We start from the raw sequence: 49306 nt of genomic DNA, 5'->3' as shown, positions 1-49306 counted from the left end.
ATGCGCGCGGGCGATCGTGGAGTCCACCGACAGCGACCACTCCACCAGCCCCGCCTCGTCCGCGGCGGCGGTGAGTGTGGCGAGCACCTTGTCCCGGGTGCCTTCCGTGGCCATGCGGTGATGCCAGGTCCATACCGTCTGCCACGGCCCGAACACCTCCGGCAGATCCCGCCACGCGATCCCGCACCGATACCGGTAGACGATGCCCTCGACCATCAACCGCGCGTCCGCGAAGGGCCGTCCCCTGCGCCCGGTCGGGCGCGGCAGCATCTCCTCGAGCAACGACCACTGAGCATCCGAGAGCACCTGAAACCGCGTCACGACCTCAGACTCTCAGCGCGCCGCCGAACTATTTGTCAGACACGCCCTAGGTCGCGACGGCGGCACGACATGGGAGCCGGTGGCCTTCACGGGCGAGAATGACTTCCACGTTCTCACCGCCGCACCGGACGCATCATCGCCACGACGCCCGACGGGCCTCAGGTCAGTACCGACCAAGGGCGACGTTCGGACCGCTGCCAGACAGCCCGATCATGTCCCTCATCGCTGTGTCCCCGGACGGCCAGCAACTGATCGGCGTGGGAAGCAAAGGCAGCTCGGAGAGGAGCACGACCCGCGATCTATCGTGGCGAAACATCGGCACGGCGCACGGCTCCGCGCAGGCATTCGCCATTACCGACGCTGGCGACATTCTCATCGTCGATGACAGCGGACCCAGCCAGCTGCCCTCCACCTATCGAAAAATTACAAGCCCCTCCGTCCATCCTCGACCTCGCTTTAGCGTGACCGCATTGGGGGAAGTGCCCCCGAAGAAGGAAGAGCCGCCATGACTGTTGCAGATCAGATGCTCGCCACCCACCCGAAAGTCGGTTTCGCCGCAGCACAGGACGCCCTTCTGCGCTGTATCGAGGCGTGCGCCGAATGCGCCCAGGCATGTACCGCCTGCGCGGACGCATGCCTCGGAGAAGACATGGTCGCGGAGCTCGTTACATGTATCCGGAAGAACTCGGACTGCGCAGACATCTGCGCCGCCACAGGTGCAGTGCTCTCCCGCCAAACCGCACCGGATGTTGCAACGGTTCGCGCCCTGCTCGAAGCCTGCCGCACCGCCTGCGCGTCCTGTGCCGCCGAGTGTGAACAGCACGCAGACATGCATGAGCACTGCCGCGTGTGCGCCGAATCCTGCCGCCGCTGCGAGGAGGCATGCACCGACCTTCTCGCCGCTCTCTAAAGCGGCCCAGGTTCGCAGTCCTCCTGCGAGCACTACCCGCCATTGGCGGTCGCTGACGGGACGGTCGATGCCGCAATCGCCCGCCCCGTCACCGTCGCCGCACCCCCTCCCATCCGAACAGGAGACGTCATGACCGCGAACGACCACCACGACCCCCAGCAGAACGACCGAAGCGCAGCGACCGGCGATCACAGCCAACAAGGTCACTCCACGCCCTGGAAGATGTATCTGCGATTCGGGGCGATGATCCTCACCGGAATGGTTGTCATGTACTGGGTGATGTTCGTCGGCTCGTGGGAGTGGAGCCACGTCCGCTTCAGCGAAAGCCGCGTCTTCATGGCCCTGACCATGGGCGGTGCGATGGGGTTGGTCATGCTGGCGTGGATGCTCAACATGTACAAGAGCGTCAAAGCGAACATCGCCGTCGCCACAGTTAGCGTCCTGCTGCTCGCCGGCGGAGTCGCGCTTGACCGCAGTCAGATCACCGTGGACGACACCGCCTGGATGAACGCGATGATCCCCCACCACTCCCTCGCCATCACCCGCTCCGAACGTGCACAGATCCAGGACGTTCGCGTCTGCGAACTCGCCGCCGAAATCAGCGCGGCGCAGCGCAACGAAATCCTCGAGATGAACTGGCTCATCGACGACATTGCGAGCAACGGCATCGCTGGAACCCCCGAAGAGGCGCAGGCACGTCCCGCCCCAACATTCGATGAGACAGCTCTGCGAGAGTGCCCCAAGGAGTAGCTCGTCCAGATCTGCATGACCCGAGTGCGGTCATGACCTAGGAGCGAGCGTCATCACGTTGGCTGCGCCGAAAACGATCGTTTGTGGCATGCGCCGCGGCGATCGCGAAGTGAGCCCCCGAAACCCCGCACCGTTTCAGAACCTCGTTTCGGGACAGATGGAGTCGGTGCGGGGTTTCGGCACGGCGGGTCGGTGTGGGGAGTCGATCAGTTCCACGCCGAGCGACGGAGTAGCCGGAGTCCGTTGAGGGCGACGATGACGGTCGATCCCTCGTGGCCGGCAACGGCGAGAGGAAGCGGCAGCGTTCCGATCAAGTCCCACAGGACGAGTGTGGCGATGAATGTCCCGGCGATGATCAGGTTAGCGATGACGAACCGGCGCGCCCGCCGGGAGAGGGTGATGACGTTGGGAATCGCGCTGAGGTCGTCGCGGATGATGATCGCGTCGGCGGTGTCGAGCGCGAGGTCCGATCCATGGCGTCCCATAGCGACACCGACGCTTGCGGTTGCCAGCGCGGGTGCGTCGTTCACCCCGTCGCCTACGACCATGACGGCCGTCCCTGATGCTTGCAACCCGCGCACGACGTCAGCCTTGTCCTGCGGGAGCAGCCGGGCGTGCACCTGGGCGATGCCGGTCTGCGTGGCGACCTCACGAGCGGTCGCGTCGTTGTCACCCGTGAGAAGGTGGACGCGGCCGGTTGTGACGGCTGAGAGTCGTTCGACGACGGCGGCTGCGTTCGAACGGAGGGCGTCGTCGAGGACGATTGTTCCGATGGGTTCGCCGTCGACGGTAACGGTGACGACGGTTCCGATCCGGTCGGTGTGCTCACTTGCGTCCTGCGCGACGCGCACAAGCCGACCGTCGACGGTGCCCTCGACACCCACGCCGGGGATCGCCCGGAAGTTGGTCGCGGCCGGTATGTCGAGGTGCACGGCCGCGCGAACGATCGCGTAACCCAGCGGGTGCTCGCTCTGCTGCTCAACGGCTGCCGCAAGCTGCAAAATCGTGTCCGCATCGTGTGTGCCGAGGGGGTCCACGGTGCGAACGATGGGCGCACCTTGGGTCAGAGTGCCGGTCTTGTCGAACGCAGGTCGACCAGGCGGCAATGACGGCGAATCGGTACCCATTCGCAGGGGCCCCGGCGACCCGGTGCTCTCAGGGACGGTCAACGGCACCGGAGCGCGCCGGGTGCGCGTGGGACGTCCAGCCTCGGAGTCGGTCATCGCCCGTGTCGTGGCGCTGGTTGAGACGGCATCTGCCACCAAGGCAAAAACTCAGCTGTTCATCGAAAAGGTCGAACAGCGTTACTCGGTGGGCGTCGTTGTCGCCACGCTTGTGGTGTTCTTCCTCCCTCTTGCGCTGGGTGAGGACTTCCAAGCGCGCAACCGCGCCAGACAGGTGCGCGTCGCGGCCGGCGTCATCGGGGAACACGTCGAAGATCCCGAAGGAGGACGGGCCGAGACGGATCGCGAACCACCCGATGGTGGCCGGCTCCTCCTCGACGAGTCCTCGCCCGATGCCGAGGAATTCCTGGACCTCGTCTTCCTTGCCGGGCAGGGCCTCCAGCCTGACAACGAGACGTAGTTGCCGAGTCCCGACTGTGAGGTGCCACCGCTGTCCATACAGCGAAAGTGCGCGGGGATTGCCGCGTACCTTGCAGATAGCTCTAGGAGCTCGAAAGCGCCCTGCGGCTACTCGGCGAAGTGACCAGTACTCGACTACCAAACATTCAAACCCCTCGATCGGGGAGTGAAGTTTCGGTGCTTTACCGGGAGTTTTGGTGGACCTGAGGGGACTCGAACCCCTGACCCCCTGCATGCCATGCAGGTGCGCTACCAGCTGCGCCACAGGCCCTTGGTCGCCGCTCGCGGCAACTCATTCAGCTTACTACACGCCGAGGAGTGCTCTGAACACGAGGCGACATCGTCACTCGCTCGGAGTGGGCTCCGCGATCGTCACAGGGATGACCGGGCAGTCCTTCCACAGGCGCTCGAGCCCGTAGAAGACTCGCTCCTCCTCGTGGAAGACGTGCACGACGACGTCGCCGAAGTCCAGCAGCACCCAACGCGACTCGTCGCGGCCTTCGCGGCGCAGACGCTTCTGCCCGGCCTCGAGCATCTTGTCCTCGACCTCGTCGGCGATGGCGGCAACATTGCGCTCGCTGTTTCCCGTCACGAGGAGGAACGCGTCGATGAGCGGGAGCGGACCGGAGACGTCGAAGGCGACGAGATCCGTGCCGCCCTTGCTGTCGGCGGCGGCGGCGGCCACCTGGACGAGTTCGTGCGTGTGCTCTGCAGCGACCATCAGAAACTTCCGTTCACAAGGATGAGGACGAGCACTGTCGCGATGGCGAGCCCGAGGGCTCCGGCGCAGATCGCGAGTGTCATCATGAGGCGGCTGCCCTTTTCGGGCGCCGGGGGGCGGATGATGTCATCCGCACTCTTGATCGTACTGATCGCGGCCGACGCGGCGATCGGGGTGGGCGACGACGCCGGCGGGAGTTCCCCGTCCATGAGGGCGGCGTCGGCATCCTTCCCGTCGGAGACCCCGGGGGCTCCACCGGTCGAGCCGAACGTGTCGGGCAGCTGGTAGCTGCCCGTGATGATCAACTCACCGGTACCGAGGATCGGGACCGACAGCGAGCCGGTGTCGGGCGTCTGCGACAGGATGAGGGCGTTCGGCGCGGAGGCGGACCCGCTCCCTCCCCGGGTCAGCAGGTGGTCGAACGACGGCGGCAGTTCGACGTGCGCCGCCCCGTCCTCGAGCAGCTGCGCGCCGAGATCGGGCGCGACGACGCGCGCCGGCTCCTGCTCCTCGTCGTGCGCCTCCGTCTCCTTGCGCTCCGCGGGTTCGGCGGCGGCGGCGTCGGCCGGTTCGTCGGCTCCCGCCTCTGCGGGCGCGTCGTCCTGTGCGCGCTCCTCCTCGGCGAGGTTCTCGTGCTCCGCGGACTCGTCGCCGTGGGCCGCGGGCTCCTCGTCGTCGACATCGTGCGCGTCCTCGTCGACATCGTGCGCGACCTCGTCGACGGCTCCGTGCGCGTCCTCGTCGACGGCTCCGTGCAGCGGCTCGGCCTCGATCTCGTCCGCGGGCTCATCGACAGCAGGCTCGTCCGCCGCTGCAGGCTCCTCGAGGTGTTCGATGTCCTCGGCGTCGACGACGTCGGAAGCACCCTCAGGCGCCTCATCTCCGGCGTCGGCCTCGGTCTCCGAGGTGGGGACGTCGCCGGTGTCGGTCGGGATCACCTCGACGGTGCCGGTGCGCAGCTTCTCCAGCAGACGCGCCTGTCGCCGCGTGACGGGACGCGCGTCCGGGTCGAGGTCGGAGAGATCGTCGAGCGCGATCGGCGTCCGCTCGGGCGCGACCTCGGCTTCGTGGGCGGCGGCCGCCTCGGCCGCTTCCTCCGCGGCGGCATCCGACATCTCGGCATCCGCCTGCGCCTGCTCGGGCGTGATGATGGGCGTGGATGCCGTGTTGCGCAGCTCGCGCAGTTGGCGCCGGGTGAGCGGCGGAGTGCTCGGCTGGTCAGGTGTGCTCATGCCTTGCTCCGATACAGGTGATGCTTCGCGATGTATTGGACGACGCCATCCGGGACGAGGTACCAGACGGGGTGTCCACGGCTCACGCGAGCGCGGCAGTCGGTGGAGGAGATCGACAGGGCGGGGATCTCGAGCTTGCTGACGTCCTCAGCCGGCAGCCCGTCGACGCTGAGCGTGTGCCCCGGACGCGACACCGCCACGAAGTGCGCGAGCTCCCACAGCTCGGCGACGTCGCGCCATCCGAGGATCTGCGCGATGGCGTCGGCCCCGGTGATGAAGAAGAGGTCGGCGTCGGGCCGCTGCGCCTTGAGGTCCCGCAGGGTGTCGATCGTGTAGGTCGCCCCGGTCCGGTCGACGTCGACGCGGCTCACGGTGAACATCGGGTTGGATGCCGTCGCGATGACGGTCATCAGATACCGGTGCTCCGCCGAGGAGACGCCCGACTTCTGCCATGGCTGACCGGTCGGGACGAAGATGACCTCGTCGAGATCGAACGACTGAGCGACCTCGCTCGCCGCCACGAGGTGGCCGTGATGGATCGGGTCGAACGTGCCGCCCATCACACCGATACGCGGTGCGCGCGTGGTTGCCATGGACACGGCCTCAGTGGTGGCCGTGGCCCGCCTGCTGCACGGGGTTCTTCGCGGCGTACGCCTCGGCCTTGTGCGCGTGGCGGTTCGCCACGTTGCGGTACGACACCGACACGAGCGCGAGCAGCAGGAAGAGCACGAAGGCCACCACACCGTAGACGAAGGTCGTGGCCATGACGTTGCCGCCCTGGTGCTCGGCCTCCGCCGCAGCGGAAACGATGGTCGTCGCGAGATTCATTCGGGCTCCGTTCGAGGGGTCGGGTGCAGGAACAGTTTAGGTGGTCAGGAGCGGATCTGCCCGGCGCCCCGCGCCAGCCACTTGGTGGTCGTCAGCTCCGGGAGGCCCATGGGGCCCCGCGCGTGGAGCTTCTGCGTCGAGATGCCCACCTCAGCGCCGAAGCCGAACTCGCCGCCGTCGGTGAAACGGGTCGACGCGTTGACCATGACGACCGCGGCATCCACCTCGGCGAGGAACCGCTCCGCGGCCGCGTCGTCGGCCGTGATGATCGACTCGGTGTGCTGTGTCGAGTAGCGCCGGATGTGCGCGAGGGCCTCGTCGAGGTCGTCGACGACACGCACCGAGATGTCGAGGCTCATGTGCTCAGTCGCCCAGTCGGCCTCCGTCGCGGGGACCACATCGGCCGCCAGTGCCGCGGTGGCGTCGTCGCCGTGGACGGTGACCCCCTGGGCCTGCAGAGCGGCCACCACGGGCGGCACGAGGCGCTCGGCGGCGCCCCGATGCACCAGCAGAGTCTCGACGGCGTTGCATACGCTGGGGCGCTGCACCTTCGCGTTGACGGCGATGTCGGTCGCCCACTCGAGCGGAGCCGATTCGTCGAGGACGATGTGCACGACGCCCGCACCGGTCTCGATGACCGGCACCGACGACTCCGTGACGACCGTCTCGATCAGCTGCGCGCTGCCGCGCGGGACGAGGACGTCGACGAGTCCGCGGGCGCGCATGAGCGCCCGCGCGCCGTCCCGACCGAAGTCGTCGACGGTCTGGATGGCCTCGGGGTCGACGCCGGCCTCGGCGAGGGCGCCGCGCATGACGGCGATGAGGGCCGCGTTCGAGGACTGCGCAGCGCTCCCGCCGCGAAGGACCACGGCGTTGCCCGACCGCAGCGCGAGGGCGGCGATGTCGACGGTCACGTTGGGGCGGGCCTCGTAGATCGAGCCGATCACCCCGAACGGGACGGACACCTTCTGCAGGTGCAATCCGTTGGGCAGGACGCGCTCATCGAGCACGCGACCCACGGGGTCAGGGAGCTCGGCGACGTCGCGCACGGCGGCAGCGAGGGCGCGCACCCGCTGATCGTCGAGCGTCAACCGATCGAGCAGGCCGGTCGAGAGGCCGTCGGCGCGGCCGCGCGCCAGGTCCTCGGCGTTGGCGGCGACGATGGGCGCGATGTTCGCCTCGATCGCGGCGGCGATCGAGCGCAGGAGGTCGGCCTTGGCGGCATCCGTCAACAGACCCAGGGACCGGGACGCGGTGCGCGCCGCGTGCATGCGCTCCTGGGGGGTGGTCGCGGTGATCGTCATCCGCCAAGTCTAGAGCGGACGGATGCCGCCGCTCCCCCCGTGTCAGGCCTCGGGAACCCGCACGGACCCGGTGATCGACGGCGCGGCCGGATGCGGGTTCGGCGCGAACCACGTGCCCACCTCGTCGCCGCGGAGCGCCGCGTGCACGAGATCGGCGCTCGTGACGAGCACCGCGATCCCCGCAGCGGACGCGAGCCGGGCCGCCGACACCTTCGTGGCCGCTCCCCCGGTGCCGACGCTGTTCACGACGACGGAGCCGAACTGGTACCCGGCGAGGTCGTCACCGAAGTCGACGCGCGTGATGGGGACGGCGCCGGGCTCGTCGGGCGGGCGGGTGTAGAGCGTCTCGATGTCGCTCAGCAGCACGAGTGCGTCGGCCCCGATCAGCTGGGCGACGAGGGCGGCGAGCCGGTCGTTGTCGCCGAAGCGGATCTCGTGGGTCGCGACGGTGTCGTTCTCGTTGACGATCGGCAGGATCCGCAGACCCAGCAACCGCTCCATCGCGCGTCGCGCGTTCGAGCGGTGCGTCGGGTTCTCGAGGTCGCCCGCCGTCAGCAGGACCTGACCCGCGACGATCTCGAACGGGCGCAGCGCCTCCTGGTAGCGGTAGATGAGGACGTTCTGCCCCACCGCGGCCGCCGCCTGCTGCGTGGCGAGGTCGCTCGGACGCGCGTCGAGGAGCAGGAACGGCATGCCTGTGGCGATGGCACCGGAGGAGACCAGCACGACCTCGGTGCCGCGCGCGTGCGCCTCGGCGAGGGCATCGACGATCGGTCCGATCTTGCCGGCGTTCTCACCGCTGATCGAGGACGACCCGACCTTCACCACGACACGGCGTGCGCCGGCGAGGCCTGCGCGGTCCTGCAGCGTCACGACGCGTCCTCGTCCTCCCCGCGGGCCGCGAGGCGCTCGGACTCGAGCTCGGCGCGGGCCTCGGCCTTCGCATCCATCCGCTCGTGATAGCGGTCACGGCGCTGGGACGTCGTCCGACGCGGGTTCAGATCGAGTCGGGGGTCGGTGCCGCGGGGTGCGGTCATGAGCTCGGCCGCGGACCCGAGGGACGGGTGCCAGTCGAACACGATGCCGTCGCCGGGGCCGATCACCACCGTCGACCCGGCCTGCGCGCCGGCCTTGAAGAGGCCGTCCTCGACGCCCAGCTTCTCGAGGCGGTCCGCCAGGAATCCGACGGCCTCCTCGTTCTGGAAGTCGGTCTGCTGCACCCAGCGCACCGGCTTGTCGCCGAGGATGCGGTAGATGTTGCCGTACGTGCCGCCCTCGACGCGGATCTCGAAGTCCTTCGTCGAGCCCTTCGGGCGGATCACGACGCGCTCCGGCGCGGGCGCGGCAGCGAGGGCCGCGCGGTGCTCCTCGACGATCTCGCCGAGCGCGAAGGTCAGCTGACGCAGACCGTCGCGGCTGACGGTCGAGATGTCGAACACGCGGAAGCCGCGCGCTTCGAGCTCGGGCCGGACGAGGTCGGCGAGGTCCTTCGCCTCGGGGACGTCGAGCTTGTTGAGTGCGACGAGCTGCGGACGCTCCAGCAGGGGCACCTGGCCCTCGGGCACGGGGTAGGCCCCGAGCTCGGCGAGGATCACGTCGAGGTCGCTGAGGGGATCGCGACCGGGCTCGAGCGTCGCGCAGTCGAGGACGTGCACGAGCGCCGTGCAGCGTTCGACGTGGCGCAGGAACTCGAGTCCGAGACCCTTGCCCTCGCTGGCACCCTCGATGAGGCCGGGCACGTCGGCGACGGTGTACCGCGCATCGCCTGCCTGGACGACTCCGAGGTTCGGGTGGAGCGTCGTGAACGGGTAGTCGGCGATCTTGGGCCGCGCGGCGGAGATCGCCGCGATCAGGCTCGACTTGCCGGCGGACGGGAAGCCCACGAGGGCGACGTCGGCGACCGTCTTCAGCTCGAGGTGGACATCCCCCTCCCAGCCGGGCGTGCCGAGCAGCGCGAAGCCGGGGGCCTTGCGCTTGGGGTTCGCGAGCGCCGCGTTGCCGAGACCGCCCTGCCCACCCGGCGCGACCACGAAGCGGATGCCGGGGGTCGCCATGTCGATGAGGGTCTCACCGCTGTCGTCTTTGACGACCGTGCCGACCGGGACGGTGAGCTCGAGGGGCTCGCCATTCGCGCCGGAGCGGTGGTCGCCCATCCCGAAACCGCCGTTGCCGGCCGAGCGGTGCGGCGAGTGGTGGTACGACAGGAGCGTCGTCACCTGCGGGTCGGAGACGAGGACGATGTCACCGCCGTGCCCACCGTTGCCGCCATCGGGGCCGGCGAGCGGCTTGAACTTCTCGCGCTTGACAGAGACGCAGCCGTTGCCGCCCTTGCCCGCGCGCAGATGCAGCGTCACGCGGTCGACGAACGTCACCATGCGATGTCTCCTATCAGGGGAAAAGACGAGGGGCGGGCCGTAGCCCGCCCCTCATGAAGGATTGCGTCCGATTACTCGGCGACCGACACGATGTTGACGACCTTGCGGCCGCCCTTCGTGCCGAACTCGACCGCGCCCGCGGCCAGCGCGAACAGCGTGTCGTCGCCACCGCGGCCGACACCGGCGCCCGGGTGGAAGTGGGTGCCGCGCTGACGGACGATGATCTCGCCGGCGAGGACCTGCTGGCCGCCGAAACGCTTCACGCCGAGGCGCTGTGCGTTGGAGTCACGACCGTTACGGGTGGAGCTCGCGCCCTTTTTGTGTGCCATCTCTCGTGTCCTCTCGGCTTCTTACTTGATGCCGGTGATCTTGACGCGCGTGAGGTCCTGGCGGTGGCCCTGGCGCTTCTTGTAGCCGGTCTTGTTCTTGAACTTCTGGATGACGATCTTCGGGCCGCGCTCCTCGCCGAGGACCTCGGCGGTGACCTTGACCTTCGCGAGCTTGTCGGCGTCGGTCGTCACGGCGTCGCCGTCGACGAACAGGACGGCGGGGAGCTCGATCTTGTCGCCGACCTTCGCCGCCTGACGGTCGAGGACGACGATGGTGCCGACCTGGACCTTCTCCTGACGGCCACCGGCGCGCACAACTGCGTAAACCACTTCACACCTTGTTTCTTCTGTGGAGCGCTCGGCTCCGATTGTCTGATGAGACTGGAAGTCGTGGTGCGGAAGCCAGGCTCTGCGTCGCAACTGCCTGCGACACGTGACGCACCAAGGAGCCAGAATACCCGATCGCCGCAGTGAGGGCAAAAGCGCGGCCCGGCGCGCCGCGGGCGGTCCCCCTCGCGCGGCGCGGTCATATGATCGGCGGATGGCCATCCTCGTCGACTCCGCGATGTGGCCGGCGCACGGCAGGCTCTGGGCCCACATGGTCTCGGACAACGACCTCGACGAGCTCCACGCCTTCGCGGCGACCCACGGCATCCCGCCCCGCGCCTTCGACCGCGACCACTACGACGTCCCCGAGGACGCGATCGATCGCCTCGTGGCGGGCGGTGCGGAGCGCGTGAGTGCGCACGACCTGGTCCGTCGGCTGATCGCCTCGGGACTGCGCGTCACCGCCCGCGAGCGCCGCGGACGGTGACGTGCGCGTTCAGTCCTCGGTCGGGGTCTGGACGGGCGTGCCGGTCAGCGCGGCGGTCGTCACGCGACGACGCGCGCGCCCCTGACCGGGCGCCTTCGGCTCGGGCAGCGCCTCGAGCACCGAGTCGAGCAGGCGGTCGGCGTCGGTCTTGGCGGGCTCCGCCTTCTTGCGGCGCGGGCGCTTGGGCCGCTCGGGACGCTCGGCGACGGGCTCCTCCGCGACGACAGCGGTGGGCTCCTCGTGCGGCTGGATGGTGGATGCCGCGATCTGCGCGAGCGCGGACTTCACACCCTCGGTGATCACGTGCGTGCCGCCGGGTGCCGGTGCGGCGGCGGCGCCGTTCTGCGCCGGCGCGGAGCCGCCGTTCTGACGCGGGCGCCGGTTGTTGCCGTTGCCCCCGCCGGACGAAGTGCGGTGCTTGACGACCGGGTCGTGGTGCACGATGACGCCGCGACCGGCGCACACCTCGCACGCCTCACTGAAGGTCTCGAGCAGCCCGAGGCCGATCTTCTTGCGGGTCATCTGCACGAGGCCGAGCGAGGTGACCTCGGCGACCTGGTGCTTCGTCCGGTCGCGGCTCAGGCACTCGACGAGGCGGCGCAGGACGAGGTCGCGGTTGGACTCGAGCACCATGTCGATGAAGTCGACGACGATGATGCCGCCGATGTCGCGCAGCCGCAGCTGGCGGACGATCTCCTCCGCGGCCTCGAGGTTGTTCTTGGTGACGGTCTCCTCGAGGTTGCCGCCCGTGCCGACGAATTTGCCGGTGTTGACGTCGACGACCGTCATGGCCTCGGTGCGGTCGATGACGAGCGATCCGCCGGAGGGCAGCCACACCTTGCGGTCGAGCGCCTTCTCGATCTGCTCCGTCACGCGGAACACGTCGAACGGGTCCTGCTTCCCCTCGTACTTCTCGATGCGCTCGAGCAGGTCGGGGGCGACGCCGGTGAGGTAGGACGTGATCGTCTGGTACGCCTCATCTCCCTGGATGAGCATCTTGCGGAAGTCCTCGTTGAAGACGTCGCGGACGATCTTGACGAGCAGGTCGGGCTCGGAGTGCAGGAGCGCGGGCGCCTGGCCCGTCTGAGCCTGCGTGCTGATGTGCTCCCACTGCGAGGTGAGGCGCTGCACGTCGCGGGTGAGCTGCTCCTCGGTGGCTCCCTCCGCCGCGGTGCGCACGATGACGCCCGAGGACTCCGGGAGGACCTCCTTGAGGATCTTCTTGAGGCGGGCGCGCTCGGTGTCGGGGAGCTTGCGCGAGATGCCGTTCATCGCGCCGCCGGGCACGTACACGAGGTAGCGGCCAGGGAGCGAGATCTGGCTGGTCAGTCGCGCACCCTTGTGGCCGACGGGGTCCTTGGTGACCTGCACGAGGACGCGGTCGCCGGACTTGAGGGCGAGTTCGATCCGGCGCGGCTGGTTGCCGGTCTCGACGGCATCCCAGTCCACCTCGCCCGAGTACAGCACGGCGTTGCGACCGCGACCGATGTCGACGAAGGCCGCCTCCATGCTGGGGAGCACGTTCTGCACGCGGCCGAGATAGACGTTGCCGATGAGGGAGGCGTCCTGGTTGCGCGCGACGTAGTGCTCGACGAGGACGTTGTCCTCGAGCACGGCGATCTGGATGCGGCCGCCGCGCGAACGAACGATCATGTCGCGGTCGACCGACTCGCGGCGCGCGAGGAACTCCGCCTCGGTGACGACGGCGCGCCGACGGCCCGCCTCGCGTCCGTCGCGGCGACGCTGCTTCTTGGCCTCGAGGCGCGTCGAGCCCTTGATGCGCTGCGGCTCGGTGATGACCTCGACGACGCGACGACGCGGCGCCGCGGGCTCGTCGTTCTGTTCGGACGTGTTGCCGCCGCCGCGCCGGCGGTTGCGGCGACGCGATCCCCCGGATGCCTCGGCTCCGGCGTCGTCGCGGTCGTCACGATCGTCGCGCGACAGGGCCGGGAGCGGGGCGACCTCGGGAGCGTAGAAGTGCAGCGCGGTCGACACCGCGGAGACGAACTGCTCCGGGAGCAGACCGAGGCTCACGGCGGTGGGGATCGCGGGGGCGGCGGGCTCTTCCGGTGCCCCCGGCGCTTCCGCCGCGGGCGTCTCGGTCACGGGCGCCTCCTCCGCGGGCGCCTCGGTCCCGTGCGCCTCTTCGGCGGGCGCCTCCGCGGCCGGAGCCACCTCGGCGGGGGCCTCGACCTCGACGGCCGCGTCCACGGGCGCGTCCTCGGTCGGCTCGGCGGGCTGCGACTCCGCCTCGACGGGCTGACCGGTCTCGGTCCCGCCGTCGGCGTCGTGAGGCGTCAGAACGCCCTCGGTCGCATCGGATGCTGTCGTGTCGTTCGTCTCATCTGCCATCTCTGGCTTACTCCCAGCCGACGGCTCCGCGTGCCGTCCGGCGAAAATCGGGCGGCTCCGCTCCGGTCTCGGAGGTGTGCCGCGAACTCATCTGGTCTGCAGCCGATCCCCGCACTCGCGGCGGGGTGATGCTGCGCGGGCGTTGCTCGCCCGAAGTCTTCTGGTGACATCCTGGCGGCGCGGCCGCGGGGACGTCGACCCCCATTATCCCACTTCCCGAGCCGGAGCCGTGACCGACGCCCTCGGATCTGCACGGCCGGCGCCTCAGGGAGCGGATCACGCGCGGTGCGATAATCGCCCGCATGCCCTCCCCGAGCCGCACCTCCCGCCCGACCGTGTTCGCCCTGTGGCTCATCTTCGCCGGCGTCGTGGGCTGGTTCGCCGCCTTCCAGCTGACCACCGAGCGCTTCCATCTCCTCGAGAATCCCGGGTCGGCGGCATCCTGCGACATCAGCCTGCTCGTCCAATGCGGCAAGAACCTCGAATCGGCGCAGGGGTCGGTGTTCGGGTTCCCGAACCCGATCCTCGGACTGACGGGCTGGGTCGCGCCGATCATCGTCGGTGCGGCGCTGCTGGCCGGCGCGCGCTTCGCGCGGTGGTTCTGGGTGCTGTTCGGGGTCGGCGTCACCGCCGCCTTCGCCTTCGTCCTCTGGCTCATCTCGCAGAGCATCTTCGTGCTCGCGACCCTCTGCCCATGGTGCATGGTCACGTGGTCGGTGACGATCCCGACGTTCTTCGCCGTCGCCGTGCATCTGGTGCGGGTCGGCGCGCTGCCGGCCTCCGCGGCCGCACGCCGTCGCGCGGACGCCCTGATGGCGTGGACGCCGCTCATGGCGATCGTCGCCTTCGCCATCATCGGGGTGATCGCGCAGGTGCAGCTGGACTGGATCTCGGAGTTCACCCGCTGACACGACGAAGCGCCCGCCCCGATGACGGGACGGGCGCTCTCATTGACCGCGGGTCAGTCGAACCAGATGGCGAGCTCGCGGTTCGCGGACTCGACGCTGTCGCTGCCGTGGACGAGGTTCTGCTGGACGGCGAGACCCCAGTCGCGGCCGAAGTCGCCGCGGATGGTGCCCGGTGCCGCCGTGGTCGGGTCGGTGGTGCCGGCCAGGGAGCGGAACCCCTCGATGACGCGGTTGCCGGCGAGGCGGATGGCGACCGAGGGCCCCGACATCATGAACTCGAGCAGCGGCTCGTAGAAGGGCTTGCCGGCGTGCTCGGCGTAGTGCTGCTCAAGACGCTCGCGGTCGGGCTCGACGAGGCGGATGTCGACGAGCGAGTACCCCTTCGCCTCGATGCGGGCGAGGATCGCGCCGGTGAGTCCGCGGGCGACCCCGTCGGGCTTCACCAGGACGAGGGTCTGTTCGGTGGCCATGTCAGTCTCCGTTCTTCTCCGCCTCGGCGGCGAGTGAGGCGTTGCGCGCATCGAGCGCGCCGCCCTTGATGGTGCCATAGACGTACAACGCGCCGAAAACGGCCGCCGCGATGAGGAGCGCGGGCACGAGGATCGCCCCGAGCGCGATGACGACCTGCAGGGCGCCGCCGGCGATGACCGCCCAGCGGTACCGGGTGACCCCTGCGAGGGCGATCATCAGGACGCCGAGGACGACACCGCCGACGATCCCCCACCACGGCTCGATGCCCTCGGGCAGCGCGCGCAGGCCGTAGACCGCGAGCCCGGCCAGGAACGCGACGATCGACTCGAACCCGAGGATGACCGAGAGGAGCGACTCCCGGGCGCCGCGCCGGCGGCGCACGCGTGGCCCGCTCACGCCTCGTACCCCGACTTCCAGTCCTCCGCCTCGGCGAGCACGACGGCTTCGCCGGCGAGCACGACGCTGCCGGCGATGACGACGGCCCGGCGGTCGGATGCCGCAGCCCACGCACGCGCGGCCTCGGCGGCATCGGCGAGGTCGCGGTGGACCGTCACGGGTGTCTCGGTCTGCTCGACGAGGTCGGCGACGGCATCCGGTTCCTCCGCCCGGTCGGACTCGGGCGCCGTGGCGAACACGTGCGCGACGGCGGGCGCGAGCGTGCCGACGATGCCGGCGACGTCCTTGTCGGCGAAGGCGCCGAGAACGAGGCCCCACTCGTCGAAGTCGAACGACTCGCCGAGCGCTGCGACGAGCGATCGCGCGCCATGCGGATTGTGGGCGCTGTCCACGAGCACGGTGGGCGCGACTCCCACGAGCTGCAGGCGCCCCGGCGAGGTGGCGGCACCGAGTCCGTCGGCCAGCACATCGGGGGCGATCGGCTGCGTGCCACCGCCGATGAGCGACTCGACCGCGGCGATCGCGAGGGCGGCGTTGCGCCCCTGGTGCGCGCCGTAGAGGGGCAGATACAGCTCCTCGTAGGTCGCGGCGAGTCCGCGGACCGTGAGCAGCTGACCGCCGACCGCGAGCTTCTGGTCGAGCAGGCCGAACTGCTCGCCCTCGACGGACAGGGACGCGCCCTGAGCCCGCGCGGCCGTCGTCAGCACGCTGAGGGCCGCGGGTTGCTGCGCCGCCGAGACGGCAGCCGCGTTCGGCTTGATGATCCCGGCCTTCACCGTCGCGATCTCGGCGATCGTGTCGCCGAGCTTGTCGGCGTGGTCGATGTCGATGGGGGCGAAGACCGCGACGTCGCCGTCGGCCGTGTTCGTCGAGTCCCACGCGCCGCCCATGCCCACCTCGATCACGGCGACGTCCACGGGGGCGTCGGCGAACGAGACGAAGGCGAGCACGGTGAGCAGCTCGAAGAAGGTGAGCGGCGGCTCGCCCTTGCCGTCGAGCTCCTCGTCCACCAGCGCGACGATCGGGGCGATCTCGTCCCACGCGTCGGCGACCGCGGCATCGGCGATCGGCTCGCCGTCGATCATGATCCGCTCCGTGAACCGCTCGAGGTGAGGGCTGGTGAACAGCCCCGTGCGCAGTCCGTGGGCGCGCACGATCGATTCCGCGATGCGGCTCGTCGACGTCTTGCCGTTCGTGCCCGTCACGTGGATGACGCGGTAGGTCCGCTGCGGATCGCCGAGGAGCTCGAGGGCGCGGCGGGTGCGCTCGACGCGGGGCTCGACCCACCGCTCGCCCTGCCGCTGCAGGAGCGCCGCGTAGACGGCATCCGCTCGGGTCCGGTCGCTCATGAGGTCGCTCCGATCCGGCGGACGCCGATGGTGAGGTCGCCGGCGTTCGCGTACGTGCCGGCGGGGACGGATGCCGTGTACTCGGGGCTCGAGCGCAGGGCCTCGCCGCGCAGCGTGTCGCCGTCGGCGGTCGCGACGAGGTCGGCGACCGACAGCGTCTCGCCCGCGACGTCGGCGACGTCGAACGCCGCGGCGACGGCTTCGGCGTCGGCACGGTCGGCGAAGGTGAGCTGCAGCGCGATGCGGTCGCTCACCTCGAATCCGGCCGCCTTGCGGGCGTCCTGCACGGCGCGGATGACGTCGCGCGCGAGGCCTTCGGCCTCGAGCTCGGGCGTCGTCGTGGTGTCGAGCAGGACGAAGCCGCCGCGCGGAAGGAGCGCGATCGCGGTGCCCTCGGCGACGCCGCCCGCCTCGAGCGTGAGGTCGTACTCCCCCGGCTCGAGCGCGATGCCGTCGACGACGACAACGCCGCCCTCCTCGCTCCACAGGCCCGCCTTGGCGCCCTTGATGACGTGCTGCACCTGCTTGCCCAGGCGCGGCCCCGCGGCGCGCGCGTTGACCGCGAGACGCTGGCTGATGCCGTACTGCTCGGCCAGGCCGTCGGTGAGCTCGACGACCTCGACCGCCTTGACGTTGAGCTCGTCGCGGACGATGTCCTCGAACTGCGCGAGTCCGTCGGCGCCCGTCACCGCGACCGTCAGCGACGCGAGGGGCAGACGCACGCGCTTGCCCTCCTTCTTGCGCAGCGCGTTGGCGACCGACGAGACCTCGCGGACGGTGTCCATGGCTTCGCGGATGTCGGATGCCGCGGCGAACCGCTCGGCGTCGGGCCAGTCCTCGAGGTGCACGCTGCGACCCCCGGTGAGTCCCTGCCAGACGCGCTCGGCGACGAGCGGGATGAGGGGCGCTGCGACGCGGGTGAGCGTCTCGAGGACCGTGTAGAGCGTGTCGAACGCCTCGGTCGTGCTCGGGTCGGCGGCATCCACCCCCACCCAGAACCGGTCGCGGGAGCGCCGGATGTACCAGTTGGTCAGCGCCTCGGCGAACTCGCGGAGCTTCGCGGCGGCCATCGTCGAGTCGAGCGCCTCGAGGTCGGCGGCGACGTCGCGGACGAGGTCGCCGGTGAGCGCCAGGATGTGACGGTCGAGGACGTTCGTGGAGTCCGTGCGCCAGACGGCCTCGTACCCCTCGCCGTCGGGTCCGCCGGCCGCGTTCGCGTACGTCGAGAAGAAGTACCAGGCGTTCCACAGCGGCAGGAGGAACTCGCGCACGCCCGAGCGGATGCCCTCCTCGGTGACGACGAGGTTGCCGCCGCGCAAGACGGACGAGCTCATCAGGAACCAGCGCATCGCGTCGGAGCCGTCGCGGTCGAAGACCTCGCTGACGTCCGGGTAATTGCGCAGGGACTTCGACATCTTCTGCCCGTCGCTGCCGAGGACGATGCCGTGGCAGGCGACGCCCGAGAACGCGGGGCGATCGAACAGCGCGCCCGACAGCACGTGCATGACGTAGAACCAGCCGCGGGTCTGCCCGATGTACTCGACGATGAAGTCGGCGGGGGCGTGCTCGTCGAACCACTCGCGGTTCTCGAACGGATAGTGCACCTGCGCGTACGGCATCGAGCCGGAGTCGAACCACACGTCGAACACGTCCTCGATGCGGCGCATCGTGGATGTCCCGGTCGGGTCGTCGGGGTTCGGCCGGGTCAGGTCGTCGATGAACGGGCGGTGGAGGTCCACCTCGCCGGCCTCGTTCACCGGCAGGCGACCGAAGTCGCGCTCGAGGTCCTCGAGCGAACCGTAGACGTCGACGCGCGGGTACTCGGGGTCGTCGCTCTTCCACACCGGGATCGGCGAGCCCCAGAACCGGTTGCGGCTGATCGACCAGTCGCGCGCGCCCTCGAGCCACTTGCCGAACTGCCCGTGCTTGACGTTCTCGGGCGCCCACGTGATCTGCTCGTTGAGTTCGACGAGGCGGTCCTTGATCGAGGTGACCCGCACGAACCAGCTCGAGACGGCCTTGTAGATGAGGGGGTTCCGGCAGCGCCAGCAGTGCGGGTACGAGTGCTCGTACGACGCCTCGCGCAAGAGGCGCCCCTCGGCCTTCAGCAGGCGGATGAGGGGACGGTTCGCGTCCATCCACAGCTCGCCGGCGACGTCGGTCACCTGCGGCAGGAAGCGTCCGCCGTCGTCGAGGCTCATGATGAGCGGGATGCCGGCGGCCCCCGTCACACGCTGGTCGTCCTCACCGTAGGCCGGGGCCTGGTGGACGATGCCGGTGCCGTCGGTCGTGGTGACGTAGTCGTCGACGAGGATGCGCCAGGCGTTCTGCGTGCCCCACGTCTCTTCGTCGGCGTAGTAGTCGAACAGGCGGTCGTACGCGACGTCGGCGAGCTCCGCTCCGCGGACCGTCTGGTCGACGGCGGCGCGCGCCTCCTGGGCGGAGGCGTATCCCAGGTCCTTCGCGTAGTTCGCGAGGAGGTCGGCGGCGAGCAGGTAGCGGTGGGACTGCCCCTCGAGGGCGTCCTCGTGAACGTCGGCGGCGCCGGCGGGACCGCCCGGCAGGACCACATACTCGATGTCGGGTCCGACGGCGAGCGCGAGGTTGGTCGGCAGGGTCCACGGCGTCGTCGTCCAGGCGAGCGCACGGACGGCGGTGAGGCCCAGGGCCTCGGCCTTCGCGCCGACGAGCGGGAAGGTCACCGTCACCGACGGGTCCTGGCGCATCTTGTAGACGTCGTCGTCCATGCGCAGCTCGTGGTTCGACAGCGGCGTCTCGTCGCGCCAGCAGTACGGCAGCACGCGGTGCCCCTCGTAGGCGAGGTTCCTGTCGTAGAGCTCCTTGAAGGCCCACAGCACCGACTCCATGTACCCGGTGTCGAGCGTCTTGTAGCCGCGCTCGAAGTCGACCCAGCGGGCCTGCCGGGTGACGTAGTTCTCCCACTCCTGCGTGTACTCGAGCACGGAGGAGCGCGCCTTCGCGTTGAAGGCGGCGATCCCCATGTCCTCGATCTCGCTCTTCTCGGTGATCCCGAGCTGCTTCATCGCCTCGAGCTCAGCGGGGAGGCCGTGCGTGTCCCACCCGAAGACCCGGTCGACCTTCTTGCCGCGCATGGTCTGGAAGCGCGGGAAGAGGTCCTTCGCGTAGCCGGTGAGGAGGTGCCCGTAGTGCGGCAGGCCGTTGGCGAACGGCGGACCGTCGTAGAACACCCACTCGTCGGCGCCGTCGCGCTGCGCGATCGAAGCGCGGAACGTGTCGTCCTGCTCCCAGAACGCGAGGACCTCGCGCTCGAGGTCGGGGAAGCGCGGGCTCGGGACGACGGCCGCGGGCGCGTCGGCGGCCGGGCCGAAGGCGGAAGGTCGGGGGTAGGTCATGTCACTCCTGCAGGTCTGCTCCTGCGAGGACGATCCGGAGACCGCGGTACCACCCCGCTTGATGCCACCCGGATCCGGGGGCACCCACTCACCTGCGGCGATGACGGGCCTGCCCCGCTCGGTTCTACTGGGCGGCGGACCGCTGTTCTTCCGAGAGCTCCCCGGTGATGGCCGGATCGGTGCTGATGTCCACAATCATACCGTCGGCATAGCCTGGCGTCATGGCCCGCCCCCGCACCCGTCCCGAGCCGCCCCGCATCCCCGATCCCGATCTGCCCCGCGCGCTCGAACCCGCGACGCTGCGCCGGTCGGGCGCGTTCTCCGAGGCGCGCATCGACCTCGACCCCGGAACGACGGATGCCGCGCACAGCCGCATCAGCGAGAGCGTCGTGGCCCCGGCATCCGTTCACTCCATCGATCTGACCGGCGCGATCCTGGCGGACGTCGTCCTCGACGCGGTGTCGACAGCCGAGCTGGTCGCCCGCGAGGGGACGTGGCGGACGGTCGTGGTGCGCGGCGGGCGGATCGGCACGCTCGACCTCTCGCGAGCGCGGTGCGACGGCCTCGTCCTCGACGGCGTCCGGGTCGACTACCTGACGGGTGGGGGCGCGACCCTGCGCGACGTCGAGGTGAGCGGATGCCGCATCGGCACCCTCGACCTGCCGGGCGCCCGCGTCGAGCGGATGCGGTTCGGGGGGACGTCGGTGGACGAGATGGACGTCAGGGAGTGGCAGGCGAGCGACGTCGACCTGCGCGGCGCCGAGGTGCTGTCGTTCACGGATGTCCGGATGCTGCGCGGCGTGACCGTGACCGCCGACCAGGCGGCCTCGCACGCACTCGCGCTCGCGGCATCCCTCGGGATCGACGTCCGGACCGGCGAATGAGGCTGCGTACTGCCCGGTTGGTTCTCCGAGACATGGGCGAAGACGATCTGCCGGCGCTCCGGACGATCCTCACCGACCCGGTTGCGATGACCGCCTACGAAGGGGCCTTCGCCGAGGCGGAGTGCCGGGCGTGGCTCGATCGCAACCTGCAACGTTACGAGGAGGACGGGTTCGGGCTCTGGGCGGTCGAGCTCGCCGCCGAGCCGGGCGGGATGATCGGCCAGTGCGGGATCACCCGCCAGCGGATCGAAGACGTCGAGGTCCTGGAAGTCGGGTACCTCTTCCAGCGGGCGCACTGGCATCGAGGATACGCGACCGAGGCCGCCGCGGCGTCACGCGACTGGGCCTTCCGCAACCTCGACGCCCCGACCGTGTGGGCAAAAGTCCGCGACACGAACATCGCGTCCATGAACGTCGCCATCCGCCTCGGGATGACGGTCCGTCGCCGCTTCGTCACCCGCTACCGAGGCGTAGACATGCCGCACCTCGGTTTCGCCGTGGACCGCTAGGAGGCCCACTCCTCCGCACGGATGCCGACGGTCGCCGCACCCTGCAGCAGGCGGGAGATCGGGCATCGATGGTGGGCGGCAGCGACGAGTTCCTCTGTCTCGGCGAGGGTGCGTCCCTCGGCGGAGACGAAAGCGGTGACGTGGAACTCGTAGCCGCCGCGCTCCGGGGAGTCGTGGAGCTCGACCTCGACGCGGACCCGAGTCCGGTGCGCGGCCTTCACGATCGCCTGCAGGGTGGCGTCGAGGCAGGTGGCCCAGGCGAGGGCGAGCAACTGCTCGGGATTGCTGCGCGACAGGTCCGCATCGGGGCTCAGCGGGTTCGAGACCGCGACCTCCAGGCCGCCGACGACCCGGCTGACACCCGTCCCGCCGTCGTCGTTGATCGCCTCGGTCCGGTACCTGGTGCTCATGGCAGAACTATAATTGGACTTCATCCAACAACGTTCTGAGGTCCGTCCGTGCTGCCTGCGCCCCCTGTCGAGCTCGCTCGCGCAGGTGTGGAGTACCCCGGAGGCGTCCGCGGTCTCGCGGACGTGGACCTGACCGTCGCGGACCGCGAGATCCTCGGCGTCATCGGCGAGAGCGGCGCCGGGAAGAGCACCCTCCTCTCGGTGCTGACGGGTGAGGTCGCCGCCACCTCCGGCACGGTCAGCGTGCTCGGCCAGGATGTCGGACGGCTCGGTCGAACGGGGCTCCGCAGCCTGCGGCGCGAGATCGGCGTCGTCTTCCAGGGCGTGCATCTCCTCGCGAATCGCACCGTGCGGCAGAACGTCGACCTCCCGCTCGCCCTCCGCCCCCGGAGCGAGCGGTCAGCCCAGGCCGTCGATGATGCGCTGCGCTTCGTCGGGCTCGACCACCGGGCCGACGCGTATCCCGCCCAGCTGAGCGGTGGTCAGCGCCAGCGCGTCGGCATCGCCCGCGCCCTCGTGACGCGCCCCCGGCTGCTGCTCTGCGACGAGCCCACGTCGGCGCTCGACGCGGCGACCGCCGGCGAGGTGCTCGATCTTCTGCGCGACGCCCGCGATCGCTTCGGGACGACCGTCGTGATCGTCACCCACGACCTCGACGTCGTCCGCTCGATCTGCGACCGCGTCGCCCTGTTCGACGACGGCCGGCTCGTCGAGATCCTCGCGGTCTCCCCGACCGCACGCGGCGAGCGCGAGACGTACCTCGATCGCGCGCGACGGGAGCTCGGCGCATGAACGACCCCGACGACGTCCTCGCCTCGCTCGGAGCGTCGCTGGCCGAGCGCGGCGACGACCTCATCGAGGCCCTGGGCGAGACCGGCTACATGCTCGGCGTCTCGCTGGCGGCCGCCGTGCTGCTCGGCCTGCCCCTCGGCGCCGCCGTCTACCTCACCCGACCCGGGGGCATCCGCTCGCAGCGGGTCGTGTGGACCGTCGCGAACGTCCTGATCAACGTCATCCGCTCGTTCCCGTTCCTGCTGCTCGTCGTGTTCCTCGTGCCGGCGACCCGGGCGATCTACGGCACCACCTTCGGCACGCCCGCTGCGACATTCTCGCTGTGCGTCGTCGCCGTCGCCGTGTACGGCCGGCTGGTCGAGCAGATCCTTCGCGAGGTGAGCCCCGGCATCCCCCGCGTCGCGCAGACCCTCGGGGCCACGGTGCCGCAGACCGTGTGGCGCTTCTTCCTGCCCGAGGCGCTGCCGGGTCTCGTGTACGCGCTGACCTCGGCGAGCATCAGCCTGCTGTCCTACTCGACCGTCCTCGGCGTGGTCGGCGGCGGCGGGATCGGAGACTTCGCGCTGCGGTACGGCTACCAGGAGTACGACGACGCGCTCATGTACTTCACGATCCTCGTCATCCTCGCCATCGTCCTCGTGATCCAAGCGGTCGGGCAGCGGATCTCGGTCCGCCTCGACCATCGCTGAGCGTCCGCCACCACCGGCATCCACCCCCATCCCACAAGGAGCACCATGTCCCCGCGCCGCCTCACCCTCGCCGCCGCCCTCACGGCCGCCGCCGTTGCCCTCCTGGCCGGCTGCGCCTCACCCGCCGCACCGGGCGGTGAGCAGGTGCAGACGCTGCGGGTCGGCGCCGTCACCTCGCCCATGACCGACGTCGTCGAGGCCGCGGCCGACCAGATCGAGGACGGCTACGCCATCGAGCTCGTCGAGGTCGCCGACTACGTCACGATCAACAAGATGCTCGCCGCCGGCGACATCGACGCGAACTTCTCGCAGCACGAGCCCTACATGCAGGAGTTCAACGCCGCGAACGACGCATCGCTGACAGCGGTCCAGCCGATCTACAACTTCACGATCGCGTTCTACTCGAAGACGATCGACGACATCGCGGACCTGCCCCAGGGGGCGACCGTCGCGATCCCGAACGACGCCTCCAACACCGGCCGCGCGCTGAAGATGCTCGCCGACGCGAAGATCGTCACCCTCGCCGAGGGCGTCGACCCGTACGAGGCGACCGTGGACGACATCGCCGAGAACCCGAAGGACCTGCAGTTCCTCGAACTCCAGATCAACCAGCTCAACACGGCGTACGACGAGGCCGACCTGGTCTTCCAGTGGCCGTCCCACATCGCCGCCCTCGGCCTCACCCCGCAGGACGACGGGCTGCTGACCGAGCTCGACGACCGCTTCGCCCTGCAGCTGGTCGTTCCCGAGGAGGACGCGGATGCCGCCTCCACCGAGGCGCTCATCGACGCGTTCACGAGCGACCCGGTGCGCGAGATCATCGACGGCAACGAGACGATCGACGCCGCGTTCTGACGCGCTGACGCCGGCCGCGGCGCGTGGGGCGTCGCTGTGCGGAGGTTCGCGAGGAGATGACGCGTCCCGAGGGGCGGATCCCGGCATCCGCTCCTCGATGACCTCCATCTCCTCGCGAAGCGTCACCGACAGCGTCACCGTCACCGCTCGGCGAGATGCAGCCCCTGCGCCACCGCGCGCGCGACGGCGTCCTGCACGACGTGCCAGCGATGCACGACCTGCGCGTACCCGACGCGGATCACGTGGTACCCGAGGAGCATCAGTTCGGCGTCGTGGGCGTTGTCCCTGTCGCGCTGCGCGCCGACGTGGGTGCCGCCGTCGATCTGCAGGACGAGGCGATCGCCCAGCAGGAAGTCCACGCGATGTCCGGCGATCCAGGCCTGCGGCACGATGGGCACCCGCAGCCACGCGAGCCGCGGCGGGATGAAGGACTCGAGGCCCGAACCGGCGAAGGGTGTCACCTGGGCCAGGACCTCGCGTGCCCGTCCGCGGAACGGCAGCCGACGGAGCGCGGGCAGCTGGACCAGTCCCCGCTCGATCGCGGACTCCCACATCGCGAGGGCCTCCTCGAACGGCAGACAGCTCGCGCTGAGCGCGAGGACGTTCTCGATCGGGTCGACGAGCGCGTCCGGTGCGCGCGGCACGATCGGCTCGGACCAGTGGACGACCGTGCCCGGGTCCTCGGTCCGGACGGATCCCGAATGAGCGGATGCCGCGACGTGCGCCCCCTCCGCGTGCAGCACCCACAGCCCCAGTCGCTGCGCCTGCGTGACGCACGAGAGGACGACCCCTGCAGCGGCCGCCGCGCGAAGCGCGGGGTCGCTCGACGGGAGGGCGACCCACCCTCGCCGCGGCCTCACGAGCTCCCCGGTGTCCACCGCCGTGCGCACCGCGCGCTCACTGAAGCCGAGTCGGCGCAACGCCGCCGATCGGACGATCCCACCGCGCTGACCCACCGCATCCGTCACCCTCATCCGCACAGCCTGCGGCCCCGACGAGGCGCGGAATCGGCACGGCCGGAACAGTGTGCACGGGAGCGGCCCGGTCCGCACCCGGGAGGAAGCGCCGGAGGTTCGCGAGGAGATGACGCGTCCCGAGGGGCGGATCCCGGCATCCGCTCCTCGATAACCTCCATCTCCTCGCGAACCGTCACCCGTCCGGCGGACGCCCCGGCGGTAGACTGGCTCGGCACCCACACTCAGGCACGCTCACACAGTGCCGCACATATCGCTCGAGGAGCCCCACCATGACGAATGCGCACATTCCCGACAAGCCCGCCCTGGAAGGCCTCGAGCAGAAGTGGGATGCCGCGTGGTCCGACGCCGGCACGTACCTGTTCGACCGCGACGCGGCCAAGGCGAAGGGACGCGCGGGAGTCTTCTCGATCGACACGCCTCCCCCGACGGCATCCGGCTCGCTCCACATCGGTCACGTGTTCAGCTACACCCACACCGACGTGAAGGTGCGCTACGAGCGCATGCGCGGCAAGACCGTGTTCTACCCGATGGGCTGGGACGACAACGGTCTGCCGACCGAGCGACGCGTGCAGAACTACTACGGCGTGCGCTGCGACACGTCGCTCCCCTACGATCCGGACTTCACGCCGCCGTTCCGCGGTGACGCGAAGAGCCTCAAGCCGGCCGATCAGGTGCCGATCAGCCGTCGCAACTTCATCGAGCTCTGCGAGGAGCTGACGATCGAGGACGAGAAGCAGTTCGAGGACCTGTTCCGCAAGCTCGGCCTGTCGGTGGACTGGACGCAGACCTACCGCACCATCTCGGACGACACGATCCGCACGAGCCAGCTCGCCTTCCTCCGCAACCTCGAGCGCGGCGAGGCCTACCAGGCGATGGCGCCCACCCTCTGGGACATCGACTTCCGCTCCGCCATCGCGCAGGCCGAGCTCGAGGATCGCGACCAGCAGGCCTCGTACCACCGCGTCGCCTTCCACAAGAGCGACGGTTCGGGCGACATCCACATCGAGACGACACGTCCCGAGCTCCTCCCCGCGTGCGTGGCACTCGTCGCGAACCCCGACGACGAGCGCTACCAGCCCTACTTCGGCTCCACCGTCCGCACCCCGCTGTTCGACGTCGAGGTCCCCGTCCTCCCCCACCCCCTCGCGGTGAAGGACAAGGGCACGGGCATCGCCATGATCTGCACGTTCGGCGACGTGACCGACATCATCTGGTGGCGCGAGCTCGACCTGCCCAACCGCACGATCCTCGGCCGCGACGGTCGCATCATCGACGAGGCCCCCGACGTGCTCGTGACGGATGCCGCGAAGGCGGCGTACGCGGAGCTCGCCGGCAAGACGGTGTTCAGCGCCAAGAAGCGCATCGTCGAGCTGCTGCAGGAGTCCGGTGAGCTGCTCGAGGTGTCGAAGCCGTTCACCCACCCGGTGAAGTTCTACGAGAAGGGCGATCGTCCCCTCGAGATCGTCTCGACGCGCCAGTGGTACCTCCGCAACGGCGCCCGCGACGCGGAACTGCGCGACAAGCTCATCGAGATGGGCCGCGGCATGGGCTGGCACCCGGACTTCATGCGTGTGCGGTACGAGAACTGGACGAACGGCCTCACCGGCGACTGGCTCGTCTCGCGGCAGCGCTTCTTCGGCGTGCCCATCCCGGTCTGGTACGGCCTCGACGAGAACGGCGAACGCGACTACGACCGCGTCCTCACCCCCGACCTCTCGCGCCTCCCGGTCGACCCCACGACGGACGTGCCCGACGGCTACACCGAGGACCAGCGCGGCGTGCCCGGCGGCTTCGACGCCGAGCGCGACATCTTCGACACCTGGGCGACGTCGTCCTTGACCCCGCAGCTCGCGGGCGGCTGGGAGCGCGACCCCGAGCTCTGGAACCTGGTCGCCCCGTTCGACGTGCGCCCGCAGGGGCAGGACATCATCCGCACGTGGCTGTTCTCGACCATGGTCCGCTCGGTGCTCGAGGACGGCCGCGCGCCGTGGACGGATGCCGCCATCTCGGGCTTCATCGTCGACCCCGACCGGAAGAAGATGTCGAAGTCCAAGGGCAACGTCGTCACGCCCGCCGACATCCTCGACGCGCACGGAACCGACGCCGTCCGCTACTGGGCGGCCTCCAGCCGTCTCGGCGCCGACGCCGCGTTCGACCCGCAGAACCCGACCCAGGTGAAGATCGGTCGCCGCCTGGCGATCAAGGTGCTGAACGCGGCGAAGTTCGTGCTCTCGTTCCCCGTCCCCGAGGACGCTCGCATCACGCACGCTCTGGACGCGTCGATGCTCGCGACCCTCGACCAGGTCGTCCGGGATGCCACGAAGGCGTTCGACGCCTTCGACCACGCCCGCGCGCTGGAAGTCACCGAGGCGTTCTTCTGGACCTTCTGCGACGACTACCTCGAGCTCGTCAAGGAGCGTGCGTACAACCAGGCCGACGCCGGTCAGGCGTCGGCAGCGCTCGCGCTCCGCATGGCCCTGTCGACGCTCCTGCGTCTGCTCGCGCCGGTGCTCTCGTTCGCCGCGGAGGAGGCCTGGTCGTGGTTCGAGGCGGGGTCGGTGCACACCGCCTCGTGGCCCGAACCGCTCGGCATCGAGGGCGACCCGGCCGTGCTGCGGACGGTGGGCGAAGCGCTCATCAGCGTGCGCCGCGCGAAGACCGAGGCGAAGGCCTCGCAGAAGACGCCGGTCGCGTCGCTGACCATCACGGGACCGGATGCCGCACTCGACGCCATCCGCTCGGCCGAGGGCGACCTGGCCGCCGTCGGACGCATCGTGCAGGTCTCGTACGCGACCGGCGACACGGTGTCGGTCGGCGACATCGTCCTCACCCCGCAGGAGGCCTGACATGCAGCTCGGAACCCGTTGGACCAGCGGCGACCAGCCGCCGTCCGCCGTGCCGGAGATCCTGCGAGAGCAGATCGCGGCCGTCGACGCCACGATCGACCAGGATCCGCTCGGCCAGCCCCGCCCACGATGGACGCTGACCTGGCTCGAGGGACGCCCGGTCGCGGAGCTCGAGACAGGGGTCGTCGTGCGTGTGGGCCGCGAGGGCGAGATCGTCGTCGGTCATCTCGACGACGACGGCATGGCCTGACGGGGGCTCAGCCGCGCGGGTGACGCGCGAGGTGCGCGGCGACGTCGGCGCGGGTGCGCTCGACGTGCTCGTCGGCGGCTGACTGCGTCAGTGCCTGCTCGGCGCGGCGCATCATCCGTGCGGCCACGGCGCGCTGCACCGAGGCCGACGCCGCGAGCAGTGCCGCCTCGAGCCGAGTCGGACGCGCGGCGACGTCCAGCACAGGAATGGTGATCGTGGTCATCGTCCGTCTCCGTCCTCGGGAAGTTGGAACACGTCCACCCGGATGGTGAACGGCAGTCGGTCGGGCTCCTCTTCGCGCCCGCGGGCACCGGCGACGGCCTCGTCAACGACGGCGGACAGACGCTCGATGAGCGCCATGGCGTCATCGCGCGTGAGGTGGATGTTCGCGGTGGAGATCATCGCGGCGTCGTCCTCCTTGTCGGGCGACGCGATGCCCTCACTGACGTGCCGCATCAACTGCTGGTGCCGGCGACCGAGGAACTCGTTCATGATGAGCTGCGTAGCCGACCGGATGGCCGGCGACGCGAGGGCCTCGGGGCTGTCGAAGGAGACGGATTTGTCCGCACGTTCCCACCACCGCTCCCGCGCCGAACCGCGGTCGGGGATCTCGCGGATGAGGTCCTGTTTGGCCAGCGCCCGCAGGTGGTAGCTCGTCGCCCCCGAGGACTCCCCCGTGCGCTCGGCGAGCGAACTCGCCGTCTGGGGGCCGTACTGCGACAGGATGTCGAAGAGCTGCACACGCAGTGGATGCGCGAGGGCACGGAGGGCCCCGGCATCCAATTTGCGGTCTTCGCGCACCTGTCGCTGTTCGGTCATGATGCAAAGATACCTTTGCATGGCTCGCTTTGCAAGGTTTTCTTTGCAACGAGCCCTTTGCACGCCGCGGCTTCCGACTGCGACGTACGCTGGGACGATGACGGATGCCGCTGCCAACCCGCTCCTCTCGCCCTCCCCTCTCCCGTTCGATCTGCCGGATTACCCCCGCATCCGCCCTGAGCACTACCTGCCCGCTTTCGAGCAGGCGTTCGCGGCTCACCGCGCGGAAATCGAGGCCATCGCCGCCTCGACGGAGGAGCCCACGTTCGAGAACACGCTCGTCGCCCTCGAGCGCTCCGGCGAGCTGCTGGGACGCGTCGCACGCACCTTCTACACCGTCAGCTCCGCCGACGCGACGGCCGAGATCCAGGAGATCGACGAGCAGCTCGCGCCGCTCATGGCCGCGCACCAGGACGCCGTCACCCTCGACGCCCGCTTGTACGCGCGGGTCGCCGCCGTCCACGCGCAGCTGGACGACCTCGGCCTCACCGGGGAGGACCGCTACCTCGTGGAGCGCACCCACCGCGAGATGACGAACGCAGGTGCCGGACTCGACGAGGCCGACAAGACCGTCCTCACGGAGCTCAACCAGCAGCTCTCCGTGCTGACGACGACTTTCGAGAAGAACCTCCTCGCCGACACCAACGAGCTCGCCGTCGTGTTCGACGACGCCGCGGAACTCGACGGCCTCACCGACGGCGAGCTGTCGGCCGCGGCACGCAACGCCGCCGATCGCGGCCTCGACGGAAAGTTCGTCGTCACGCTGACGCTGTTCACGGGGCATCCCTACCTCTCCTCGCTCACGTCCCGCGCGAGCCGCGAGAAGCTGATGACCGCCTCCCGCTCGCGAGGGCGACGCGGCAACGAGAACGACAACCGCGCGGTCCTCACCGAGATCGTCCGGCTGCGCGCCGAGCGCGCCCGGGTGCTGGGGTACGACTCGCACGCGGCGTACGTCACCGCGGACGAGACGGCCGGTTCGCCCGAGGCGGTGCACGCGCTGCTGCGCCGCCTCGCGGTGCCGGCGGCGGAGAACGCCCGGCAGGAGCAGGCGGCACTGCAGGAGATCATCGACCGCGACGGCGGTGGGTTCGACCTGGCGGCGCACGACTGGGCGTTCTACACCGAGCGGGTCCGCGCCGCACGGTACGACCTCGACCGCACCGCGCTGCGGCCCTGGTTCGAGGCCGAGCGCGTGCTCGTCGACGGCGTGTTCCGCGCGGCGACCGACCTGTACGGCATCACCTTCACCGAGCACCCCGATCTGCCCGCCTACCACCCCGAGGCGCGCGTGTTCGAGGTCCGGAACGAGGACGGCTCGCATCTCGGGCTCTACATCCTCGACCTCTACACCCGCGACTCGAAGCGCGGCGGGGCGTGGATGAATTCGATCCTGTCGCAGTCCGCGCTGCGCGGCACGGCGCCGATCGTCGTGAACAACCTCAACGTGCCGCAGCCCGCGCCCGGCAGCCCCACGCTGCTGACCCTCGACGAGGTCACGACGCTCTTCCACGAATTCGGTCACGCGCTGCACGGACTGTTCGCGACGGTGACCTACCCGCACTTCGCCGGCACGGCGGTCTTCCGCGACTTCGTGGAGTTCCCGAGCCAGGTCAACGAGATGTGGATCTTCTGGCCCGAGATCCTGGCCTCGTACGCCCGCCACATCGACACTGACGAGCCGCTCCCGGCGGAGGTCGTCGCGAAGCTGCGCGAATCGGAGGCCTTCAACCAGGGCTTCGCCACCAGCGAGTACCTGGCCGCGTCCTGGATCGATCAGGCGTGGCACAGCCTCGATGTCGAGGACACGGCATCCGAGATCGACGTCGACTCCTTCGAGGCGACAGCACTCGCCGACATCGGACTCGACAATCCCGCTGTTCCGACCCGCTACTCGTCGACCTACTTCGCCCACGTCTTCTCTGGCGGGTACAGCGCGGGCTACTACTCCTACATCTGGAGCGAGGTCCTCGACGCCGACACCGTCGAATGGTTCCGCGAGAACGGCGGCCTCACCCGTGCGAACGGCGACCGGTTCCGCGATCGCCTGCTCGGTGTGGGCGGGTCGAAGGACCCGCTCGAGGCCTACCGCGACTTCCGCGGTCGCGACGCGCGGATCGAGCCGCTGCTCGAGCGCCGCGGTCTCACGGGCTGACCGGGCTCAGTCCGCCGCCGAGCCGACGCGGTAGACGAGTCGCGCGAACTGTCCGACCGCCTCGGCCGACACGAGCCGCAGGCGGTCGGACTCGAGTCGACGCGGCAACAGCGGTGCGCCGCCGGTGAGGAAGACGGGCGCGACCGACACGGCGATCTCGTCGAGCGCGCCGACGTCGAGGAACTGACCGGCGAGGTCTCCCCCGCCGACGATCCAGACGTCGCCGTCGCCGGCGGCCTCACGGATGTCGGGAAGGACGGATGCCACCGGTCCCCGGACGAAGCGGATGTCGGCGCCCGCGGGTCTCGGCAGGTCCCGCGTCGTGAACACGAACGTCGGACGGTCGCCGTGGAACTGCGTCCACCGCTCGGGGTGGGCGAGGATGTCGGACTCCGCCAGCACCCACTCGTAGGTCGTCGATCCTTCGACGAGCACGGTCGCCCCGGACGGCAGGAGGGCGTCGTCCGGAGTGTCGCCGTCCTCGACGGCGAACAGCCAGGCGAGGGAGTTCTCCTCGTCGGCGATGAATCCGTTGGCCGTCGTGGCGGTGTCGTAGAGGATGCGTCCCATGACGGGGACGCTACCCCCGGCCTACGACATCCGCGGGCGTCAGGCGCTCTTGCGCTTCTGGCGCAGCACGAGGGTGGGGGGCGCGCCGTCCTGGACGGCGGCGCGGGTGACCACGACCTTGTCGACGTCCTCCGCGGAGGGGATCTCGAACATGATCGGACCGAGGACGTCCTCGAGGATGGCCCGGAGTCCGCGGGCGCCGGTCTTGCGGGCGACGGCGAGATCGGCGATGGCGCGGAGGGCGTCATCCTCGAACTCGAGCTCGACACCGTCCAGCTCGAACATCCGCTGGTACTGCTTGACGAACGCGTTCTTCGGACCGGTGAGGATCTCGATCAGCGCGGTCTGGTCGAGCGGCGACACCGTCGTGACGACAGGCAGACGGCCGATGAACTCGGGGATGAGACCGAACTTGTGCAGGTCCTCGGGGAGGACGTCGCGGAAGACGTCCAGCTCCTGCTCCTTATCCTGCAGCGGAGCGCCGAAGCCGACGCCGTGCTTGCCGACACGCGACGAGATGATGTCCTCGAGCCCCGCGAACGCGCCCGCCACGATGAACAGGACGTTCGTCGTGTCGATCTGGATGAACTCCTGGTGCGGGTGCTTGCGGCCGCCCTGCGGCGGCACCGAGGCGACGGTGCCCTCGAGGATCTTCAGCAGTGCCTGCTGGACACCCTCACCCGAGACGTCACGGGTGATCGACGGATTCTCGGCCTTGCGGGCGATCTTGTCGACCTCGTCGATGTAGATGATGCCCGTCTCGGCGCGCTTGACGTCGAAGTCGGCGGCCTGCAGCAGCTTGAGGAGGATGTTCTCGACGTCCTCGCCGACGTAGCCGGCCTCGGTGAGGGCCGTCGCGTCCGCCACCGCGAAGGGGACGTTCAGCCGCTTGGCGAGCGTCTGCGCGAGGTACGTCTTGCCGCATCCAGTCGGTCCCAGCAGCAGGATGTTGCTCTTGGCGATCTCGACCTCGTCGGCGCGCTGCTCGGCGGACTGGATCGTGCTGCGGGCGCGGACGCGCTTGTAGTGGTTGTAGACGGCGACGGCGAGGGCGCGCTTGGCGGAGTCCTGGCCGACGACGTACTCCTCGAGGAAGCTGAAGATCTCGCGGGGCTTGGGAAGGTCGAAGTCCTTGACCTCACCGTCGCCGGACTCGGCCATGCGCTCTTCGATGATCTCGTTGCAGAGCTCGACGCACTCGTCGCAGATGTAGACGCCGGGGCCGGCGATCAGCTGCTGGACCTGCTTCTGGCTCTTGCCGCAGAAGGAACACTTGAACAGGTCGGCGCTCTCACCGATGCGTGCCATGGTGTCCCCCTCAGGATCTCGTGCCGGTGGAGATGAGCCTAATCGCAGATCCGGGCACGCGGCGGATTGCGACGCGAGTGTGGACGACGACGCCCCGCCGACGGATCGGCGGGGCGTCGGGTGCCGGCATCACGCGGTGATGGCGGCGGGGGTGCGCTTGCGCGAGGTCAGGACCTGGTCGACGATGCCGTACTCGAGCGCCTCCTGGGCCGAGAGGATCTTGTCGCGGTCGATGTCCTTATTGACCTGCTCGACGGTGCGGTTGGTGTGACGGGCCATCGTCTCCTCGAGCCAGGTGCGCATGCGGAGGATCTCCGCCGCCTGGATCTCGATGTCCGACGCCTGCCCGTGACCGGCCTCGCCGACGGCCGGCTGGTGCATGAGGATGCGGGCGTTCGGCAACGCGAGACGCTTGCCGGTGGCACCCGCGGCCAGCAGGACGGATGCCGCCGAGGCCGCCTGTCCGAGGACGACCGTCGACACCTGGGGCGAGATGTACTGCATCGTGTCGTAGATCGCCGTCATGGCCGTGAACGAGCCACCGGGCGAGTTGATGTACATGATGATGTCGCGGTCGGGGTCCATCGACTCGAGGACCAGCAGCTGCGCCATCACGTCGTCCGCGGATGCGTCGTCGACCTGGACGCCCAGGAAGATGACGCGGTCCTCGAACAGCTTGTTGTACGGGTCCTGGCGCTTGTAACCGTACGCGGTGCGCTCTTCGAACTGCGGCAGGATGTAGCGGCTCGAGGGCATGGCGACGCCCTGCGGGCGACCGAAAGTGGGGGTGTGCATTCTCTTCATCCTCCGGGCGATCAGTTCTCGGTCCCGCCACCGCCGGCGACGTCGGCGGCGTGTTCGCGGATGTGGTCGACGAAGCCGTACTCGAGGGCTTCCTCGGCCGTGAACCAGCGGTCGCGGTCGCCGTCGGCGTTGATCTGCTCGACGGACTTGCCGGTCTGCGCGGACGTGATCTCCGCGAGACGGTTCTTCATCGAGATGATCAGCTGGGCCTGGGTCTGGATGTCGCTGGCCGTGCCACCGAAGCCACCGTGGGGCTGGTGCAGCAGCACACGGGCGTTGGGCGTGATGTAGCGCTTGCCCTTCGTGCCGCTGGTCAGCAGGAGCTGACCCATCGAGGCGGCCATGCCGATGCCGACGGTGACGATGTCGTTCGGCACGAACTGCATCGTGTCGTAGATCGCCATGCCGGCGGTGATCGAGCCACCGGGCGAGTTGATGTAGAGGTAGATGTCCTTCTCGGAATCCTCGGCCGCGAGCAGCAGGATCTTGGCGCAGATCTCGTTCGCGTTCTCGTCGCGCACCTCGGAACCGAGCCAGATGATTCGGTCCTTCAGCAGCCGGTCGAAGACACTGGTCGCCATAAGGGGTTCAGCCATGGATGCTCTCCTGGATTCGTGTTCGTGCTTCGAATCTAGTGGCGCGTCCCGAGCGCCTCGCCCGTGTTCGCCGTGGGCATACCGGGGCGGGCATCCAGCCGCGCGAGCCCCGCGGACGCGGCCCGGAGACGCCGAAGGGCGGCGGGGCCGTGAGGCACCCGCCGCCCTTCGAAACGATCACTCCGCGTCGGCGGCCTTCTTGGTGGCGCGCTTGGCGGGAGCCTTCTTGGCGGGCGCCTCGGCGGCGTCCGCGTCGGCCTTCTTGGCGGCCGGCTTGCGGGCCGGAGCCTTCTTGGCGGCCGGCTTCTCCTCGGCTGCCTCGTCGGCGGCATCCGCCTTCTCGGCGGCGGCCTTCTTGGCCGGAGCCTTCTTCGCCGGAGCCTTCTTGGCAGGCGCCTTCTCGGCGGCGGGCTTCTCGTCGGCTGCCTCGTCCGCGGCGTCCTCGTCCTCGGCGGCGAAGCCGGCCAGGTCGACCTTCTTGCCGTTGGTGTCGACGACATTCACCTTGCCGAGCGCGATCGCCAGGGCCTTGTTGCGGGCGACCTCACCGACCATGAGCGGGATCTGGTTGCCCTCCTGCAGCGCGTTGACGAAGTCCTGCGGCGACATGCCGTACTGCGCCGACGACTGGATGAGGTACTGGGTGAGCTCCTCCTGGGAGACCTGCACCTCGTGCTTCTCGGCGATCTTGTCGAGGATCATCTGCGTGCGGAACTGCTTCTCGCTCGCCTCGGTGACCTCGGCGCGGTGCACGTCGTCCTCCAGGCGGCCCTCGCCCTCGAGGTGGGCGTGGACCTCGTCCTCGACCAGCTTGGCGGGGACGGGGATGTCGGCCTTCTCGATAAGGGCCTCGACGAGCTTGTCGCGCGCGGCCGAGCCCTGCGTGAAGACGGCCTGCTCCGAGACGCGCTCGACGAGGCTCTCGCGGAGCTCGGCGATCGTGTCGAACTCGGAGGCCACCTGCGCGAAGTCGTCGTCGGCCTCGGGGAGCTCGCGCTCCTTGACGGCCTTGACCGTCACGGCGACCTCGGCCTCTTCACCAGCGTGGTCGCCGCCGACGAGCTTCGAGCGGAACGTGGTGTCCTCACCGGCGGTGAGCGACTCGACGGCCTCGTCGATGCCCTCGAGCAGCTCGCCCGAGCCGACCTCGTAGGACACGCCCTCGGCGCGGTCGATCTCGGCGCCGTCGATCGTGGCGACGAGGTCGAGCTCGACGAAGTCGCCGGCCTTGGCGGGACGGTCGACGGTCACGAGCGTGCCGAAACGGCTGCGGAGCTTGTCGAGCTCGGCGTCAACGGCGGCCTCATCGGTCTCGACGGCGTCGACCTCGATCGTGATGTCGTCGTAGGAAGGCAGCTCGAACTCGGGGCGGACGTCCACCTCGACCTCGACCTTGAGGTCGCCGGAGAAGTCCTTCGTGCTCGGCCACTCGACGATCTCGGCGGCCGGGCGGCCGACGATGCGCACCTCGTTGGCCGTGACGGCCTCGCGGTAGAACGCGTCGAGTCCCTCGCTGACGGCGTGCTCGAGGACGGCCTCGCGCCCGATGCGCTGGTCGATGATCGGCGCGGGGACCTTGCCCTTGCGGAAGCCCGGGATCTGGACGTCCTGCGCGATGTGCTCGTACGCGTGGGAGATGCTCGGCTTGAGCTCCTCCGGGGTGACCGTGATGTGGAGCTTCACCCGGGTGGGGGTGAGCTGCTCGACGGTGCTGGTGACCATGCCTGTCGTTCTCCTTGTCCGGCCGCGCACGCGCGCGTCCGTTCGGTGATCTGGGTTCGTGGGGCCGTTGGTCGGGGCGACAGGATTTGAACCTGCGGCCTCCCGCTCCCAAAGCGGGCGCTCTACCAAGCTGAGCTACGCCCCGGGCGCGCACGCTGGCGAGCGCCGAAAAACGGCCGTTGGTCAGTCTAGCCGACCGTGTCGGGTACACTCGTCGAGGCGCTCATCGCAGCGCCGACGGGGATGTAGCTCAATGGTAGAGCCTCAGTCTTCCAAACTGATTACGCGGGTTCGATTCCCGTCATCCCCTCCATCGCCCTCACGTTCGGCCGCAGGCCGTGCGGGAGGGCGATCGTGTTGTCAGCGGATCGAACCCCTGGGTGGGCCCACGCCGCCCGAGGCTCCGCGCGGCGCGTAGCGGCGCGTGGAGGAGGCGGTGGGGACGATTCCCGTCATCCCCTCCATCGCCCTCACGTTCGGCCGCAGGCCGTGCGGGAGGGCGATCGTGTTGTCAGCGGGCCGCACTCGGCCGCTGTCACACCGAGCTGTAGGCGACGATGCCCCGTCGCACGGCGTCGAGGGCCTTCCGCGCGGTCGTCGCGACATCGGCATCCGCCACGATCGACAGCTGGTCGAGCAGGTCGATCGTCTGCTTCGTCCACCGGACGAAGTCGCCGGCCGCCATGTCCGCCTCGGTGAGGACGACGTCGAGCGACGCTCCGCGTGCCCAGGAGTTCATGGCCTGCGCGAGGCCGGTCGCGATCGCCTCGGTGCCCGGTAGGTGGTGGGCCTGTTCGAGATCGTCGAGTCGGCTCCAGAGGTCCTGCGTCTTCGTGAGGGCCTCGCGGAACGGTCCGCGCGGCAGGCGGTACTCCCCCGCCTCGTCGCGGCGCGGCTCGTAGACGAGGCAGCAGGCAAGGGCGGCGAGGCCGGCGGGGTCGAGCTCGCGCCACAGCCCGCGGCGCAGGGACTCCGCGACGAGCAGATCGCGTTCGCCGTAGATGCGGCGCATCGTGCGCCCGGCGGCCGTGAGCGTGGCCGCGCCGTCGTCGTCGAAGGCGACGTAGTCCAGCTCGGCCAGCACGTCGATGATGCGGTCGAAGATCCGCGCGACCGTGCCGGTGCGGGTCTCGATGTCGCGGCGCGTGCGATCGGTGCGCCGACGCAGCTTCCAGTACCGCTCGGCCCAGCGGGCGTGGTTCTCGCGATCGGGGCAGCCGTGGCAGGGGTGCCGCTGCATCCGGCGACGCAGCGACTGGATCTCGTTCTGGCGTTGCTGACGGATGCGGGCGGGCGCCGTCCGGTCGGCGCGGTTGAGCTTCTCGGCGTCACTGAGGTCGCGCCGGATGCCGGAGTACTCGGCAAAATCGCCGCGGTCGCACGTCATCGACTTCTCGTAGCCCGCGAGGGATGCCTCGGCCTCCTTCACCTGCCGGGCGAGGCCCACGACGGCGCGGTCTACCTGGAACTGCGCGAACGAGGACTCGAGGATCTCCCTGGCGCGCGGACGGCCGAACTGGTCGATGAGGTTGACCGCCATGTTGTACGTCGGCCGGAAGCTCGAGTTGAGCGGGTACGTGCGGCGCGACGCGAGCGCCGCCACCGCCTGCGGGTCGAGCGACTCGGTCCACTGGACGACCGCATGCCCCTCGACGTCGATGCCGCGCCGGCCGGCGCGCCCGGTGAGCTGGGTGTACTCGCCCGACGTGATCGCGACCCGCGCTTCGCCGTTGAACTTCTCGAGCTTCTCGAGCACGACGGTCCGGGCGGGCATGTTGATCCCGAGCGCCAGCGTCTCGGTCGCGAAGACCACCTTCACGAGTTTGCGCTGGAACAGCTCCTCGACGACCTCCTTGAACGCGGGCAGCAGGCCAGCGTGATGCGACGCGATCCCCCGCTCGAGGTTGTCGCGCCATTCCCAGTAGCCCAGGACGCCGAGGTCCTCGTCCTGGAGCGCCCGCATCCGCTCATCGATGATCCAGCGGATCTCGTCGCGCTCCGCGGTGTCGGTCAGCCGCACACCAGCGCGCCGGACCTGCTGCACCGCGGCGTCGCATCCGACCCGACTGAAGATGAAGAAGATGGCGGGCAGCAGGTTGGAGCGACCCAGCAGCTCGACGACCTGCGGACGGTCCATCCGCTCGATCCGCATCGCCGTCGACGGTCGTACGGGACGCTTACCGCCCCGGTGCGGGCGGCGCCTCTCCTGGTCGCCGCGCGAGCGGTACTCCATGGCGCGGCGATTGTTCTCGTAAACGGCGCCCTTGGGTGAGCGGATGCGGGTGAGCTCCTGGTTCACCTGTGCGGTGGCGATGCCGGCGCGGTCGTCGAACAGCGGCAGGAGGTCGCCGCGCACGAGGACGTGCTGCTCGAGCGGAACGGGACGGGTCTCGGAGACGATCACGGCCGTGTCGCCGCGGACCGTGTCGAGCCAGTCGCCGAATTCCTCGGCGTTCGAGACCGTCGCCGACAGGGAGACGAGGCGCACAGCGGGCGGCAGATGGAGGATGACCTCCTCCCACACCGGTCCGCGGAACCGGTCGGCGAGGTAGTGCACCTCGTCCATCACGACGTAGCGGAGTCCGCGCAGGGCCGGCGAGTCGGCGTAGAGCATGTTCCGGAGCACTTCGGTGGTCATGACCACGACGCGCGCGTTCCCGTTGATGTTCGTGTCGCCGGTGAGCAAGCCGACCTCGCCCTCGCCGTAGACCTCCTGCAGCTCGCGGAACTTCTGGTTCGACAGCGCCTTCATCGGCGTCGTGTAGAAGGCCTTGTCGCCCGGTTCCCGCATCGCGAGGTGGATCGCGAACTCGCCGACGATCGTCTTGCCGGCGCCCGTCGGGGCGGCGACGAGCACGCTCCTGCCCTCTTCGAGTGCGTGACAGCCCTCGATCTGGAACGGGTCGAGGTCGAACCGCTGCAGGGACGCGAAGGAGGCGGAGATCGGATGCCGGCGCTCCGACTGCGCGCGGGCGTAGCGTGCCGAGGGGTCGGTCATGCGGCCGGACCGAGGAGCGCCTCGTCGCGCTTGCGTTTGCGGCGATCGAAGAGCATCGAGAGTCCGGCGGCGGCGAAGAAGAGCACCGTCAGGATGCCCGCGAGGATGAGCATGCTGACGACGTCGGCTGCGGGGGTGGCGGCTCCGGCGAACACCGTCGCGATGACGATCGCCACGCGCCAGCCCTTGATGATCTCGCGGCCGGTCATGACGCCGGCGAGGTTCAAGGCGACGAGGAACACCGGGGTCACGTAGGCGACGCCCACGACGAGGAGGAGTTTGAACACGAAGTCGTAGTAGTACTTCGCGTCGTAGAAGTTGGAGGCGCCGACGGGCGTGAAGCCGGCCATCAGCTCGACGAGGTGCGGAAGGATCAGCCAGCCCGTGAAGGTGCCTGCGAAGAACAGCGGCACCGCGGCAGCGACGAACCCGATCGTGTAACGGATCTCCTTCCGCGTCAGCCCGGGCATCAGGAAGGCCCAGATCTGCCACAGCCAGACAGGCGCAGAGATGAGCAGGCCGACGGCGAAGGAGATGCGGATGCGGAGGTCGAAGGCGGATGTCACCGTCGCGAACATGAGGGTGACGGCATCCTCGTCACCTCGACGCTCGGCGACGATGCGGATGGGCTCCGTCATCGCCCAGATGATGCCGTCCGTCAGGATGAAGGAGACGACCATTCCCACGACGAGCGCCGCGGCAGCGATCAGCAGCCGTTTGCGGAACTCTCGCAGATGGTCGCCGAGCGACATCCGCTTGTCCCGGTAAGGGGCGTCGTCTCGCGCGGCGTCCCGTTCGGTGGTCGTCACTGAATCAGGATGCGGGGCCCTGCGGTGGGCCCTGCGCGGGCGGCGGCGTCAGCGGGGTGACCGAGGACGGCGCCGGAGGAGCCTGGTGGTTCGGCGTCTCAGCCGGCCCGTCCTCCTCCTTCATCGCCTTCATCTCGCCCTTGAAGACACGCGCCGACTGACCGACGCTCTTCGCCAGCGCCGGCAGTTTGGCCGCACCGAACAGAAGAAGGATCACCGCCAAGACGATGAGAAGATGCCAGCCCTGCAGACCGCCCATGAAAGCTCCTCGGGGTTGAAGTCTTTCCAGTCTAACCGCCCGGGAGCGGCCGGTCCTCAGGTGTACTGCGCGAGCCCCGCCTCGGCCCACCCCCGCGCCGCTTCCCGCGCGGTGTCGGGCGAGACGACCTCGACGTCGCCCCCGAGACGAGCGGCCAGTCGCTTCAGGCTGCGCTCGTCACCGACCCGCAGACGGACCGACCGGACATCGCCCTTGCCCCGCACGACGGCGCGCGCCGCGAACTCGCCGAGCAGCGGAACGACGTCCTTGCGGCAGCGGAGCTCGACGATCACATCGGACTCGGCCGGCTCGAACAGGCCCGGCAGCGGGTCCGCGCCGTGCGTGCTCGGGATGTCGGTGAGGACGACCTCGGAGACCCGGTCGAGGTGGAACGTGCGCACAGCCTGCCGCAGGTGGCACCAGCCCTGCAGGTACCACTGGCCGTCCGCGATGTGGACCTTGACCGGGTCGACCGTGCGGGTGGTCACCGGCGCGTCCGGAGCCCGGTACTCGAACGACACGGCGACGCCTCTCTGGACGGCCGCCGCGACCGTGGTGCGGACGTCGTCGACGACGGGGGTGGCGACGATCACCTCCGCCGGAGCACTCGACGCGCCGGCGGCGAGCTTGGCGAGGAGCCCCTGGACGACGCCGCTGTCCCCCACCCCCGGAAGGCTCGCCGCGAGCTGCAGGCCCGCCAGCAGGGCGGCCGCCTCGCGGGCGGTCAGCCGCGGCGTGCGCTCGAGCGCGACGGCGTTCGTGATCGAGATGGTGTCCTGCTCGTCGAGCAGATCCCAGTCGATGTCGAAGAGGTCGTTCGCCATCTGCCAGAAGCCGCCGTCGCCAGGCAGGCCGATGACGGTCAGCTTCTCGACCATCGAGCGCATCTCGTCGGGCGCGACATCGAAGTCCCGTGCGGCGTCCTCGACGGTGACCTCGCCCTTCGAGATCAGGTACGGCACAAGCTGGAGGATCAGGGAGGCGCGGTCGGTCGCGACCAGCGGTTGCGCGCTCATCCGGCGGCCTCCGCGTGCAGGTCGCGGGCGCGGCGGAGGCGCGCGACGACGAGGTCGGCCAGCTCGACCGGCTCGATCACCCGGACCTCGGGACCGTAGGAGGCGAGCTCGTCGGCGAAGATCTGCGCGTCGACGTAGGGCACCCGGCATCCGGTGTCGTCGGCGGCGACCGCGCGACGGTTCAAGCGCACCGCGGCCTCGGTCCCCGGCTCGACCTGGACGAGCGCGCGCTGACGACGGGCGACCGCCTCGAGCCCGGCGATCGCTTTGTCGCCCGCGCCCTCGCGCAGCGAGAGATCGAACGAGGTGCGGGTGACGACGACGTCCGAGGAGATGCGGGTCAGCAGGAAGGTGCGCTCGGCGTCCTGCAGCAGATCGAAGCCGTACACGTGCCACCGACCCTCGTACTCGACGAGCGCCCACGGCTGCACACGGCGGCGGTGCGCGGCATCCGATCCGCCCTTGACGTAGTCGAACTCGACAACCCGCCCCTGCTCGATCGCACGCTGCAGCGGCGAGAACGACGGCTCGCGCAGGCTGATGCGCGGCGCGTAGCCGATGATGGGGGCGTCGACCTCGATGCCGAGCGCCTGGATCTTGCGCAGACCGCTGCGCGCCGACGCCGACATGGAGCTCTCGCCCCAGACGCCGCTGGCCAGGTTGAGCACCGCGATCTCGGCCGGGGTGAAGTCGATGTCGACCGGCAAGGAGTACTCGGCCGTCGGGATTCGGTACCGCGCCTCGCGGAGGTCGTCGGGGTCGGCGTAGTCACCGATCGTCTCGATCGGAACGCCGAGCGAGCGCAGGCTGTCCTTGTCGCGTTCGAACATCTTCTCGAGCGCATCCTTCGACGCACCCGCCGCTCCCTGCTCGCGGTAGCCCGACACGGACGAGAGGATCGTGTCCTTCGTCAGCCCCTGTTCCGTCGCGAGCAACGCGACGACGAGGTTGACGAGCCGTTCCTCGGGCGCGCTGCGGATCGGATCGGTGGGCACACGGCAATCCTAGGCGCGGGACCGGTCGCCGGCCCCGCGCGGGCTCACTGTGTCGCCGTGGTGGCGTCGTCGCTCGTGTCGATCCCGAGGATGTCGATCACGAAGACGAGCGTCGAGTTCGCGGGGACGGAACCCGAGGCCGTGTCGCCGTAGGCCTGGTCGGGAGGGATGACCGCGAGCACCTGCGACCCCACGGTCTGACCCTCCAGCGCCTTCTGGAAGCCGGGGACCACGCTGTCCAGCGACAGCGTCGCCGGGGAGCCCTTCTCCCACGTGGAATCGAACACCTCTCCGGTGTTCCAGAGCACACCGGTGTAGTTGACGCGCGGCGTCGAGTCGGCGGTGAGCTTCTCGCCGTCGCCCTTCTTGAGGGTCTTGATGATCAGGTCCTTCGGCGCGACCGCGTCGGGGACGATGATGCCCGGGGTGCCGTCGGGGGCGAGGACGACGGTGGGGATGTTGCTGCCGTCGACGTACTGCGGCACGCCGTTCGCCGCCGGAAGGAAGACCGTGTTCACGTCGATGACGACCACGGCCGCCTGCTCCTCGCTCAGGCCGATCTGGCTCACGAGGTCGGGGTTCAGGTCCTTCGCCGGGATGGCCGAGACGATCCTCGAGCCCGGGCGGGCGCAGTCGAGGATCTTCTCGATCGTCGGGAACGTCTGCTCGAGGACGCTCACCTGGACGACGCGGGTGGGCGCGGACAGGACCGTCTGACCTGTCGCGCCGTCGAGGAGCGTGATCCCCAGCTGGACGTCCTGCTCGCTCGTCGTGATCGGGGTGCCCGAGCCGGTCGCGATGTCGGTGAACGAGGTCTTCGTGACGTAGACCGGGGTGGTGGTGGTGGCCGCCGGTGCCGCCTCGGCATCCGTCACATCGACGAGGTCGAGGGACGAAGCGGGCGCGGTGACGCGTTCGCAGCCGGCGTCTGCGGGACCGGTGGGGGCGCACCCGACGAGGGCCAGGGCGGTCAGGCCGAGCACGGCCACGGCAGCGGGGATCTGACGCATTGGATCAGTCTACGGTCTCGCCGGAGCGATCCTCGGCAGCCTGCCGGGCGCCCTCGACGGCGCGCTGGGCGTCGCGCACCCGCTTGCGGAGGTTCTTGTCCGTGATCTCGCGGTCGCCCACGGCACCGGGGGTCCACGCCTCGACGTCCTCGTCGGCGTACGACGGCTTCTTCAGCGCGCGCTTGCGCACATCCGGCGGCATCGCACCGGGGGCCAGGCGACGGGCGGTGAGGAGGAACCCGGTGTGCGCAACCATGCGGTGGTCCGGACGCACGGCGAGACCCTCGACGTGCCACCCCCGCACCATCGTCTCGGTCGCCTCGGGCTCGGTGAACAGGCCCGAATGCCGGATGTACTCGGCGACCCGGCTGAGCTGGGTGGCCGTCGCGATGTAGCAGAGCACGACGCCGCCCGGGGTGAGCGCCTCGGCCACGACGTCGATGCACTCCCACGGCGCCAGCATGTCGAGCACGACGCGGTCGACGCTGCCCGGCTCGGTCACCTGCGGCAGTTGCTCGGCGAGGTCGCCGACGACGACCCGCCACGAGTCGGGGTAGTGCCCGAGGAAGGTTTCGACGTTGGCCTCGGCGACCTCGGAGAACTCCTCGCGGCGCTCGAACGACAGCAGGCGACCGGAGGGCCCGATCGCGCGGAGCAGCCACAGCGACAGCGCGCCCGAGCCGACGCCGGCCTCGACGACGGTCGCCCCGGGGAAGATGTCGGCGGAGGCGAGGATCTGCGCGGCATCCTTCGGGTAGACGATCGCCGCGCCGCGCGGCATCGACATGACGAAGTCGCGCAGCAGCGGACGGAGCGCCAGGTACTCGTGACCGCCGCTGTTCACGACGACCGAGCCGTCGGGCTGACCGATGATCGCCTCGTGGCGCAGCACGCCGTGGTGCGTGTGGAGCTCGCCGCCCTCCCGCAGGGTGACGGTGTGCATGCGCCCCTTGGGTCCGGTCAGCTGGACGCGGTCACCCAGCCGGAACGGGCCGCTCGGCCGCAGGTCGGCGCTCACGCGTCCACCTCCTGGCGCACGCGGGCGAGCACGTCGGCGACGTCGGCGACGGTCCGGCCGTCGAGCGTGGGCCACAACTCGTGCGCCCCCACCCCGTCGAGCGGGACCATGTGCGGGATGCCGACCGTCACCGTGCCCGCGGCGATGGCGGAGGCGGTGCCGGTGAGCGAATCCTCGAAGGCGACCGTGTCGGCGGGATCCACCCCGAGCGCGGCACAGGCCTGCAGGTACGGAGCGGGATGCGGCTTGGCGTGGGTGACGTCATCGCCGCCGATGACGAGATCGAACGCGTCGAAGTCGATGAGCTCGGTGATGACCCTCGCCATCCGACTCATGGACATGGTGACGAGGGCCGTCGGCACGCCCTGCTCGCGGAGCTCGCGGAGCAGCTCCCGAGCACCGGGACGGAAGGGCACGCCGTCCTCGCGCAGGCGGCGCATGACCTCGTCGGTCAGGTGGGCGACGATCTCGTCGACCTCGAGGCGCACACCGGCGCCCTGCAGGACGCGCGCGGCGTCCTCGAGGCCCATGCCCACCATGGCGAGACCGTCCTCGTGCGTCCAGGTGCCGCCGAAGCGCTCGACGAGCGGGGTCTCGGCGGCCATCCAATACGGCTCGGTGTCGACGAGGGTGCCGTCCATGTCCCAGAGGACCGCGGCGGGAAGGGGGGAAGTCACCGGTCAATGCTATGCGAGGCCTTCCGCCCGCCCGGTGGCGGTCGGCGTATCGTGGGGGTACCGACAGAGAGGACGTCCGTGCAGGGACTGGGACAGCGGGTGCTCGTGATCGCCGTCGACGGCTGGAACGACGCCGGAGAGGCCGCCACCGCCGCGGTCGCACAGCTGCGCTCGTCCGGGACGTTCGAGAGGGCGTTCGGCGTCGACCCGGAGCTGTACTTCGACTACCAGTACACACGTCCGCAGATGCAGATGGATGCCGACGGTGCCCGTCGCCTGGTCTGGCCCGACGCCACCCTCTGGCGCCCCGTGACGCCGCGCGAGGACGGCCCCGACCTCTGGCTGCTGACGGGGACGGAGCCGGCCCGCGCCTGGCAGGCGTTCGCGGCGGAGTTCGTCGATGCCGCCCTGCGCGAGGACATCACGGGCATCGTGGCCCTCGGGTCGATGATGAGCGACGTCCCGCACACCCGCCCGATCTCGGTGTTCGCGGGATCCGAGAACGAGGAGCTGCGCTCGGCTCTCGGGCTCGAGCGCTCGACCTACGAGGGGCCGGTCGGCATCCTGTCGGCGCTCGCCGCGGCGGGCGAGGCCGCCGGCATCCCCTCGGCCGGTCTGTGGGCGAGCATCCCCCACTACGTCGGCGGACACACGCCGTCGCCCAAGGCCACCCTCGCGCTCCTCGACAAGCTCGAGGAGATCACCGGTGCGACGATCACGCGCGGCACGTTGCCGGCGGATGCGCTCGCGTGGGAGGCGTCGATCGACGCCGCCGCGGCCGACGACGAGGAGATGACGGAGTACATCCGCCAGCTCGAGACGACCCGTGACGCGTGGGACTCCCCCGAGGCGTCGGGCGACGCCATCGCGCAGGAGTTCGAGCGCTACCTGCGCCGCCGCGGCGACGGACCGCGCGGGCCGAAGGACGACCCGCGCCGCTGAGCGGGCTCAGTAGGCCTGCAGTACCCCGGTGGCGAGCAGGATGAGCAGGACGACGCCCAGCACGATCCGGTAGAGGACGAACGGCAGGAAGCTGCCGCGCTTGAGGTATCGCATGAGGTAGGCGATGACCGCGAGACCCACGCCGAACGAGACGACCGTCGCGACCGCGGTCTCACCCAGGGTGAACGGCGACTGCCCGGGCTCGCGGATCGCCTGCAGCAGCTCGTAGAGGCCGCTGCCGAACACGGCCGGCACCGCCAGCAGGAACGCGACCTCCGCCGCGGCCGGACGGGTGTACCCGAGCGCCAGGCCGGCGGTCGTCGTGGCACCCGAGCGCGAGACGCCGGGGATGAGGGCGAGCGCCTGGGCGAAGCCGAGGGTCAATCCGTGACCCATCGTCAGGTCCTTCTCGGTGCGGTCTCGCTTTCCGAGGGCGTCCGCGACACCGAGGATCAGGCCGAACACGATGAGGACGATCGCGACGAGCCAGAGGTTGCGGAACGTCTCGCGGATCACGTCCTGGAAGAGGAAGCCGAGCACGCCGATCGGGATCGTGCCGATGATGACGATCCACCCCATCCGCGCGTCCGGGTCGTTGCGCGGGACACGCCCCGTGAGGGACTTCGCCCACGCGACGATGATGCGCACGATGCGGGTCCAGAAGTACACGAGGACGGCGAGCTCGGTGCCGATCTGCGTGATGGCGGTGAACGTCGCACCCGGGTCCTCGGCCGAGGGCAGGAACTCCCCCACGATGCGCAGGTGCGCACTCGAGGAGATCGGGAGGAACTCGGTCAGACCCTGGACGATGCCCAGGATGATGGCCTCGAGGATCGACATGCGGGGCCTTTCAGTACGAGCGGATCAGATCGGTGAGCACACGCTGCCCGAACACCAGCGCGTCGATCGGGACACGCTCGTCGACACCGTGGAACATCCCCGTGAAGTCGAGATCGGCGGGCAGTCGCAGCGGTGCGAACCCGAACCCGGCGATGCCGAGCTCGGCGAGGGCCTTGTTGTCGGTCCCTCCCCCCATAAGGTACGGGATGACCGGTACGCCGGGATCGTGCCTGCCCAGCGCGCCGACCATCGCGTCGACAAGGTCCCCGGCGAACGGCACCTCGAGTCCGATGTCGCGGTGCACGACCTCGATGCGGATGTCGTCGCCGACGATCCGCTGCACCTGTGCGAGCACCTCGTCCTCGCGCCCGGGGAGGGTGCGGATGTCGATCGCGGCGGTCGCGGCATCCGGGATCACGTTGTGCTTGTAACCGGCGGTGAGACCGGTCGGGTTCGTGGTCGTCCGGAAGGTGGAGCGCAGGAACGCGGATGCCGCGCCCGCCGTGTCGGCGACGGTGTCGGGGTCGTCGGCCAGGGTGCCCGACAGCTCGGCGAGCGAGCCGACGAGCTGGCGCGTCGTCGAGGTGAGTTCGATCGGCCATCCCGTGCGGCCGAGAGCGGCGACGGCCTCGGCGAGGCGCGTGACGGCGTTGTCGGGGTGGTGACGGCTGCCGTGCCCGGCGAGGCCGGTCGCGTGCAGCCGGATCCAGACGAGCGCCTTCTCGCCGACCTGCAGCAGGTACGCGCGCTCGTCGCCGACGGCGATGGAGTACCCGCCGACCTCGCTGATCGCCTCGGATGCGCCGGCGAACCACTCGGCCCGGTCCCGGACCACCAACTGGGAGCCTTCGACGCCGCCGTTCTCCTCGTCGGCGAAGAAGGTCAGGATCAGGTCGCGCTCGGGCTGCTCCCCCGCCCGCAGGAGGTCGCCGACCGAGGTGAGGATCATGGCGTCCATATCCTTCATGTCGACGGCGCCGCGACCCCACAGCATCCCGTCCTTGACGACACCTTCGAAGGGGTCGACGCTCCAGTCCTCGGCCACGGCGGGGACGACGTCGAGGTGGCCGTGGAGGACGAGCGCGGGGTTGTCGGGGTTGCGCCCCGGCACCCGCGCGGTGACGTTCGTGCGGCGCGGGATCGGCTCGAAGAACTCCGGGGTGAGGCCGAGCGACTCGAGGTACGCGCCGACGTACTCGGCGGCCTCCCGTTCGCCGTGCGCGCGCCCTTCGCCGTAGTTCGTCGTGTCGAACCGGATCAGGTCGCGCGCGACGCGGGCGACCTCGGGCAGATCGTCGGGAGCGGACATGCCGCCCACGCTACCCGGTCGGCAGGACGGCGCCGCGGAGGCCGGAAACGAGAAATGGGCCCCTTTCGGGACCCATTTCGACTCTGTGCGCGAGGGGGGACTTGAACCCCCACGCCCTATTCGGGCACTAGCACCTCAAGCTAGCGCGTCTACCTATTCCGCCACCCGCGCAGAGTTTTCTCCCGTCGTTTCCTCGGGGATTTCGGTTTCGCAACCGAGGATCGACAGTAGCACGTTCTGACCGCTCCCGATAATCGGGGCGACTACGCCGCGGAGACGCCGAAGAGCAGACCCAGCAGGTAGGTGATCGCCGCGGCACCGAAGCCGATCGCGAGCTGGCGGAGGCCGCGGCGCAGGGGCGGGGCGCCCGAGAGCAGCCCGACGGTGGCGCCGGTGAGCAGCAGCGCGAGCCCGACCAGCGCGAGGGCGAGGACGACGGCGGAGAGCCCTGAGAGGCCGAAGATCCAGGGCAGGACCGGGATTACGGCACCCGAGGCGAAGAACGCGAAGCTGGATGCCGCGGCCCCGAACGCCGAGCCAACGGATTCGAGGTCGGCGGGCGGCTCCGCGGCGCGCCGGTAGGGCACGGCGCGGTCGCTCGCCTGGGCGGTCGCGATGACCTTGCGTGCCCGGGCCAGCGCGTCGTCCTCGTCGAGCCCGCGCGTCCGGTACACCAGGGCGAGCTCATTGGCGTCCAGGTCGAGGTCGGGCAGGACGTGATCGGTGTCGTTGTTGGGATGCGTCGCCTCGATCAGTTCGCGCTGCGAGCGGACCGAGACGAACTCGCCGGCCGCCATCGAAAGGGCGCCCGCGAGGAGGCCCGCGATGCCGCTGAAGAGCACGAACTGCGGCGCGACCCCGGTCGCGCCGATGCCCATGACGAGGGCGAGGTTGGACACCAGTCCGTCGTTGGCCCCGAAAACGGCGGCGCGGAAGGTGCCCGACAGGCGCATCCGACCGCGCGCGGCCAGGCCGCGCACGACCTCGCCGTGGATCTTCTCGTCGGCTCGCATGGCGGGGGTGGCGTGCGGGTCGTCGTCGTACGGGGAGCGGTTCTCGGCGTTCTGCGCGAGCGCGAGGACGAAGATCGAGCCGAAGCGGCGCGCCATCGCCGCCAGCATCCGTGTGCGCACCGACGCCCTCGGCAGCCGCTGCGGCTCGCCTCCCAGCAGTTCCAGCCAGTGCGCTTCGTGGCGCCCCTCCGCGTCGGCGAGCGCCGTCAGGATGTCG

50 protein-coding genes, 4 tRNA genes and 1 pseudogene (1 of these 55 running past the window's edge) are annotated in these 49306 nt (G+C 69.9%); 16 read left to right on the top strand and 39 right to left on the bottom strand.

Annotated features, from left to right (window positions below; all coding sequences use genetic code 11):
• The coding region (locus ACPEH2_RS10735) for a transposase (RefSeq protein WP_423718658.1) at positions 1-321 on the bottom strand (321 nt) is incomplete at its 3' end.
• Between the two features lie 212 nt (positions 322-533).
• Between ACPEH2_RS10735 and ACPEH2_RS10730 the strand changes: the two genes are divergently transcribed.
• The 3 genes from ACPEH2_RS10730 (at position 534) to ACPEH2_RS10720 (ending at position 1981) form a co-directional block, all read left to right on the top strand.
• Positions 534-830: a hypothetical protein gene (locus ACPEH2_RS10730; protein WP_404446885.1), complete on the top strand. Its 297-nt coding sequence runs from the start codon at positions 534-536 to the stop codon at positions 828-830.
• Positions 827-1231 carry a four-helix bundle copper-binding protein gene (locus ACPEH2_RS10725; protein ID WP_253034706.1) on the top strand — a complete coding sequence of 135 codons (405 nt, stop codon included), beginning with the start codon at positions 827-829 and terminating at the stop codon, positions 1229-1231. The genes ACPEH2_RS10730 and ACPEH2_RS10725 overlap by 4 nt, the downstream gene beginning before the upstream one ends.
• Before the next feature lie 129 nt (positions 1232-1360).
• Entirely contained in the window at positions 1361-1981 is a 621-nt protein-coding gene (locus ACPEH2_RS10720; RefSeq protein ID WP_311283633.1) for a DUF305 domain-containing protein, read from the top strand.
• A 206-nt stretch (positions 1982-2187) separates the two neighbouring features.
• On the opposite strand, the gene ACPEH2_RS10715 is transcribed toward ACPEH2_RS10720, so the two are convergent.
• Positions 2188-3018 (bottom strand): HAD-IC family P-type ATPase, encoded by an 831-nt coding sequence (locus ACPEH2_RS10715; RefSeq protein ID WP_423718657.1) that lies wholly within the window; start codon positions 3016-3018, stop codon positions 2188-2190.
• A 40-nt stretch (positions 3019-3058) separates the two neighbouring features.
• On the opposite strand from ACPEH2_RS10715, the gene ACPEH2_RS10710 reads away from it, so the two are divergent.
• Positions 3059-3565, top strand: a complete 507-nt coding sequence (locus tag ACPEH2_RS10710) for a hypothetical protein (protein ID WP_423718656.1) — start codon at positions 3059-3061, stop codon at positions 3563-3565.
• 194 nt (positions 3566-3759) lie between these two features.
• On the opposite strand, the gene ACPEH2_RS10705 is transcribed toward ACPEH2_RS10710, so the two are convergent.
• From ACPEH2_RS10705 to rplU, 10 genes are all read right to left on the bottom strand, one after another.
• Positions 3760-3835, bottom strand: a tRNA-Ala gene (locus ACPEH2_RS10705).
• Between the two features lie 72 nt (positions 3836-3907).
• Positions 3908-4285 (bottom strand): ribosome silencing factor, encoded by a 378-nt coding sequence (gene rsfS / locus ACPEH2_RS10700; RefSeq protein WP_423718655.1) that lies wholly within the window; start codon positions 4283-4285, stop codon positions 3908-3910.
• Positions 4285-5517 (bottom strand): hypothetical protein, encoded by a 1233-nt coding sequence (locus tag ACPEH2_RS10695; protein ID WP_423718654.1) that lies wholly within the window; start codon positions 5515-5517, stop codon positions 4285-4287. The genes rsfS and ACPEH2_RS10695 overlap by 1 nt, the downstream gene beginning before the upstream one ends.
• Positions 5514-6110 carry a nicotinate-nucleotide adenylyltransferase gene (gene nadD / locus ACPEH2_RS10690; protein WP_064002209.1) on the bottom strand — a complete coding sequence of 199 codons (597 nt, stop codon included), beginning with the start codon at positions 6108-6110 and terminating at the stop codon, positions 5514-5516. Before nadD ends, ACPEH2_RS10695 begins: the two co-directional genes overlap by 4 nt.
• Before the next feature lie 10 nt (positions 6111-6120).
• Positions 6121-6345 (bottom strand): hypothetical protein, encoded by a 225-nt coding sequence (locus tag ACPEH2_RS10685; protein ID WP_217531486.1) that lies wholly within the window; start codon positions 6343-6345, stop codon positions 6121-6123.
• Between the two features lie 44 nt (positions 6346-6389).
• Positions 6390-7649 (bottom strand): glutamate-5-semialdehyde dehydrogenase, encoded by a 1260-nt coding sequence (locus ACPEH2_RS10680; protein ID WP_217531487.1) that lies wholly within the window; start codon positions 7647-7649, stop codon positions 6390-6392.
• Positions 7650-7691: 42 nt separating this feature from the next.
• Positions 7692-8522: a glutamate 5-kinase gene (proB, locus tag ACPEH2_RS10675; protein WP_064002212.1), complete on the bottom strand. Its 831-nt coding sequence runs from the start codon at positions 8520-8522 to the stop codon at positions 7692-7694.
• Positions 8519-10024, bottom strand: a complete 1506-nt coding sequence (gene obgE, locus ACPEH2_RS10670; RefSeq protein ID WP_423718653.1) for a GTPase ObgE — start codon at positions 10022-10024, stop codon at positions 8519-8521. The genes proB and obgE overlap by 4 nt, the downstream gene beginning before the upstream one ends.
• Positions 10025-10095: 71 nt before the next feature.
• Positions 10096-10353, bottom strand: coding sequence for a 50S ribosomal protein L27 (gene rpmA / locus ACPEH2_RS10665; RefSeq protein ID WP_064002214.1), 258 nt, complete (start codon positions 10351-10353; stop codon positions 10096-10098).
• A 21-nt stretch (positions 10354-10374) separates the two neighbouring features.
• On the bottom strand, positions 10375-10683 hold the full coding sequence (rplU, locus tag ACPEH2_RS10660) for a 50S ribosomal protein L21 (RefSeq protein WP_064002215.1): 309 nt from the start codon (positions 10681-10683) through the stop codon (positions 10375-10377).
• A 211-nt stretch (positions 10684-10894) separates the two neighbouring features.
• On the opposite strand from rplU, the gene ACPEH2_RS10655 reads away from it, so the two are divergent.
• Positions 10895-11167, top strand: a complete 273-nt coding sequence (locus tag ACPEH2_RS10655; protein WP_217531489.1) for a DUF4031 domain-containing protein — start codon at positions 10895-10897, stop codon at positions 11165-11167.
• A gap of 9 nt (positions 11168-11176) precedes the next feature.
• Here ACPEH2_RS10655 and ACPEH2_RS10650 read toward each other — a convergent pair whose 3' ends face one another.
• Positions 11177-13519, bottom strand: coding sequence for an Rne/Rng family ribonuclease (locus ACPEH2_RS10650; RefSeq protein WP_423718652.1), 2343 nt, complete (start codon positions 13517-13519; stop codon positions 11177-11179).
• A gap of 302 nt (positions 13520-13821) precedes the next feature.
• On the opposite strand from ACPEH2_RS10650, the gene ACPEH2_RS10645 reads away from it, so the two are divergent.
• Positions 13822-14427: a vitamin K epoxide reductase family protein gene (locus ACPEH2_RS10645; protein WP_366212971.1), complete on the top strand. Its 606-nt coding sequence runs from the start codon at positions 13822-13824 to the stop codon at positions 14425-14427.
• A 53-nt stretch (positions 14428-14480) separates the two neighbouring features.
• On the opposite strand, the gene ndk is transcribed toward ACPEH2_RS10645, so the two are convergent.
• The 4 genes from ndk to ileS are packed head-to-tail and all read right to left on the bottom strand — an operon-like array spanning position 14481 to position 20017.
• On the bottom strand, positions 14481-14897 hold the full coding sequence (ndk, locus tag ACPEH2_RS10640; RefSeq protein WP_064002219.1) for a nucleoside-diphosphate kinase: 417 nt from the start codon (positions 14895-14897) through the stop codon (positions 14481-14483).
• Position 14898: 1 nt separating this feature from the next.
• Positions 14899-15294, bottom strand: coding sequence for a DUF4233 domain-containing protein (locus ACPEH2_RS10635; RefSeq protein ID WP_253034893.1), 396 nt, complete (start codon positions 15292-15294; stop codon positions 14899-14901).
• Complete coding sequence (locus ACPEH2_RS10630; RefSeq protein ID WP_423718651.1) at positions 15291-16643, bottom strand: bifunctional folylpolyglutamate synthase/dihydrofolate synthase; 1353 nt, start codon at positions 16641-16643, stop codon at positions 15291-15293. The genes ACPEH2_RS10635 and ACPEH2_RS10630 overlap by 4 nt, the downstream gene beginning before the upstream one ends.
• Entirely contained in the window at positions 16640-20017 is a 3378-nt protein-coding gene (ileS, locus tag ACPEH2_RS10625) for an isoleucine--tRNA ligase (RefSeq protein WP_423718650.1), read from the bottom strand. Before ileS ends, ACPEH2_RS10630 begins: the two co-directional genes overlap by 4 nt.
• Positions 20018-20238: 221 nt before the next feature.
• Here ileS and ACPEH2_RS10620 point away from each other — a divergent pair, with 221 nt between their 5' ends.
• Positions 20239-20901, top strand: coding sequence for a hypothetical protein (locus ACPEH2_RS10620; protein ID WP_253034896.1), 663 nt, complete (start codon positions 20239-20241; stop codon positions 20899-20901).
• Positions 20898-21410, top strand: coding sequence for a GNAT family N-acetyltransferase (locus ACPEH2_RS10615; RefSeq protein WP_217531494.1), 513 nt, complete (start codon positions 20898-20900; stop codon positions 21408-21410). Before ACPEH2_RS10620 ends, ACPEH2_RS10615 begins: the two co-directional genes overlap by 4 nt.
• On the opposite strand, the gene ACPEH2_RS10610 is transcribed toward ACPEH2_RS10615, so the two are convergent.
• Positions 21407-21820 carry an OsmC family protein gene (locus ACPEH2_RS10610; RefSeq protein ID WP_217531495.1) on the bottom strand — a complete coding sequence of 138 codons (414 nt, stop codon included), beginning with the start codon at positions 21818-21820 and terminating at the stop codon, positions 21407-21409. The two genes, ACPEH2_RS10615 and ACPEH2_RS10610, sit on opposite strands and share 4 nt — an antisense overlap.
• Positions 21821-21868: 48 nt before the next feature.
• Here ACPEH2_RS10610 and ACPEH2_RS10605 point away from each other — a divergent pair, with 48 nt between their 5' ends.
• From ACPEH2_RS10605 to ACPEH2_RS10595, 3 genes are read left to right on the top strand one after another with little or no spacing between them, the layout of a single operon-like run.
• The gene (locus tag ACPEH2_RS10605; protein ID WP_217531496.1) at positions 21869-22612 is read left to right on the top strand and encodes a methionine ABC transporter ATP-binding protein; all 744 of its coding nucleotides are present in this window, start codon (positions 21869-21871) and stop codon (positions 22610-22612) included.
• Positions 22609-23301: a methionine ABC transporter permease gene (locus tag ACPEH2_RS10600; RefSeq protein ID WP_253034897.1), complete on the top strand. Its 693-nt coding sequence runs from the start codon at positions 22609-22611 to the stop codon at positions 23299-23301. Before ACPEH2_RS10605 ends, ACPEH2_RS10600 begins: the two co-directional genes overlap by 4 nt.
• Before the next feature lie 45 nt (positions 23302-23346).
• Complete coding sequence (locus tag ACPEH2_RS10595; protein WP_359919337.1) at positions 23347-24156, top strand: MetQ/NlpA family ABC transporter substrate-binding protein; 810 nt, start codon at positions 23347-23349, stop codon at positions 24154-24156.
• A gap of 140 nt (positions 24157-24296) precedes the next feature.
• Here the strand turns inward: ACPEH2_RS10595 and ACPEH2_RS10590 are convergent, their stop codons facing one another.
• Positions 24297-25130, bottom strand: coding sequence for a type IV toxin-antitoxin system AbiEi family antitoxin domain-containing protein (locus ACPEH2_RS10590; RefSeq protein WP_423718649.1), 834 nt, complete (start codon positions 25128-25130; stop codon positions 24297-24299).
• Between the two features lie 272 nt (positions 25131-25402).
• On the opposite strand from ACPEH2_RS10590, the gene valS reads away from it, so the two are divergent.
• Complete coding sequence (valS, locus tag ACPEH2_RS10585; RefSeq protein WP_423718648.1) at positions 25403-27979, top strand: valine--tRNA ligase; 2577 nt, start codon at positions 25403-25405, stop codon at positions 27977-27979.
• Position 27980: 1 nt separating this feature from the next.
• Complete coding sequence (locus tag ACPEH2_RS10580; RefSeq protein ID WP_217531501.1) at positions 27981-28229, top strand: hypothetical protein; 249 nt, start codon at positions 27981-27983, stop codon at positions 28227-28229.
• 7 nt (positions 28230-28236) lie between these two features.
• On the opposite strand, the gene ACPEH2_RS10575 is transcribed toward ACPEH2_RS10580, so the two are convergent.
• Together ACPEH2_RS10575 and ACPEH2_RS10570 are read right to left on the bottom strand one after the other, a co-directional pair.
• A complete protein-coding gene (locus tag ACPEH2_RS10575) occupies positions 28237-28452 on the bottom strand; it encodes a hypothetical protein (protein ID WP_217531502.1) in 216 nt (71 codons plus the stop codon).
• Entirely contained in the window at positions 28449-29048 is a 600-nt protein-coding gene (locus tag ACPEH2_RS10570) for an ArsR/SmtB family transcription factor (protein ID WP_253034901.1), read from the bottom strand. The genes ACPEH2_RS10575 and ACPEH2_RS10570 overlap by 4 nt, the downstream gene beginning before the upstream one ends.
• A gap of 97 nt (positions 29049-29145) precedes the next feature.
• Here ACPEH2_RS10570 and ACPEH2_RS10565 point away from each other — a divergent pair, with 97 nt between their 5' ends.
• Entirely contained in the window at positions 29146-31203 is a 2058-nt protein-coding gene (locus ACPEH2_RS10565) for a M3 family metallopeptidase (protein WP_423718647.1), read from the top strand.
• A gap of 6 nt (positions 31204-31209) precedes the next feature.
• Here ACPEH2_RS10565 and ACPEH2_RS10560 read toward each other — a convergent pair whose 3' ends face one another.
• The 6 genes and pseudogenes from ACPEH2_RS10560 to ACPEH2_RS10535 all read right to left on the bottom strand — a co-directional run bounded on the left by ACPEH2_RS10560 (position 31210) and on the right by ACPEH2_RS10535 (position 36348).
• Positions 31210-31773, bottom strand: a complete 564-nt coding sequence (locus ACPEH2_RS10560) for a dihydrofolate reductase family protein (RefSeq protein ID WP_217531505.1) — start codon at positions 31771-31773, stop codon at positions 31210-31212.
• A gap of 39 nt (positions 31774-31812) precedes the next feature.
• Positions 31813-33081, bottom strand: coding sequence for an ATP-dependent Clp protease ATP-binding subunit ClpX (gene clpX, locus ACPEH2_RS10555; protein ID WP_253034903.1), 1269 nt, complete (start codon positions 33079-33081; stop codon positions 31813-31815).
• Positions 33082-33210: 129 nt separating this feature from the next.
• Positions 33211-33876, bottom strand: a complete 666-nt coding sequence (locus ACPEH2_RS10550) for an ATP-dependent Clp protease proteolytic subunit (protein ID WP_064002237.1) — start codon at positions 33874-33876, stop codon at positions 33211-33213.
• 20 nt (positions 33877-33896) lie between these two features.
• Positions 33897-34493 (bottom strand): annotated as a pseudogene (locus ACPEH2_RS10545) (ATP-dependent Clp protease proteolytic subunit); the annotation flags it as partial.
• Positions 34494-34658: 165 nt separating this feature from the next.
• Complete coding sequence (gene tig / locus ACPEH2_RS10540) at positions 34659-36203, bottom strand: trigger factor (RefSeq protein ID WP_423718646.1); 1545 nt, start codon at positions 36201-36203, stop codon at positions 34659-34661.
• Between the two features lie 68 nt (positions 36204-36271).
• Positions 36272-36348 (bottom strand) — tRNA-Pro (locus ACPEH2_RS10535).
• Between the two features lie 94 nt (positions 36349-36442).
• Here ACPEH2_RS10535 and ACPEH2_RS10530 point away from each other — a divergent pair.
• Positions 36443-36516 (top strand) — tRNA-Gly (locus ACPEH2_RS10530).
• A 222-nt stretch (positions 36517-36738) separates the two neighbouring features.
• On the opposite strand, the gene ACPEH2_RS10525 is transcribed toward ACPEH2_RS10530, so the two are convergent.
• The 8 genes from ACPEH2_RS10525 to ACPEH2_RS10490 all read right to left on the bottom strand — a co-directional run bounded on the left by ACPEH2_RS10525 (position 36739) and on the right by ACPEH2_RS10490 (position 44985).
• Entirely contained in the window at positions 36739-39201 is a 2463-nt protein-coding gene (locus ACPEH2_RS10525; protein WP_423718645.1) for a DEAD/DEAH box helicase, read from the bottom strand.
• Positions 39198-39953, bottom strand: a complete 756-nt coding sequence (tatC, locus tag ACPEH2_RS10520; protein WP_423718661.1) for a twin-arginine translocase subunit TatC — start codon at positions 39951-39953, stop codon at positions 39198-39200. The genes ACPEH2_RS10525 and tatC overlap by 4 nt, the downstream gene beginning before the upstream one ends.
• A 61-nt stretch (positions 39954-40014) precedes the next feature.
• Positions 40015-40269 carry a Sec-independent protein translocase subunit TatA gene (gene tatA / locus ACPEH2_RS10515; RefSeq protein ID WP_217531510.1) on the bottom strand — a complete coding sequence of 85 codons (255 nt, stop codon included), beginning with the start codon at positions 40267-40269 and terminating at the stop codon, positions 40015-40017.
• A 56-nt stretch (positions 40270-40325) separates the two neighbouring features.
• The gene (locus tag ACPEH2_RS10510) at positions 40326-41285 is read right to left on the bottom strand and encodes a helix-turn-helix transcriptional regulator (RefSeq protein ID WP_359919320.1); all 960 of its coding nucleotides are present in this window, start codon (positions 41283-41285) and stop codon (positions 40326-40328) included.
• Positions 41282-42280, bottom strand: coding sequence for a helix-turn-helix transcriptional regulator (locus ACPEH2_RS10505; protein WP_217531512.1), 999 nt, complete (start codon positions 42278-42280; stop codon positions 41282-41284). Before ACPEH2_RS10505 ends, ACPEH2_RS10510 begins: the two co-directional genes overlap by 4 nt.
• 44 nt (positions 42281-42324) lie before the next feature.
• Positions 42325-43290 (bottom strand): FKBP-type peptidyl-prolyl cis-trans isomerase, encoded by a 966-nt coding sequence (locus ACPEH2_RS10500; protein WP_423718644.1) that lies wholly within the window; start codon positions 43288-43290, stop codon positions 42325-42327.
• A 4-nt stretch (positions 43291-43294) separates the two neighbouring features.
• Positions 43295-44308, bottom strand: coding sequence for a tRNA (adenine-N1)-methyltransferase (locus ACPEH2_RS10495; protein WP_311861899.1), 1014 nt, complete (start codon positions 44306-44308; stop codon positions 43295-43297).
• Complete coding sequence (locus tag ACPEH2_RS10490) at positions 44305-44985, bottom strand: HAD family hydrolase (protein ID WP_064002246.1); 681 nt, start codon at positions 44983-44985, stop codon at positions 44305-44307. The genes ACPEH2_RS10495 and ACPEH2_RS10490 overlap by 4 nt, the downstream gene beginning before the upstream one ends.
• 78 nt (positions 44986-45063) lie before the next feature.
• Between ACPEH2_RS10490 and ACPEH2_RS10485 the strand changes: the two genes are divergently transcribed.
• On the top strand, positions 45064-45927 hold the full coding sequence (locus ACPEH2_RS10485) for a PAC2 family protein (RefSeq protein WP_253034911.1): 864 nt from the start codon (positions 45064-45066) through the stop codon (positions 45925-45927).
• 6 nt (positions 45928-45933) lie between these two features.
• On the opposite strand, the gene ACPEH2_RS10480 is transcribed toward ACPEH2_RS10485, so the two are convergent.
• The 4 genes from ACPEH2_RS10480 to ACPEH2_RS10465 form a co-directional block, all read right to left on the bottom strand.
• Entirely contained in the window at positions 45934-46767 is an 834-nt protein-coding gene (locus ACPEH2_RS10480; protein WP_366212951.1) for an undecaprenyl-diphosphate phosphatase, read from the bottom strand.
• Positions 46768-46777: 10 nt separating this feature from the next.
• Entirely contained in the window at positions 46778-48076 is a 1299-nt protein-coding gene (locus tag ACPEH2_RS10475) for a M20/M25/M40 family metallo-hydrolase (RefSeq protein ID WP_423718643.1), read from the bottom strand.
• Between the two features lie 86 nt (positions 48077-48162).
• Positions 48163-48247, bottom strand: a tRNA-Leu gene (locus ACPEH2_RS10470).
• Between the two features lie 92 nt (positions 48248-48339).
• A protein-coding gene (locus tag ACPEH2_RS10465) for a VIT1/CCC1 transporter family protein (protein WP_253034914.1) crosses the window boundary here: on the bottom strand, positions 48340-49306 show its 3' portion. It continues 137 nt past the right edge of the window; 967 of the gene's 1104 nt are visible here — the last part of the coding sequence; its start codon lies off the right edge, out of view; the stop codon is at positions 48340-48342.

It is taken from the genome of Microbacterium sp. NPDC064942 (genome assembly GCF_049545525.1).
Classification (GTDB): domain Bacteria; phylum Actinomycetota; class Actinomycetes; order Actinomycetales; family Microbacteriaceae; genus Microbacterium; species Microbacterium gawkjiense.
Note: the sequence above shows the minus strand (reverse complement) of the source record. Positions and strands in the feature narration are given on the sequence as shown.

Coding starts and splice junctions, on each gene's coding strand:
- ACPEH2_RS10615 (WP_217531494.1), top strand. CDS start 20,898: ATGAGGCTGCGTACTGCCCGGTTGGTTCTCCGAGACATGGGCGAAGAC.
- ACPEH2_RS10685 (WP_217531486.1), bottom strand. CDS start 6,345: ATGAATCTCGCGACGACCATCGTTTCCGCTGCGGCGGAGGCCGAGCAC.
- clpX (WP_253034903.1), bottom strand. CDS start 33,081: ATGGCACGCATCGGTGAGAGCGCCGACCTGTTCAAGTGTTCCTTCTGC.
- ACPEH2_RS10525 (WP_423718645.1), bottom strand. CDS start 39,201: ATGACCGACCCCTCGGCACGCTACGCCCGCGCGCAGTCGGAGCGCCGG.
- ACPEH2_RS10500 (WP_423718644.1), bottom strand. CDS start 43,290: ATGCGTCAGATCCCCGCTGCCGTGGCCGTGCTCGGCCTGACCGCCCTG.
- ACPEH2_RS10580 (WP_217531501.1), top strand. CDS start 27,981: ATGCAGCTCGGAACCCGTTGGACCAGCGGCGACCAGCCGCCGTCCGCC.
- ACPEH2_RS10725 (WP_253034706.1), top strand. CDS start 827: ATGACTGTTGCAGATCAGATGCTCGCCACCCACCCGAAAGTCGGTTTC.
- tig (WP_423718646.1), bottom strand. CDS start 36,203: ATGGTCACCAGCACCGTCGAGCAGCTCACCCCCACCCGGGTGAAGCTC.
- ACPEH2_RS10620 (WP_253034896.1), top strand. CDS start 20,239: ATGGCCCGCCCCCGCACCCGTCCCGAGCCGCCCCGCATCCCCGATCCC.
- ileS (WP_423718650.1), bottom strand. CDS start 20,017: ATGACCTACCCCCGACCTTCCGCCTTCGGCCCGGCCGCCGACGCGCCC.
- ACPEH2_RS10600 (WP_253034897.1), top strand. CDS start 22,609: ATGAACGACCCCGACGACGTCCTCGCCTCGCTCGGAGCGTCGCTGGCC.
- ACPEH2_RS10480 (WP_366212951.1), bottom strand. CDS start 46,767: ATGTCGATCCTCGAGGCCATCATCCTGGGCATCGTCCAGGGTCTGACC.
- ACPEH2_RS10720 (WP_311283633.1), top strand. CDS start 1,361: ATGACCGCGAACGACCACCACGACCCCCAGCAGAACGACCGAAGCGCA.
- valS (WP_423718648.1), top strand. CDS start 25,403: ATGACGAATGCGCACATTCCCGACAAGCCCGCCCTGGAAGGCCTCGAG.
- ACPEH2_RS10590 (WP_423718649.1), bottom strand. CDS start 25,130: ATGAGGGTGACGGATGCGGTGGGTCAGCGCGGTGGGATCGTCCGATCG.
- tatA (WP_217531510.1), bottom strand. CDS start 40,269: ATGGGCGGTCTGCAGGGCTGGCATCTTCTCATCGTCTTGGCGGTGATC.
- ACPEH2_RS10575 (WP_217531502.1), bottom strand. CDS start 28,452: ATGACCACGATCACCATTCCTGTGCTGGACGTCGCCGCGCGTCCGACT.
- nadD (WP_064002209.1), bottom strand. CDS start 6,110: ATGGCAACCACGCGCGCACCGCGTATCGGTGTGATGGGCGGCACGTTC.
- ACPEH2_RS10570 (WP_253034901.1), bottom strand. CDS start 29,048: ATGACCGAACAGCGACAGGTGCGCGAAGACCGCAAATTGGATGCCGGG.
- ACPEH2_RS10680 (WP_217531487.1), bottom strand. CDS start 7,649: ATGACGATCACCGCGACCACCCCCCAGGAGCGCATGCACGCGGCGCGC.
- ACPEH2_RS10655 (WP_217531489.1), top strand. CDS start 10,895: ATGGCCATCCTCGTCGACTCCGCGATGTGGCCGGCGCACGGCAGGCTC.
- obgE (WP_423718653.1), bottom strand. CDS start 10,024: ATGGTGACGTTCGTCGACCGCGTGACGCTGCATCTGCGCGCGGGCAAG.
- ACPEH2_RS10560 (WP_217531505.1), bottom strand. CDS start 31,773: ATGGGACGCATCCTCTACGACACCGCCACGACGGCCAACGGATTCATC.
- rpmA (WP_064002214.1), bottom strand. CDS start 10,353: ATGGCACACAAAAAGGGCGCGAGCTCCACCCGTAACGGTCGTGACTCC.
- ndk (WP_064002219.1), bottom strand. CDS start 14,897: ATGGCCACCGAACAGACCCTCGTCCTGGTGAAGCCCGACGGGGTCGCC.
- ACPEH2_RS10510 (WP_359919320.1), bottom strand. CDS start 41,285: ATGAGCGCGCAACCGCTGGTCGCGACCGACCGCGCCTCCCTGATCCTC.
- ACPEH2_RS10650 (WP_423718652.1), bottom strand. CDS start 13,519: ATGGCAGATGAGACGAACGACACGACAGCATCCGATGCGACCGAGGGC.
- ACPEH2_RS10730 (WP_404446885.1), top strand. CDS start 534: ATGTCCCTCATCGCTGTGTCCCCGGACGGCCAGCAACTGATCGGCGTG.
- tatC (WP_423718661.1), bottom strand. CDS start 39,953: ATGTCGCTCGGCGACCATCTGCGAGAGTTCCGCAAACGGCTGCTGATC.
- ACPEH2_RS10610 (WP_217531495.1), bottom strand. CDS start 21,820: ATGAGCACCAGGTACCGGACCGAGGCGATCAACGACGACGGCGGGACG.
- ACPEH2_RS10595 (WP_359919337.1), top strand. CDS start 23,347: ATGTCCCCGCGCCGCCTCACCCTCGCCGCCGCCCTCACGGCCGCCGCC.
- ACPEH2_RS10475 (WP_423718643.1), bottom strand. CDS start 48,076: ATGTCCGCTCCCGACGATCTGCCCGAGGTCGCCCGCGTCGCGCGCGAC.
- ACPEH2_RS10695 (WP_423718654.1), bottom strand. CDS start 5,517: ATGAGCACACCTGACCAGCCGAGCACTCCGCCGCTCACCCGGCGCCAA.
- ACPEH2_RS10630 (WP_423718651.1), bottom strand. CDS start 16,643: ATGAGCGACCGGACCCGAGCGGATGCCGTCTACGCGGCGCTCCTGCAG.
- ACPEH2_RS10645 (WP_366212971.1), top strand. CDS start 13,822: ATGCCCTCCCCGAGCCGCACCTCCCGCCCGACCGTGTTCGCCCTGTGG.
- rsfS (WP_423718655.1), bottom strand. CDS start 4,285: ATGGTCGCTGCAGAGCACACGCACGAACTCGTCCAGGTGGCCGCCGCC.
- ACPEH2_RS10565 (WP_423718647.1), top strand. CDS start 29,146: ATGACGGATGCCGCTGCCAACCCGCTCCTCTCGCCCTCCCCTCTCCCG.
- ACPEH2_RS10550 (WP_064002237.1), bottom strand. CDS start 33,876: ATGCACACCCCCACTTTCGGTCGCCCGCAGGGCGTCGCCATGCCCTCG.